Origin of the sequence: Lysinibacillus sp. NPDC096382 (genome assembly GCF_044762845.1) — a bacterium.
GTDB lineage: Bacteria > Bacillota > Bacilli > Bacillales_A > Planococcaceae > Lysinibacillus.
The window spans coordinates 247,078-304,748 of the sequence record NZ_JBIWFC010000002.1; the positions used below are offsets into that span (position 1 = coordinate 247,078).

Annotated in this window: 54 protein-coding genes, 2 riboswitches and 1 other annotated feature (2 of these 57 only partly in view); of the genes, 12 read left to right on the plus strand and 42 right to left on the minus strand. The window is 35.6% G+C overall.

Annotation, left to right across the window (positions count from 1 at the left end; translation table 11 throughout):
* Positions 1–503, minus strand: partial view of a cation diffusion facilitator family transporter gene (locus ACIQZA_RS04985; protein ID WP_402880479.1) — the 5' portion only. Its footprint begins 403 nt before the window's first position; 503 of the gene's 906 nt are visible here — the first part of the coding sequence; the start codon lies at positions 501–503; its stop codon lies beyond the left edge, outside the window.
* A gap of 401 nt (positions 504–904) precedes the next feature.
* On the opposite strand from ACIQZA_RS04985, the gene ACIQZA_RS04990 reads away from it, so the two are divergent.
* On the plus strand, positions 905–1,123 hold the full coding sequence (locus ACIQZA_RS04990; RefSeq protein ID WP_402880478.1) for a hypothetical protein: 219 nt from the start codon (positions 905–907) through the stop codon (positions 1,121–1,123).
* A 67-nt stretch (positions 1,124–1,190) separates the two neighbouring features.
* Here the strand turns inward: ACIQZA_RS04990 and ACIQZA_RS04995 are convergent, their stop codons facing one another.
* From ACIQZA_RS04995 to ACIQZA_RS05005, 3 genes are all read right to left on the minus strand, one after another.
* Positions 1,191–2,852 (minus strand): hypothetical protein, encoded by a 1,662-nt coding sequence (locus tag ACIQZA_RS04995; protein ID WP_402880476.1) that lies wholly within the window; start codon positions 2,850–2,852, stop codon positions 1,191–1,193.
* Positions 2,853–3,035: 183 nt separating this feature from the next.
* On the minus strand, positions 3,036–3,458 hold the full coding sequence (locus ACIQZA_RS05000) for an HTH domain-containing protein (RefSeq protein WP_402880474.1): 423 nt from the start codon (positions 3,456–3,458) through the stop codon (positions 3,036–3,038).
* A 40-nt stretch (positions 3,459–3,498) separates the two neighbouring features.
* Positions 3,499–3,741, minus strand: a complete 243-nt coding sequence (locus ACIQZA_RS05005; RefSeq protein ID WP_400938180.1) for a hypothetical protein — start codon at positions 3,739–3,741, stop codon at positions 3,499–3,501.
* A gap of 92 nt (positions 3,742–3,833) precedes the next feature.
* On the opposite strand from ACIQZA_RS05005, the gene ACIQZA_RS05010 reads away from it, so the two are divergent.
* Entirely contained in the window at positions 3,834–4,763 is a 930-nt protein-coding gene (locus ACIQZA_RS05010; RefSeq protein WP_402880473.1) for a hypothetical protein, read from the plus strand.
* 696 nt (positions 4,764–5,459) lie between these two features.
* Here ACIQZA_RS05010 and ACIQZA_RS05015 read toward each other — a convergent pair.
* Genes ACIQZA_RS05015 through ACIQZA_RS05025 form a run of 3 tightly spaced genes read right to left on the minus strand, consistent with a single transcriptional unit; the run spans position 5,460 to position 6,520 of the window.
* Positions 5,460–5,741: a hypothetical protein gene (locus tag ACIQZA_RS05015; RefSeq protein WP_402880471.1), complete on the minus strand. Its 282-nt coding sequence runs from the start codon at positions 5,739–5,741 to the stop codon at positions 5,460–5,462.
* Positions 5,742–5,751: 10 nt separating this feature from the next.
* A complete protein-coding gene (locus ACIQZA_RS05020; protein ID WP_142508126.1) occupies positions 5,752–6,141 on the minus strand; it encodes an SHOCT-like domain-containing protein in 390 nt (129 codons plus the stop codon).
* 13 nt (positions 6,142–6,154) lie between these two features.
* Positions 6,155–6,520 (minus strand): DUF2089 domain-containing protein, encoded by a 366-nt coding sequence (locus ACIQZA_RS05025; RefSeq protein WP_018393054.1) that lies wholly within the window; start codon positions 6,518–6,520, stop codon positions 6,155–6,157.
* Between the two features lie 488 nt (positions 6,521–7,008).
* Here ACIQZA_RS05025 and ACIQZA_RS05030 point away from each other — a divergent pair, with 488 nt between their 5' ends.
* Positions 7,009–7,923 carry a C40 family peptidase gene (locus tag ACIQZA_RS05030; protein ID WP_402880469.1) on the plus strand — a complete coding sequence of 305 codons (915 nt, stop codon included), beginning with the start codon at positions 7,009–7,011 and terminating at the stop codon, positions 7,921–7,923.
* A gap of 264 nt (positions 7,924–8,187) precedes the next feature.
* Here the strand turns inward: ACIQZA_RS05030 and ACIQZA_RS05035 are convergent, their stop codons facing one another.
* The 8 genes from ACIQZA_RS05035 to ACIQZA_RS05070 form a co-directional block, all read right to left on the minus strand.
* Positions 8,188–8,988 carry an ABC transporter ATP-binding protein gene (locus tag ACIQZA_RS05035; protein WP_402880467.1) on the minus strand — a complete coding sequence of 267 codons (801 nt, stop codon included), beginning with the start codon at positions 8,986–8,988 and terminating at the stop codon, positions 8,188–8,190.
* 12 nt (positions 8,989–9,000) lie between these two features.
* Complete coding sequence (locus ACIQZA_RS05040) at positions 9,001–9,774, minus strand: ABC transporter ATP-binding protein (protein WP_402880465.1); 774 nt, start codon at positions 9,772–9,774, stop codon at positions 9,001–9,003.
* Positions 9,775–9,784: 10 nt separating this feature from the next.
* Entirely contained in the window at positions 9,785–10,597 is an 813-nt protein-coding gene (locus tag ACIQZA_RS05045; protein ID WP_402880463.1) for an ABC transporter permease subunit, read from the minus strand.
* 1 nt (position 10,598) lies between these two features.
* Positions 10,599–11,552, minus strand: coding sequence for a nickel ABC transporter permease (nikB, locus tag ACIQZA_RS05050; protein WP_402880461.1), 954 nt, complete (start codon positions 11,550–11,552; stop codon positions 10,599–10,601).
* A gap of 71 nt (positions 11,553–11,623) precedes the next feature.
* Positions 11,624–13,237 carry a nickel ABC transporter substrate-binding protein gene (gene nikA / locus ACIQZA_RS05055; RefSeq protein WP_402880459.1) on the minus strand — a complete coding sequence of 538 codons (1,614 nt, stop codon included), beginning with the start codon at positions 13,235–13,237 and terminating at the stop codon, positions 11,624–11,626.
* Positions 13,238–13,386: 149 nt separating this feature from the next.
* Positions 13,387–13,579, minus strand: a riboswitch (cobalamin riboswitch).
* A 117-nt stretch (positions 13,580–13,696) separates the two neighbouring features.
* Positions 13,697–14,671 carry a hypothetical protein gene (locus ACIQZA_RS05060; protein ID WP_402880458.1) on the minus strand — a complete coding sequence of 325 codons (975 nt, stop codon included), beginning with the start codon at positions 14,669–14,671 and terminating at the stop codon, positions 13,697–13,699.
* A 355-nt stretch (positions 14,672–15,026) separates the two neighbouring features.
* A complete protein-coding gene (locus ACIQZA_RS05065) occupies positions 15,027–15,293 on the minus strand; it encodes a histidine kinase (RefSeq protein WP_402880456.1) in 267 nt (88 codons plus the stop codon).
* Positions 15,294–15,392: 99 nt separating this feature from the next.
* The gene (locus ACIQZA_RS05070) at positions 15,393–17,201 is read right to left on the minus strand and encodes a M3 family oligoendopeptidase (protein ID WP_402880455.1); all 1,809 of its coding nucleotides are present in this window, start codon (positions 17,199–17,201) and stop codon (positions 15,393–15,395) included.
* Positions 17,202–17,488: 287 nt separating this feature from the next.
* On the opposite strand from ACIQZA_RS05070, the gene ACIQZA_RS05075 reads away from it, so the two are divergent.
* Positions 17,489–17,617, plus strand: a complete 129-nt coding sequence (locus tag ACIQZA_RS05075; protein WP_400938327.1) for a hypothetical protein — start codon at positions 17,489–17,491, stop codon at positions 17,615–17,617.
* 41 nt (positions 17,618–17,658) lie between these two features.
* On the plus strand, positions 17,659–17,775 hold the full coding sequence (locus ACIQZA_RS05080; RefSeq protein ID WP_132362314.1) for a YjcZ family sporulation protein: 117 nt from the start codon (positions 17,659–17,661) through the stop codon (positions 17,773–17,775).
* 427 nt (positions 17,776–18,202) lie between these two features.
* On the opposite strand, the gene ACIQZA_RS05085 is transcribed toward ACIQZA_RS05080, so the two are convergent.
* The 12 genes from ACIQZA_RS05085 to ACIQZA_RS05140 all read right to left on the minus strand — a co-directional run bounded on the left by ACIQZA_RS05085 (position 18,203) and on the right by ACIQZA_RS05140 (position 34,231).
* Positions 18,203–18,892, minus strand: a complete 690-nt coding sequence (locus tag ACIQZA_RS05085; protein ID WP_402880453.1) for a Dph6-related ATP pyrophosphatase — start codon at positions 18,890–18,892, stop codon at positions 18,203–18,205.
* A gap of 119 nt (positions 18,893–19,011) precedes the next feature.
* A complete protein-coding gene (locus ACIQZA_RS05090) occupies positions 19,012–22,182 on the minus strand; it encodes an ATP-binding cassette domain-containing protein (RefSeq protein WP_402880451.1) in 3,171 nt (1,056 codons plus the stop codon).
* 323 nt (positions 22,183–22,505) lie between these two features.
* A complete protein-coding gene (locus tag ACIQZA_RS05095; RefSeq protein ID WP_400938143.1) occupies positions 22,506–22,922 on the minus strand; it encodes an SRPBCC family protein in 417 nt (138 codons plus the stop codon).
* Positions 22,919–23,245, minus strand: a complete 327-nt coding sequence (locus ACIQZA_RS05100; RefSeq protein ID WP_400938141.1) for an ArsR/SmtB family transcription factor — start codon at positions 23,243–23,245, stop codon at positions 22,919–22,921. Before ACIQZA_RS05100 ends, ACIQZA_RS05095 begins: the two co-directional genes overlap by 4 nt.
* Positions 23,246–23,771: 526 nt before the next feature.
* On the minus strand, positions 23,772–25,076 hold the full coding sequence (locus ACIQZA_RS05105) for a PQQ-binding-like beta-propeller repeat protein (RefSeq protein ID WP_402880448.1): 1,305 nt from the start codon (positions 25,074–25,076) through the stop codon (positions 23,772–23,774).
* 774 nt (positions 25,077–25,850) lie between these two features.
* A complete protein-coding gene (gene proS / locus ACIQZA_RS05110; protein ID WP_402880446.1) occupies positions 25,851–27,287 on the minus strand; it encodes a proline--tRNA ligase in 1,437 nt (478 codons plus the stop codon).
* A 63-nt stretch (positions 27,288–27,350) separates the two neighbouring features.
* Positions 27,351–27,569 (minus strand) — a binding site (T-box leader).
* A gap of 167 nt (positions 27,570–27,736) precedes the next feature.
* On the minus strand, positions 27,737–28,582 hold the full coding sequence (locus tag ACIQZA_RS05115) for a GIY-YIG nuclease family protein (RefSeq protein WP_402880444.1): 846 nt from the start codon (positions 28,580–28,582) through the stop codon (positions 27,737–27,739).
* Positions 28,583–29,020: 438 nt separating this feature from the next.
* Positions 29,021–30,721, minus strand: a complete 1,701-nt coding sequence (locus ACIQZA_RS05120; RefSeq protein ID WP_400938131.1) for a putative bifunctional diguanylate cyclase/phosphodiesterase — start codon at positions 30,719–30,721, stop codon at positions 29,021–29,023.
* A gap of 387 nt (positions 30,722–31,108) precedes the next feature.
* Positions 31,109–31,279: a transcriptional regulator gene (locus ACIQZA_RS05125; protein ID WP_400938129.1), complete on the minus strand. Its 171-nt coding sequence runs from the start codon at positions 31,277–31,279 to the stop codon at positions 31,109–31,111.
* Positions 31,280–31,539: 260 nt separating this feature from the next.
* The gene (locus tag ACIQZA_RS05130) at positions 31,540–31,689 is read right to left on the minus strand and encodes a hypothetical protein (RefSeq protein ID WP_049665318.1); all 150 of its coding nucleotides are present in this window, start codon (positions 31,687–31,689) and stop codon (positions 31,540–31,542) included.
* 849 nt (positions 31,690–32,538) lie between these two features.
* Positions 32,539–33,051, minus strand: a complete 513-nt coding sequence (locus tag ACIQZA_RS05135; protein ID WP_400938127.1) for a DinB family protein — start codon at positions 33,049–33,051, stop codon at positions 32,539–32,541.
* A gap of 70 nt (positions 33,052–33,121) precedes the next feature.
* Positions 33,122–34,231 carry a Gfo/Idh/MocA family protein gene (locus tag ACIQZA_RS05140; protein ID WP_400938125.1) on the minus strand — a complete coding sequence of 370 codons (1,110 nt, stop codon included), beginning with the start codon at positions 34,229–34,231 and terminating at the stop codon, positions 33,122–33,124.
* A gap of 229 nt (positions 34,232–34,460) precedes the next feature.
* Between ACIQZA_RS05140 and ACIQZA_RS05145 the strand changes: the two genes are divergently transcribed.
* A complete protein-coding gene (locus tag ACIQZA_RS05145; RefSeq protein ID WP_400938123.1) occupies positions 34,461–35,360 on the plus strand; it encodes a LysR family transcriptional regulator in 900 nt (299 codons plus the stop codon).
* Between the two features lie 28 nt (positions 35,361–35,388).
* Here ACIQZA_RS05145 and ACIQZA_RS05150 read toward each other — a convergent pair whose 3' ends face one another.
* Positions 35,389–36,366: a tyrosine recombinase XerC gene (locus ACIQZA_RS05150; RefSeq protein ID WP_400938120.1), complete on the minus strand. Its 978-nt coding sequence runs from the start codon at positions 36,364–36,366 to the stop codon at positions 35,389–35,391.
* A 348-nt stretch (positions 36,367–36,714) separates the two neighbouring features.
* Positions 36,715–37,044, minus strand: coding sequence for a hypothetical protein (locus tag ACIQZA_RS05155; RefSeq protein WP_402880441.1), 330 nt, complete (start codon positions 37,042–37,044; stop codon positions 36,715–36,717).
* Between the two features lie 257 nt (positions 37,045–37,301).
* Here ACIQZA_RS05155 and ACIQZA_RS05160 point away from each other — a divergent pair, with 257 nt between their 5' ends.
* The 3 genes from ACIQZA_RS05160 to ACIQZA_RS05170 all read left to right on the plus strand — a co-directional run bounded on the left by ACIQZA_RS05160 (position 37,302) and on the right by ACIQZA_RS05170 (position 40,627).
* Positions 37,302–38,792: a circularly permuted type 2 ATP-grasp protein gene (locus ACIQZA_RS05160; RefSeq protein WP_400938115.1), complete on the plus strand. Its 1,491-nt coding sequence runs from the start codon at positions 37,302–37,304 to the stop codon at positions 38,790–38,792.
* Positions 38,746–39,711 carry an alpha-E domain-containing protein gene (locus ACIQZA_RS05165; protein WP_400938113.1) on the plus strand — a complete coding sequence of 322 codons (966 nt, stop codon included), beginning with the start codon at positions 38,746–38,748 and terminating at the stop codon, positions 39,709–39,711. Before ACIQZA_RS05160 ends, ACIQZA_RS05165 begins: the two co-directional genes overlap by 47 nt.
* 61 nt (positions 39,712–39,772) lie before the next feature.
* Positions 39,773–40,627, plus strand: coding sequence for a transglutaminase family protein (locus ACIQZA_RS05170; protein WP_400938110.1), 855 nt, complete (start codon positions 39,773–39,775; stop codon positions 40,625–40,627).
* Between the two features lie 153 nt (positions 40,628–40,780).
* On the opposite strand, the gene bioF is transcribed toward ACIQZA_RS05170, so the two are convergent.
* The 3 genes from bioF to ACIQZA_RS05185 are packed head-to-tail and all read right to left on the minus strand — an operon-like array spanning position 40,781 to position 43,172.
* A complete protein-coding gene (bioF, locus tag ACIQZA_RS05175) occupies positions 40,781–41,953 on the minus strand; it encodes an 8-amino-7-oxononanoate synthase (protein WP_402880439.1) in 1,173 nt (390 codons plus the stop codon).
* A gap of 3 nt (positions 41,954–41,956) precedes the next feature.
* Entirely contained in the window at positions 41,957–42,688 is a 732-nt protein-coding gene (gene bioW, locus ACIQZA_RS05180) for a 6-carboxyhexanoate--CoA ligase (RefSeq protein ID WP_400938105.1), read from the minus strand.
* The gene (locus tag ACIQZA_RS05185) at positions 42,669–43,172 is read right to left on the minus strand and encodes a hypothetical protein (protein WP_400938102.1); all 504 of its coding nucleotides are present in this window, start codon (positions 43,170–43,172) and stop codon (positions 42,669–42,671) included. The genes bioW and ACIQZA_RS05185 overlap by 20 nt, the downstream gene beginning before the upstream one ends.
* A gap of 710 nt (positions 43,173–43,882) precedes the next feature.
* Between ACIQZA_RS05185 and ACIQZA_RS05190 the strand changes: the two genes are divergently transcribed.
* Positions 43,883–44,188 carry a hypothetical protein gene (locus ACIQZA_RS05190; protein WP_400938101.1) on the plus strand — a complete coding sequence of 102 codons (306 nt, stop codon included), beginning with the start codon at positions 43,883–43,885 and terminating at the stop codon, positions 44,186–44,188.
* Between the two features lie 1,487 nt (positions 44,189–45,675).
* Here the strand turns inward: ACIQZA_RS05190 and queE are convergent.
* The 8 genes from queE to metK all read right to left on the minus strand — a co-directional run bounded on the left by queE (position 45,676) and on the right by metK (position 54,130).
* A complete protein-coding gene (queE, locus tag ACIQZA_RS05195; RefSeq protein ID WP_400938099.1) occupies positions 45,676–46,404 on the minus strand; it encodes a 7-carboxy-7-deazaguanine synthase QueE in 729 nt (242 codons plus the stop codon).
* The gene (gene queD, locus ACIQZA_RS05200; protein ID WP_400938097.1) at positions 46,397–46,870 is read right to left on the minus strand and encodes a 6-carboxytetrahydropterin synthase QueD; all 474 of its coding nucleotides are present in this window, start codon (positions 46,868–46,870) and stop codon (positions 46,397–46,399) included. The genes queE and queD overlap by 8 nt, the downstream gene beginning before the upstream one ends.
* Positions 46,871–46,873: 3 nt before the next feature.
* Entirely contained in the window at positions 46,874–47,533 is a 660-nt protein-coding gene (queC, locus tag ACIQZA_RS05205; RefSeq protein WP_402880436.1) for a 7-cyano-7-deazaguanine synthase QueC, read from the minus strand.
* Positions 47,534–47,796: 263 nt separating this feature from the next.
* A riboswitch (PreQ1 riboswitch) is annotated at positions 47,797–47,843 on the minus strand.
* Between the two features lie 175 nt (positions 47,844–48,018).
* A complete protein-coding gene (locus tag ACIQZA_RS05210) occupies positions 48,019–49,878 on the minus strand; it encodes a leucine-rich repeat domain-containing protein (protein WP_402880434.1) in 1,860 nt (619 codons plus the stop codon).
* Between the two features lie 295 nt (positions 49,879–50,173).
* The gene (gene speE, locus ACIQZA_RS05215; protein WP_402880432.1) at positions 50,174–51,028 is read right to left on the minus strand and encodes a polyamine aminopropyltransferase; all 855 of its coding nucleotides are present in this window, start codon (positions 51,026–51,028) and stop codon (positions 50,174–50,176) included.
* Positions 51,028–51,462 carry an adenosylmethionine decarboxylase gene (gene speD / locus ACIQZA_RS05220; RefSeq protein ID WP_132362370.1) on the minus strand — a complete coding sequence of 145 codons (435 nt, stop codon included), beginning with the start codon at positions 51,460–51,462 and terminating at the stop codon, positions 51,028–51,030. Before speD ends, speE begins: the two co-directional genes overlap by 1 nt.
* Positions 51,459–52,955 (minus strand): aminotransferase class I/II-fold pyridoxal phosphate-dependent enzyme, encoded by a 1,497-nt coding sequence (locus ACIQZA_RS05225; protein ID WP_402880430.1) that lies wholly within the window; start codon positions 52,953–52,955, stop codon positions 51,459–51,461. The genes speD and ACIQZA_RS05225 overlap by 4 nt, the downstream gene beginning before the upstream one ends.
* Positions 52,955–54,130, minus strand: a complete 1,176-nt coding sequence (gene metK / locus ACIQZA_RS05230) for a methionine adenosyltransferase (RefSeq protein WP_400938086.1) — start codon at positions 54,128–54,130, stop codon at positions 52,955–52,957. Before metK ends, ACIQZA_RS05225 begins: the two co-directional genes overlap by 1 nt.
* Positions 54,131–55,070: 940 nt before the next feature.
* On the opposite strand from metK, the gene ACIQZA_RS05235 reads away from it, so the two are divergent.
* Both ACIQZA_RS05235 and ACIQZA_RS05240 read left to right on the plus strand, forming a co-directional pair.
* Positions 55,071–55,748, plus strand: coding sequence for a GntR family transcriptional regulator (locus tag ACIQZA_RS05235; protein WP_402880428.1), 678 nt, complete (start codon positions 55,071–55,073; stop codon positions 55,746–55,748).
* A 27-nt stretch (positions 55,749–55,775) separates the two neighbouring features.
* A complete protein-coding gene (locus ACIQZA_RS05240) occupies positions 55,776–56,396 on the plus strand; it encodes a sterol desaturase family protein (protein WP_402880427.1) in 621 nt (206 codons plus the stop codon).
* A 230-nt stretch (positions 56,397–56,626) separates the two neighbouring features.
* Here ACIQZA_RS05240 and ACIQZA_RS05245 read toward each other — a convergent pair whose 3' ends face one another.
* Positions 56,627–57,040, minus strand: coding sequence for a GNAT family N-acetyltransferase (locus ACIQZA_RS05245; RefSeq protein WP_400938078.1), 414 nt, complete (start codon positions 57,038–57,040; stop codon positions 56,627–56,629).
* A gap of 71 nt (positions 57,041–57,111) precedes the next feature.
* Positions 57,112–57,671, minus strand: partial view of an MFS transporter gene (locus ACIQZA_RS05250; protein ID WP_402880425.1) — the 3' portion only. 670 nt of this gene lie beyond the right edge of the window; 560 of the gene's 1,230 nt are visible here — the last part of the coding sequence; its start codon lies off the right edge, out of view; the stop codon is at positions 57,112–57,114.

The window sequence follows — 57,671 nt, forward strand, 5'->3', positions numbered from 1 at the left end:
AGGACTCCTATAAATGCTGCAAGGGAAGCAATAATATCACCTTTATGATCATAAGCAATCGCTATTATAGCCTTACTATTCCACTTTTTCCCCTGTTTTATGGAGTATCTATATAATATTTCTTTCGCTATGTAAGAAATTATAGCTACAATCAATGCACTGTACTGTGGTACACCGGGTTTATCAAAAAATGCTAAAATTGCTTCTACGAATATATAGAGTGAAACTAATATTAAAATAATGCCAACGATCGCTTCACTAATCACCTCTGCCTTACCATGCCCAAAGGGATGATCCTTATCGGGTGGTTTATTAGAGATACCTACAACTGCTAGCACAGCAATCGAAGCTACTACATCTGCCCCAGAGTGGATTCCGTCTGCAAATACAGCCTCACTACCTCCAAAAAGACCAAAGAAGATTTTACCTATCATTAGCATTAGGTTGGATACAAGTGCAATCCATGCAACTTTTTTGCTAATTTGTTCTCTCTCACTAACCATTTATTTCTCCTCCGATTAAGAGTTTTAAAACTAAAAAATGAAGGAAGAAATTCTCCTCGAATACCCTTAACCTACTTCATTCAATTACTACTCAACTATGATATCAGACGAATATCGAGTGGGTCTACAACAACCTTTTTTACCATTACTAAATAAATTTAGATCATAAAAATAAGTTGCCTCAGACCAAATTTAACAACTCGTATTTACTGTTCTTTTCTCTTTCGGAATATCTTTCAAATGGATTCTTTATTAACATGTAATTGCAAACTTTTACGTTAGGTTTTGCATTTGGTATATATTGTATTTCAGAGAGTCAGGTAGCAGTGGTTCTTGCTCTAGCATTGATTCAACCCTGGGGTCGCTTGCTTGTGCTTTTCATCGCCTTTGTAGCGTGTACAATGTTGACAATTGGAGGAATCGTTGGTCTTGCGACAGTACTGTTTCAAATAGGGAACACAACACACCTTCCAACTGCTTTGGGTGGACTGATTTTCCCTCTATTCACCATCATTTATACATGCTTCTTATTTTGGGGCATTATGCTGTGCATAGCAGCTTGTTTCTATGCACAGCGGACACGTCGCTGGTGTAAACACTGTCAAATGGCGGCTGGTTAAATGAAAAGAAGCTATTTTGAAAAAGATAATCAAAATAGCTTCTTTGCTTCTTACATAATGAGGTTTATTAAAACTTAGGAATATTATTGTATCCTTCGATGATATACCCAAATCCTTGGTTGATGAGAAGGTCCGCTACCGGTCGAAGAATTTCCTGTTTACTTTCCACGAGATATTGTGCTTTTGAGCGAATGAGTTGATCAAACATTTCACTTCGTTTTTCTCCAACAGCTTCCCAAGATTGTTGAGACTTCAGTAAATCTCCTAACGTCAAGAGAGGATAATCAATTCCGTCAAAAGTGAAATCACCATTCACTTGATACCAGACATCTCCATTCTCTCGTAACCATTTTTCTCCGATGTTTTCAATACCCCGTCTCATATTTCTGGCTACGTCTAAATAGGATTCTTCCTTTGTTTGTTGATAGGATTCCAGTAAGAAATTCATTTCTCCTAAAGCATGATTTAAAGATGTATGTGTCTTCTTTGTCTGCTGGAGAGAATAATAATCGGTCACAAGGTAACCACCTTCGGGAACTTCGATTATGTTGCCATTTTTCGTCTGATCGACCAAAAAGTCTGCATAGGTGATCGTCGAGTTTTTGAGTTCTTTGATGTCAAGCATGTCCCCTGTTTTTTTTAGGAATAGCGCGACATTCTCGTTATGCCTAGTATCGGTATAGGGAGCTTGGATTCCGTAATCTTTTTTCAACCACGTACTCGTATACTCCGTTTCCCATAACCCTTTGTTATCTCCTTGAAAAATAAATAAGTTCGCAACAGAATTTAGTAGCAAATCGTAGAAGTATCGCTCCTGTGTAGTTTCATAGTAATTTAACGCTTTTTTATCTTGGACCCTCACTAGGTTTCGTCCATATCCTAATTTTGTTTCCGGTTCGATCGACCATGGAAGTTTTGAATAAGGCCCTTCTGCTGTATACCATTTGTTCGTTTCTTTGTATTGTTTAGTACTTTGGCTAATCCATTCATCGAGCGCTTCTTCTTTCTTAAATAGAGGCTCTTTAGATAGTAACAACCAGTTTTCAGATACATCATTTCCAACTGATTGAAGTGGAAGCGTTACAGTAAGGCCATTATCATCATGCATTAATTTCAAGTCCTTATTTTCACTCGTCAATTCCCGGACGACACTTTTGTCCCCGTTCTCATAGTTGGTTTTTAGTTCTTTCGATATGTAGTTTCGGCTTATCATCATATTGGTCACTAAGTTTTCGTGTTCCTTTACTGTTAACAGGCCGATAGGATAGGTGGTTGGATCTACACCGTATACATGATCGTGCTCATGTTGAATTTCCTGGCGTTCGAAATCTGTCAAATCATACTTTATATTTCCGCTTATGGGGTACGATATTGAGGCACTATAACCTTTACTGCTTTTGTTTTGTAATTGAGTGAAAATGAAGAAATCCCCATTATCGATTTCTCGAACAGTGACCTTGATGGAACCCATGTTTTCCCCATCTTCAAATAAATTATAAATAGTTGTTTGATCTGTTGAACGAATATATGATTTATTTGAACTATTGGTTTTTTGCAGTAGTAAACCATTGGCTTCCAAATGTAATTGTGCGGAGTTTGGTAATTCTAGTGAAACGCTCTCTTTGGGTTCAATTTCTTTATTTTCATCTTCTTTTAATGACCATGTAATCAAAATCATGACGGCTAACACGAAACATAAAATGCTACTCCAGATTTTTCTTTTAAACAAATTTTCCCTCCAAAATGTAACGATTCTTCAAAATAAAAGTCACCCAAATTATACCAGTGTTAAATAAGAAAAACAATTTTTCCTCCATAACTAGTTTACATAAATATAATTTTGAGAATTAACTAAAGAACAAACTGTTCAGTTACAATAACGATGTATACTTGTGAGTTCTAACTAATACTGTCACAGGTAATTAGATGGCGTCAGTTCTCGTTTTAATGGTCTGCCAGAACCCATTTTCCTTGAATTTGTGAGCCCAATTATTCCATTCTTTTCATAGGCTTTTTCCCACCTATAAGCTGATTGTTCGATTCGTTTCATCCCTATAACATCCACATCAAAGTTGTTCTCCATAAAAATTTGTCGAGGGAGTTTACCGGAGAGATACTCATCCATAAATTTATTTTTAAAAGCATCAGTATATGTAATAGCTCTTTCGCTAACACGTTTTACATTAGGATTCTTTTGAAGTATTTTTATCTCTTTAGTTGAAAATGTTATCTTACTCCTATTGTCCCCTATCCCTGTATCTTGAATTTCAAATATATAAAAAAATACCCGTAGATAAAACACTCCTTTTTCTAGTGTCCTAACTACAGGTACCATATTAGCTTTCGCTACTCTTTTTTATAATGAAGCGCACAAACTACTTAGTTTTAATTCTATTTTTTAATTCGTTTTTTATTTCTGATGCATGTAAATCGATATTTTTTTTATTTTTCAAAGTTTTTTTAAGCTCTAAAAATCCAAAGATTAGCATTGCTATAGCTAGAGGTATAAATAAGAGTAAAAACACCTCTTGTTTTATTTTATTAGTAGTTAATAAAAGTAGTACAAGGATTGTTATTACAGTAATAAAGCTTACATATTTATTATATTTGTTGGACATATGATTCACCCTCTCTTTTTTTCGAAATCATTTGATTTATCTGTCACTTTAGTCTAACATGGTATATTATAACATAAATGGGGGTGCGTGGTATGAAATTAACGAAGAAATTAACTAGTTTATTTGCAACTTTTCTTTTATTGAGTGCAACTTTAGGGAGTGCAAATGCAGATTCATTGGTTCCTTCAGCGGCTATAATGACAGAAGAAATCACAGGTACTAATGATTTAATTAAAGCTAACGAAAATGGTGTTGCGGAAAATGATTTTAATATTGTAAATCTACCTAGGCAGTTTGATGATGGGATTCTTGTGAAAAATAAGGAAACCGGAGAAGATTTAAAAATCGGTGTCCCGAATAATATGAATTTAAGTAAACCTATAATTACAGAATCAGGGAGCTATGAGTATAAAAATGACGGTCCAGTAGATTTGATTTTACAACCGACGGAGTTTGGTGTTAGAAGTGTTGTGAATATTAAAGATTCGAGTGCACCAAAGGAATATAAATTTGAGTTGGATTTACCGGAAGGACACAAGGTTATTTCTTCTGCAGATTATTTTGGAGATGTTCCTGGAAGTGAGTTAGATACAGAAGAAGTCTTTATTGTAGATGAAAATAATATTGTTCAAAGTGTTTTTGGTAAAGCTTGGGCAGTTGATGCTAATGGTGCAGATGTCCCGACTAATTATGAAGTAGTTGATAATACTTTAATTCAAACCGTGAATTTTAATGAAAATACTGCATTTCCTGTATTGGCAGATCCAGATTGGGTCGCGATAGGAGCATGTAGTGCAGCTTTGGTATGGTTTGTTGGTTCAAATTTATTTGTAGCAGCTAAAATTCTCAAAGTGAAAAAGTATGTTCAAGCTTTAGGTGGTTTTAAAGAAACTGCAAAATTAATTGCGGGTGCTACATCTTGGGAAGAAAAATTACGTGTGGGTGGATCAGCATTACGTAGTTTAGCAGCAGAAATTACAGGTGTTACAGGTATGTATGCGTGCACTCAATTCTTTAATTAAGAAATGATGTGAAAATGTTATAAAATGATTTTATATCTAGAAAGAATAAAAAATGAATTTTTATAGTAACTCATTAAATAATTTAAAAAGGTAAATCCGATCTCGATTTACCTGCGACGATTCTTCTTGGCTGGAGAGCGTTCAAAAAGAGTAGACAAATGTGTCTGCTCTTTTTTTGCGGTGCGGTGGGCGCTACGTGGCGGTTATCAATCTAAATTTGCGGTACCGGACCGAAGGGAGGATAAGGAGCAAATCCTCACTGCACTCGAACCCTCTTGGCACTGAATCGAATGCATTCGGGGGCTTTACTAAAGTATACAACTTTATTGTCTGTAAACACTAACCCATTAGACGAAGAGGTGGCTGTTTTCAGTTTTTACTCGTTTTTTAACTTAAGCACAATACTGATTCCAGACCCATTGTTTATTGTGCGAAAGCGAAGCGACAGCAACAATTGATACTCATTTAGACCTTCTCAGATGGAAAGATATGAAAAAATGAAAATAAAAAAATTCTTTTGATGCAAAATTTCTGAATACCGAATGCCATCAATAGAATTCTTTTATTTATTTTATTGCTTATATTCAACTCAAATAATAATAAAGTAAATCTCGGCCATTTTCCTCGGTAATGTAAGCGAGAAAATTATATTTATCTTCAAAATACCAGTCAGTTGAACAGAACGGTGTATTGTAATTATAGTTTAACCTTAACCTCAGTACCGTCTTTAGCTTTGACATCAACTAGCACGATTCCTTTATAATTTTTCAGTTCCTTGACAATAGGCTTTAGCGTTTCTTTGTCAATTAGCGGAAAGGTAAAGTCCAGCTTTTTTCTTTCGAAGTGCTCTTTTGTCCATTTGTTTGCTTTTTGCTGAACAAATTTTGAAGACAAAATTGAAATAACAAAGTTTAAAAAAGCATATGGAACCGGGATGGTGAACCGAACGTCTTTTGCTTTCACTTTTACATACATCATAAGCAAATCACTATTCAATAATGACCGAAACGGTATCCCCGTTAGCCGATTTAATATCAACAATTTGGCCATCTAGTTCATTTTCGATTGCTTCGATAATAAGGTTTATGTCTATATCTTTAACGTATTTTTCCGATTGAGGAATACTCGCTGCGATACTGTGTCCAGCCATTAATACAACCTTGACAAGCTTTAAAGGTAAATTGACCGTGACGTTATCATTTTCGGCTGATACAACGCGAATTTTTAAAGTCTTATCTAAGTATTTAGTCGGTTTTTCTAAAAGATTGTCATCCGTTTCTGCTTTCTCTTTTAATACTTGAATTAGTTCCGATGCCTTCTCTGCATCAATCTTACCTTCTTGAACCATTGTTAACACTCTTGAGATTTCCTCTTTCATAGTAAATTCCTCCTTATTCTTCTTTTAAGAGTTTGATGGCTTCTTCTGGTGTGATTTCGCCATTTTCCAACATAGTGACAACTTTTTTCTCGTCTACTTCATTTTTCTTCTTCTGCACATATCCAAGGGATGAAATGATGTCTGTTAGCTTTCCTCGGACTGTTGGATACGAAATCCCTAGTTCCTTTTCAACTTCTTTGATATTCCCTCTGCATGTTAAAAATACTTCCACAAAATGAAGCTGATCCTTTGATAAGGATGCCAGCTTAGATAATTCAAACTCATTTTCAATCGTCGTGTGACAATGAGAGCACTGTAACTTTGTAATTTTCAACGTTTTACTACAAACAGGACAATTTGTGATTACTTTATAAGCCATAATGAAGTCCTTTCCTTTTAGTTGATTTGATTATATAACAAATAATTAAAAATGTGAATCACAAAATTAATTTTTACAATACATTAAATCAATAATCTTAATTCGTTATTTAATATTATTAAAAATCCATCTTCTTTCCTTTATTATTTTATTCCCTTCTCCCCCTAAAGAATTGCCACCGGGTAAGGTTGTTCTAGGCGCAGACGTTATATTTCTATTTTGATAGCAATAATACAGTTTTTCATTTTTAGTTTATTAACTGTTATAAACATCCAAATAAACACTTTAACTCCTTTTCATCCAATTATTCTAACTATTTTTAGTAAAATTGCCCATAATTGTTGCAGAAGTTTTACACAATTAAAATTAAGGTTTCAATTTTGCTGTTTAAGGGGAATCGGTAATATTAATGAAAAATAACTCATGCCTGTTTCATGCTATTCTTACTTTATTCAATTGCGAAAGCTTTTTGAAAGGAGTAGGTTTAATTGAAGAAAAGATGGTTATTACCGATTTTCGCATCGTTTATGTTCCTCACAGGTGTGGGTGTGCATGATGCACAAGCGGCAACGATAGCAGATTTAACAAGTACAGCAAAAGCATATATAGGTGTTCCTTATCAATATGGAGGAACAGATATTAAGACAGGTATAGACTGTTCAGCATATACACAAATTGTTTTTTCTAAGTTAGGGATTTCACTACAACGTACATCTACAGCTCAATATCAGCAAGGTACTTCGATTGCTAAAAATCAGTTGAAGACTGGGGATCTTGTATTTTTTAATACTTCGGGAAGCGGTGTTTCCCATGTTGGCATATACATAGGTGACAGCAATTTTATTTCAGCTACTACAAGTTCTGGGGTTAAAATCGATAAAATTAATGATCCTTATTACTGGGGATCTCGTTACGTAGGGGCAAAACGCATTGCAAATTTCACTGAAAATGATTTGGGAGAAGTAAAAGGCACTGAAGTTGACTTTAGCGTATATGCATCGCGTGGAGAGGTAGCTCTTAAACTAGCAAATCAATTACATTTAGATACTAGTAATAGCAATTCAAGTTTTCCTGATGTAAGCCCATCGTCTAAATATGCAGGTGCTGCGGAAGCACTAAAAAAACTCGGCGTTTTTACGGGTGATGTAAACGGAAAATTCAATGCAGGTTCTCCTATAACACGTGGACAATTATCGAAAGTTTTAGTGGAAGCATTCCATTTAAAACAACAAGGAACAGCGTTACAATTTGTTGATGTTCCAAGTTCGCATTGGGCTTACAATTATGTAGCCATTCTCTCTTCCAATAAAATTACAATTGGTAAAGGTAACAATATGTTCGGCGTGGAAGACAATGTCACACTCGTACAATTAGATACCTTCCTCCAACGATTAGCTCAATAACTTCAAGAAAAGGTGTTTCATCTATGGATGAGATGCCTTTTTTTCGTTCTTTTGCTTCTAGGCACTATCATTTTACACTCCCCCACACTAGACGTATAAAAAAAGCCAGTACAATTGTACTGACTTAAAAAATTTAGCTTGTTTGATTTGGAACAAAATAGCATTAAGATACATGCGATGATGGCTAAGATTATCATAAAACAATTAGGCATCACTTGACCCAAAAATGGCGGTAAGTGTGCGAATAGTTGCTACCGTAATAGTTTACGTATTTTTGATAGTTCGTTCTCGAGGATGCGATGGCAAAATAGCATTGTATAGTTCTAGAGATGCGGGATGCTTGTATGCTCCATCTTTCCCAATCTCCTCAACTAGCTGACCATGCTGCATCACGAGGATTCGGTCTGACATAAAACATGTTGCTTGTAAGTCATGAGAAATGAAAATGTAAGCAAGTTGCATATCTTTTTGAAGTGTTTGTAGTAATTGTATAATATGCTTCTGCAAGATCATATCAAGACTACTAATGGCTTCATCTAAGACAATCAATTTTGGATTTAAAGCAAGAGCTCTTGCGATGTTGACACGTTGCTGTTGCCCGCCACTAAGTTGTGAAGGATAGTTTTGAGCAATTGTACTTTCTAACTCCACGCAGTCTAGTAATTCCTTTACTTTATGTTGTCTATCTGTTTTACTGAAACATTCGAAATTAAGGAGGGGTTCTTCTATTATCTCAAAAATCGTTTGCTTTGGATTAAATGAATGATAGCTATTTTGAAAGACTGCCTGTAAATCTCTACGTATTATTTTTTTGTGCTTACTTGTTGCTTCGTAAAGATTAATACCTTGAAATAGAACCTCACCTTTTGTTGGTCGTTCAATTCCTAAAATAATGCGGCCTAAAGTACTTTTGCCTGAACCACTCTGCCCGACAATTCCTAAACATTCACCCTCCTGAAGCGAAAATGTCACCTCTTGTAATACAGGGTCTTTCCGTCCTCGTTTGAACATGAATGGTTTGTGACCATAATGCATCTCTATATTGTTCACTTCTAGCAGCGTCATATTTTTTCACCTCTAAAACATAATTCTTGATTGTAAAAGTTTTTTTGTATAGGGATGCTGAGGTGCATCAAAAAAATTATAGACATCCGTGTGCTCTATTATTTCTCCTTGATACATCACGGCCACATCGTCAGCTAGTTCAGCAATAACACCAATATCGTGCGTTACAAGAATAATAGCGGCTTCCGTTTCCGAGCGAATACGATGAAATAGTGTTAATACTTGTTTTTGATTGACTGTGTCAAGGGCTGTCGTTGGCTCATCTGCAATATAGACAGAAGCTTGTATCGCCAATGACAAAGCAATCATCATTCGTTGTAACATTCCGCCACTTAATTGGAAAGGATAATAGTGCAAAAGCTGTTCTGGATTAGGTAAATTGACTTTATACATAGCATCAAGGGCAATCTGTCTCATTTCTTTTTTAGTCATTACAAAGTGAGCTTTTAATGATTCTCGAAAATGGCTTTCGATTGTTTGAATACGATCAAAAGCTATAGACGGATTTTGCATAATCATCGACAGATGCCTTCCACGATACGTTCGCAATTTAGTGGCTGATACATTCAATAAATTTTCTTGTTGGTAGATAATTTGGCCTTGGGTAATCTGCGCCGAAGCCGGTAATGATTGCATGATGGCGTGGCACAGCATTGTCTTTCCACTACCACTTTCCCCTATAATCCCTAAGACACGCCCTTTATAGGCTGTCATATTAATTGAGGTTACTATCTTTTTCTCACCGATTTTTACCGTTAAGTCTTGCACTTCTAAAACTTTCTCCATAAATCCCCCTTTATTGGTCAAGCTTCTTGAAACTACTTGCCAAATAATTCAATAATAGCACAACAAAAACGATGGCAAGTCCAGGATAAAGCATTAATTCAGGATGTTGACGGATATATTGTTTTCCTTCATTCACCATCATTCCCCATTCAGGGATGGGGGCCTGCACGCCAAGTCCAATAAAAGAAAAACCTGCGATTTCTAAAATAACCTTTCCTATATCTAATACGACAATTGTTACGATAGGAGGCAGTAAATTGGGGATATAATGGCGTATGATTAATTTGATTCCTGAAGTACCACTGATTTTTGCTGCTTGAATAAAATCTTTTTCATTCATCCCAATAAACAAACTTCTTATCAATCTTGAATAATAAATAAATTGCGTAAAAATAAGTGCGATTAACACATTTTTTAAGCTAGGCCCTAATAAACCTAAAAGTCCAAATGCAAGGACAAGTGTAGGAAAAGCTAATAAAATATCACATATTCGAATAAATAGATAATCTATCATCCCTCTTTTTAGCGCAACAAATGCACCTAGTAAGATCGCTAAAAGAATGGCTACTATTTGAATGACGAGCGCAGATCCTAAAGAATAGCGAATACCTAAAAGTAATCGTGAGAAAACACATCTTCCTAGATGGTCTGTACCTAATGGATAGTCCCCTGTTGGACCTAAAAATTTCTTTGATATATCGACCGCTAAAGGATCATGGGGCATTAAAATTGGCGCAAACAGTCCTAACAAGCCAATGACCAGCAGTATCGTTAGACTAAATAATCTTTTAACATTTGCACGTTTTTTATGTAATAGACTCACTTCAATCTCTCCTGTCCTTCATCATCAGATGAGGATCCAATAGCCGATGCAACACATCTGTGCATAAATTTGCAAGCACATAGATGACAGCAATAATCAATACATAGCATTGTACAACCGGGTAATCCCTGTTAATAATGGATTCGATTAAATACCTTCCGAGTCCAGGCCAACTAAAAACCTGCTCCACAATTACTGCACCACCAAGTAAATTACCAAGTGTCATACCTAATACAGTAGTCAACGGAATAACAGCATTTCTTAAAACATGACGTACGAGGATCACTGAGTTTTTTAATCCCCTTAGCTGTGCATATTGAACATAATGCTGTTGTAATTCTTCAATGATGGTTGTACGGATAAATTGAACGAATAACCCAATTGTTGGTAAAGCTAGTGCGAGTGCGGGTAAAGCTAGATGAGCTAGTGTGCCCTTTCCATTTGTCGGGAAGATCCCTAATTTCAGACTAAATACATATAGTAGTAAAAAACCTAACCAAAATGTTGGAATCGATACACTCATGATAGTCAATAGTCTAATTATTTTATCGATGATGGAATGCTTATACAAGGCACTTATGATCCCTAATGGCATACTTATTCCTAAAATCAACACAAATGCAGCAACAGCTAATTCGATGGTTGCTGGTAATTTTGCGAATAGCTCATGTGCTACTGGTAATTTACTAACAAAAGATGTCCCAAAATCTAAATGTAAAACGCCTTTTATCCATAGCAAATATTGAATAAGAAAAGGTTTGTCTGTTCCAAGTTCTTCACGCAATGCTTGAATGGCTTCCGCTGTTGACGCAACTCTTGCCAATCTAAGAATGACCTCAGCAGGCTCTACTGGAACAAAACGAATAAATACAAAGGTCAGGATCGATACGCCCAATAATACAAAAGGCAATGTCAAAATTCTTTTTAAACAAAACATCCATGTTGATTCATACATGCTGTCACTTCCTAATCAATCCTATGATAAAGAGAGAGCTGTCTTTGATCGACATACTCTCTCTTTTACAGTTATTTTTCTTTTTCCATTTGTGCATATGGAATATCATATTCAGATGCACGTGGAGCAAAATCTTTCATATATGGCTGATAAATCACGTTATTGGTTTCGTAAGATATAGGATAGAATAGTGCTTGGTCATGGAACTTTGTTAAAATATCCGTATAAAGTTGCACGCGCTCTTTTTCATCTGTACCTACTAATAATTGATGAATTTTAGTATCGATTTCTTTGGCATTTGGTAAGCCTAATTTTGCTTCATAGACACCATTAGCGTTTGGTGTAGCTGATTCATTAGCAAAGCTATGTGGATCTGTTGGTGGTCCATTTGTACGCCAGAAATTAATATCAACCTGATTATCCATTAATTTTTGCAGACCTACCATCACATCTGCGCCTTCTAAATTCAACTGTACCCCTATTTTTGCTAGTTCACCTTGCATTAGTTCCGCCATTGGCTTTTGAATCGCATCTGTAGCAATGTAGATTAAATCTAATGTTAGTGGCTGTCCGTTTTTAGAGCGAATTTTTTCACCCTTCTGTAGCTTCCATCCCGCTTCATCTAGCAATTGTTGTGCTTTTTTGGGATTATATAAAATTGGCGCTAAATCAATATTGGCATATGGAATAGCATCCCAAAAAAGTGTATTGGCAACCTTTTCTGTACCATGTGTTATACTATCAACCATTTGTTCCTTATTGATTGCATATTGAATCGCTTGGCGAACCTTCAATTCTGCTAACGGGCCAGACTGTGTATTGAACAGTAGCGCTTTTGTAGACAAAGGTTCAGACGTAGCGGTTTTATATTTACCACTATCTTTTAAATATGTATAATTATCTAAACTAATAATGCCTCGACCATATATTAAATCTAATTCTTCGTTTTCAAAGGCCAATGAAATAGATTCTGAATCAGGGATGATTTTTACTTTTATTTGTTCTACAAGAGGTTTTTCCCCCCAGTAGTTTTCGTTGCGACTGAATAGAGCGTACTCATCCTTTTTGTAATCTGTTAAAACCCATGGGCCTGTCCCAATTGGCGCTTTAATTGCATCTTGGGTCGCATCACCTTTAGGGAATCCATTATCACCTAAAAAACGGAAAGGTCTTACAAAGGCAAGTTCGTTTAAAACAGGATAATACGGTTCATCCAATTGCAAACGAATTGTAAATTCATCCACTTTCACAACCTCTTTTATATGGTTTACCATACCCATCCAAGAATGCATATCACGGTTTGCTAAAACGGCATCAAAGTTTCGTATTACATTATCTGCATTAAAAGCTGTTCCGTCTGAATACTTAACATCTTTTCTTAAATGAAAAGTATAAGCAGTTTTATCATTAGAGATGTCCCAACTTTCCGCTAATTTCGGTGTAATTGTCCCATCGTCGTTATATTCAACCAATGATTCATAGACCATTGCTTGTGCTGTCATTTGATTTGGTAAATATGTATGGGGATTTAATGGACCTACATCTAATGGCCACCCAATCGTTATCATTTTTTCGTCTGTCTGTTGTTTCGATGCTGTCTCTCCCTTTTCATTGCTTGTACAGCCAGTGAGTAAACTGAACATCAAAATAAGCGTGAAAGGAAGTAAATACTTTGTCAATCTCATTTTCTGTCTCCTTCTTTGTTTGTGGTGCACTAAATGAAGAATCTAAAGATTGAAAGAAGGCATAAAAAAAACCTTATTCCAAAAGAATAAGGACAGAATAACTTACTATAAGTAAGCCTCTATCCATCTCCCTATCTTTCGTAGATCATCAATGAATCTCTTTACAAGCAGGCATTCTGGCTCATGAATCATGATTTTGCTTCACCTTCCCAAGTAATTACTCAGTGGTTATCGAAACAAAACTCCTCATTTACAGCTGCGGGACAGCATGGGATTTACACCCATTTTCCTTTTAATTGAATGAAAGTTTATTTCACTCAAACTTGTAATGGTTGCTATGAAATTAGTATTAAACATAACATGCGCTAATGTTCACGTCAATTTCATTTTCTGAATATAATAAAAATCTTATATATTATGACTAACTTAACCCTGGCCTCATGTAACTACTTTTTATTTTTAGTCACGCTTCTTCAATGAAAACAGAAGATAGATCGTATCAATTTCATGGGATTCTTCCAAAACCCAAGAGGTTTGACTTAAAATCCGCTGCAATCCCTCTAGCCCAAGATATTGGATTTGCACGCCAACAAACTCTGTAAATCCCAAGTATCCCGGATTTACATGCGCTCGGTCAAAAATTAATGAACCCGTGACCCTAGCGTCCTCCGGAGAGTTAGTATAGAAATGGTTTAGATTTTCAATGATATCTGAATCCGAACCGTACTCAAATAGACCGCCCTCCGATGAACAGAGCTGAATCCAGTCGAAACGTTCTAAACACATCTTTAATAATGCCTCTGGTTGATTCCAGTCATAATGAATAATATTGAGGGTAATGTCCAGGTCTTGAAAGCGTTCCCCTGGCTTCTTCAAAACGTCGATGCATCGTTTGGCAAAATTGGGGCCGTAAGTATCGATATCTAAAATATTGATTTCAATCTTGCGTTCCTTTAATAATTCTGGGTCCGATTCTTGAATGAGAATTAAGGTGTTAATACTGTCGGTAGCGGCTCCCCCAGCGATATTGAAGAAACAAAGGTTCCGTTCAGGGAATTGCTTGAGCTGGGGGAGCAAAATTTCCGACTGGCGCCGGCAAAGATCCCTCAGCCTGATCCGGAGTCCCATGAAAGAAGTTTGCTTCACCGCCCACTTGTCCCGGAAACCTAATTTTATCCCGTTGGTTAAGTCGGGGCCAAGTTTGTACAGCAAAGTACGCATGCCGCTAAGATAGGAATTGTCAACATTCGACATTTTCACAAAGATGTTGCGGATAAAGCCAGGCATCTTTTTTAATGATTCAATGCTCTTGGCTGACTTGAGACAGCTCAAATGATACGCTTGTTCATCAATACTTGCGTTGAAAAGGGGATGTGTAATATCCAAAATCGGCAATTGAATATCATTCTCGAAAACGGCATAAAGAATTTGCATTGTCCACTTTATCACCACTCTATTTATCAATTTTCAAACCCATTTAGGTGATCAAACAACAAATATATCTTCTCCTCGATCTTCTTATATAAATTGAAACGCAAACTTTAAACCGATAGGAATAGTTAACCAAAGCAATAGAGTTGCTCAATATTATTCTGAAACAAAAAGCATTTTCCAATTTGTTTTTGGTAAGAAATTTCCACATCAATAGTACCCCAATAGCCCATATTGGTAGGATTAAAAAGAATTTTGGTGTTAAAGTTTCAGATTCACCTAATGAACTCTGTCTTTTTGTTTTGATATTCGTGAATTGAATATTAATAACTTCACCATCTTCAAAGAACGTACCCGCTTATTGCTCTAATAAATAAAATATCGGTAGTACTATCAATCCTAGTAGAAAAAGCAGTGGCATCGCGGAAACAATTAACGCAAAAATTCTCAACTTCCCCTTTTGGCTAAAAAATGCAGTTAGAAATGAAGCGATTATTAAAGAAATAACCACAATGTCCCCAATTTCCGAGGTTCCGTTCACTTCAATTGGTGTAATAAAGGCGAAAATAATGAACAAAGAAAACAATAACAATGAAATAATACTTAAATATTTTCTTAACACCATTACCTCACCTCATCTGCACCTTTAGTATAAGGCTACTGGGAAAGTCCACTTACAAATGGCGGTTGGATTATTTTCTTTTGTCATTAAGGTTCGTCATCTTTAAATAATGATACACTCTCTACTTAATTTGATAAATTCATCCACATCTTTAATGCATAATTCTATTCCCTTTTTCCAAAAAGCTTCCGAAGTGATATCATCACCTAAATGTTTCATCACTAATTCCTCTGTGCACATACTCCCTGAATCGCGAAGCAAATCTAAATAACATCTTTCGAATTCTTTACCTTCTTCTTTTGCCTTTGCAAATAAACTCAATGCAAACAAATATCCGAATGAATATGGAAAATTATAAAAAGGAGATTGTGTCATATAATAATGTGGTGTCCATATCCATGAATGCAGTGAAGGATTATCAAGAGAACCATCATAGCCTTCATCTATTGCTTCTTGCATAATTTCGTTTAAGCGTGATGATGAAACAATTCCTTCTTTACGTTCTTCATAAAATTTCTTTTCAAATAAAAACCGAGAATGAATATTCATGAAATTCATGACACTACGCTTTAATTTCTCATCAAGCAAAAATAATTTTTCATTAGTAGATTCAGCTTTTTGCATTGCCGCATCTAATATAATCATCTCTGAAAACGTTGAAGCAGTTTCAGCAATGCTCATTGGATATTGTTTATTCACGCCATTAATAGATTTCATTGCATCGTTATGGAAGGCATGTCCTAATTCATGAGCAAGTGTTAATACATCTGTAATTGTACCGCCAAATGTCATGAAAATTCTTGATTCTTTCGAAAGTGGAAAACCTGAACAAAATGCAACAGCGGACTTATTTGCACGATCTTCAGCTTCTATCCATCCTTCACTAAATGCCTTTTTAGAGAAATTTTCTAATTCTGTTCCGAATTCACTAAAATGCTCCAAAATAAAATTAACAGCATCTTCGTATTCAATTTTTTGTTTTTTTGTTGTAATAGGTGCCCAAAAGTTAAATGATTGCATCTTTTTATAGCCATTTATTTTTGCTTTTTGATTTAGGTAGTCAGTGAAGGGTTTTTTAAATTTATTAACGACAGACCACATCGCATGAAGCGTTTCCTCCTTCATACGATTTTTAATTAAAGATTCTTGTATTACATTATCTAAGCCACACTTCTTGTAAACTTGTAATCGAAAGCCTGCAATATGATTTAATATTTTCGCAAATAGTTCTTCATTCTCTTTCCACGTATCTTCTAAAGCATAATGGGATTCTTTACGAACATCTTCATTAGGATGTGAACGTAAGTTGATAGCTTGACCGACGGATACATTTTTTTGTTCTCCATTTATTTGAACTTTAATCGTAAAATTATTTATAAAAGAACTATAAAATTGCCCCCAAGCATGATATCCATCTACCATGAGGTCTGAAACTAAATTTTGTTCTCCATCTGAAAGGGTTGTCTCACCGTCTTCACGCCATTCATTCAGTATAAACTTAAAATTTGCTAAAACATCAGTATTCAGTAGACCCTGCCACAAATGATAATCAATTTTTACCAGAGTATTTTTTACTTTTTTCAATGCCGATTCAAAACGAGTATTTATTGTCGTAATGATCCCTTGGAGAATTATAGCCTCCTGATCTTTTGGACTTTGAGCAAGAAGGCAAGTTATAAAAGAATTTGCTTGAGATATATTAGTTCGAATATCTCCTATGTATTCAACTAAAACCACAATATTAATTGATTCATTTATTTTTTGTGGAACATTAAAGGAATTTGCTTTTTCTTCAAATTCAGAAATTTCTTGTTCCAAATATCTTATATGTTCATGTAATTGTGATGATTTACTTCCACCTTGGAACAAACTATCTAAGTTCCATATTTGCCTATACTTTGTTTCGCCCAATCATTTCTCCCCCTTAAACTATTCAGCAATAATCAAACGTACATTCCCATCTTATCACATCATGGAACATTAGCGAGTGTTATTTGCGCAACTGTTTAAGTATTGTTAATTTACTAATATAATCAAAAATATACCCAAATTATACGTTAAGTTCCCCTTTTTGACATCGTTAAGGTATAAAGAAAGGAAGATTTGAAATTTAGGTATGCGCGTGTTAATACGCAAGATCAGTCGTTATCACTTCAATTTAATGTAATTGTCGAAGGACTTTGCGTTTAGTTGCAATCGTGGAAGATTTTGAAGCAAAGGATATTCATATTGTATTTCTGCAAGATAAAATTGACAGAACAACTGCTATGGGAAGTTTTTTTAAAATTTATATTCAAGGAGTAGATAAATATCGCAGTTCCTTTTAACAACTATTCATATTATAGATTGTAGAAAGGAGGTAATAACTATGTCTGAATATTGCGGTAGCGGTAGTGGTTATGGTACTGGTTCAGCATTTGCGCTAATCGTTGTACTATTCATTCTATTGATTATTGTCGGCACTAGCTTCATCGGATTCTATTAATACCCAATACCGCCATCTATCCCATAATTTTTAGGATAATATAAGGTTATCCTTTCCCTTCGAATATTTAAAAAGGGTCATTATCCTCCGGTGACCCTTTATATAGTTTATAAAGAAAAGTATATTATTCAGTCGCATCTGGAGAGGCACTAAGTTTCGCTTTGGAGATAGTAAAAAACACTTTATATACGTGTTTTATTCAATTAATGACGTGCACAAGTGCTGGAGAAATCGCATACTACTTCATATATGTAAATATGTCCATAACACGTAGGATACCGACAAACCAATCTACATATAGTTAGTCCAAAACTAAAACGATTCCTCAAATAGATAGATGATGCCCCATGTTATTCACCGTATTTAAAGAGAAATATTTATTACGCTATTTACAACTATACTCTTGTTCACTTATCTATAAGATTAGTTATTCATCTAGTTCTAAAGGTAAAAACGCATATTCACCGTTTTTAATAACAGCACATTTACGAACTGGAATAGGTTGTTTGAAAATTGGCCCATCTAATACTGTAGTATGGAACTCTCCACCTTCTCCGCAAGGGTCAATACCCCGAGCTTCAAGCTCCTTTATGTATTCATAGGTTAACGTCCGCCCTAAATCTTCCTCGCGCATACCCAAAGATAAATTAACAGTTACAATAATTGTAACAAATCCTAGGTTTATGAACTCTTCAACAGCATCACGATGATCCATCTCCCATAAAGGCATGCCTAGCTTTAACCCAGCATTTTTCGTAACCTTGTCATGCCAGCAGCCATGTTCAGGCATATCTAAGTCTCCTGTTACTAACACTTCTGCCCCTTGATTTTTAGCTTTTTCTAAAAGGCGCATAAATACTTTTTCGTATTCTGTCCAGCTGGCTGCTGCAGTAAAAACAGGTAAACCTATAGATTTCGCTTGAGCACGTATGAGTTCCGGAGGCATTCCGTGGGATCTGGAACGATTTCCTTCTTCCTCCAACATGACGATTAATCCAAGCGCTTCTCCAACCTTCATTGCTTTATATAAAGCTAAGACACTATCCTTTCCACCGCTAAAAGAAGCGATGAATTTCTGCTCTCGAGCATTATTTTTCCAATCCTTTAATTCTGTCATACATATCTTTCCCCTTTAATTTCTAATGACTTTTTAGAAGCTCATCTTCAGAATATCATAAAAACTCATTTGCAATTTTATTATTGCAAATGAGTCTATCTGAAGTAACTTTCGTTAATCTAATTGTTTTGCTCTAGGCATTGGTAAATTGCCATCATATCTCGTTTATTCAACTCGCGAATACGGTTAAAAATTGGAATATCTGCAACAGCCTCTGTTCGTAAGCTTTCTTCCACAACGTCACTTACTTTGCCAGTTAACCATGTTTGCACGTCTACACCATCGACAATTTCCTTACGTCCTTCATCATTGATACCACTTGCAGAGCAACTAACACATGGTACGGATAATTTATAGACGCCATCGTGGAGATTATCTTCTGAAATGACTTTCTTCCCATTACAGAATGGACATTTATGACTTGCTTTAATTTTATTCATTTGTGTCACAATTTTTTTGTAGCCAAATGCTTCATAGACATACGTTAGTTTTTTGTATTTTCCATTTGTGAAATACTTATCAATGATGGTTTCTCTCGTTTCGTCAATGTTGGCAAAATCACAAATTGTTATTAAATTTTTGCTGCTGATTGCATCGATATTGTCTTTAATTTTGTCCCAAAACGGTAAAACATTATTTAGTACTATTTCATAACCAGCAAAGCTTGCTAGATCTAATTCAAGCATTTTTAACGATACTTGTGTTTCTCTAGGAAGTAAGGAGACATCTTCCGTAAGAGTCATATCGCCGCCTACAATTGCTTTTAGTTTTTCAAGCTCTGGTAAGTTCCCTACTGTTTTTATGACCTGTTCGATAGGTTGATGTATTATCTCGCGAATATCAGTGTCGCCAAACGTTAGTTTTTTCTTATGGTTTAGCACCGCTCCTTGACAAATTGGACAGGCAATCATTTCTTTTGATTCTTTCATTTGCTCTTTAATGTTTGATTTCGAAATAACGATATAACGTCCAAGGATAAAATTAAAACCTTCCCATTTTTTTGAGGACTTACTAGCTTTATCATAAAATGATTTTTCCCAATAACCATAGAGGAATGTATGTCTTTCTTCCTCTGTCATTTCATTGTAGCTTTTACTAATATCTTGACCCAGTTCATTCTTGAGCTCATCAAAAAGGAATTGTAATTTCGGATATTGATAATATTTTAATACTTCCATCACGTCTGGATGTAATAAGCCATCCCAGAACGACACTGTTTTGTCTTGTATGACAATATCGAAATCAAATTTTTCAATTTGTAGGCGTCCAGAACAGCTAGGACAATGGTTTTCTTGACTAAAGAAATCGAAGCTTCTCGTATCTTTATTCGTCGGATGTGCAGCCACGATATGGTTAATTAATCCACCGATTTCATATAAAAAACTATACTGACTATATAAGTGTCTTTCTAGATCGATGGCGACGACTGGTGCGATTGTTGCTGATTCATACTCACCATAAATTAAACGGGCCATTGATGACAAGCTTTTTAAAATACCGCCTTTATAAATGTTTTCGGCATTTTTAAAATAGCTAATATGATTGTCTTCTAAGTAATGGATGCCACTTTTTGAAGCAAGTGTTGAAGAGATATGCAATGAAACATCACTATCTGTACTGTTAAGTTGACTAAAATAATCATCATGGCCGACAACATCAAGGTGTTGAACTGGCTCCTGCTGTCTTTTTCCAAAATCAACGATAAAATCAGAGCTCTCAATCATATAAGCATTATGTTCAATCATCATGATAGAAACGGATTCGTCTTTGAGAATGTCCCTAACACTATCAATAAATTGGTTTAAAATATTTTGTGATAAACCTTTTGAAGGCTCGTCAAAAATAAACAGCGTATGGGGATTTCTTGCGTTCGAAAACAGCTCAGACACTAGATGAACACATTGGAATTCCCCTGTCGATAAAGATTGTGTTTTTCTTTCCAACGTCAAGTAACCGAGCCCAAGTTTGATTAGTAAACTTAAACGTTTATGAGCGATGTCTTCATGTGGAAGCTCCTCGATAATGTCTTCAATGGAACGTTGGAAAATATCGTCAATGTCATCACTGTATTTCGTCATTTTCTTTTTAATATCAAGAAACGTTGCAACCGTTGATCGGCTTGTAATTGATTGGTTGCGGTCTTGTCCTACCATGACTAGTTTATCTTTTGGATATCGTTTTAGGAAGTCCTTAGAGATGCACTCATTGACAAGTGTTGATTTCCCACAGCCAGATTCACCTGTAACTGTTACGAGTCTATTTTTTGGAATCTGAATGTTAGCCATTTCAATATTACGACAGTAAAGATCATGAAATTGATAATAGTCTGTAGGCATTGCCTGATTTCGTTCCCAATAGACTGGTTCTGGACGTGGTGATACTTCGACAATTTTACCGCCGTATTTCCCACTGCCAGGTCCAAAGAACAGCTGCTCATCCGCTGTATCGAGCACTGTATCAGAATGATCAATAAGCCAAATTTGGTTTTTATAGCCCAATTGTTTAATTTGCTCTAAAATTTTCAACAGCGTTTGATGATCAAGACCAACAGAAATTTCATCTATAATAATGACCGTATTTTCACTAGCTGCCATAAATTCTGCCAAGTACAGTCGAGTTAATTCTCCACCAGACAAGGTACCCATAATTCGATTTAACGTTAAGTAACCAATATTCATATGGATAATATTTGTAAGAATACGTTGTCTTTCTTCGCTAATCGCCAATTCCTCTGAAAGGGAATAAATCGCTTCTATGCTTAAATTGTTTATATCGGAAATACTATGTGGTTGATTCCATAATTCAAACTTATATTGCTCAACTTCCGGATTATAGCGCTTGCCCTTACACTTTTTACATTCGACATTTTTAGTCGTACCACGCCCTTTACAAGCAGGACACCAACCCAGTGCATTATTAAAGGAAAAAACTTCAGGAGAAAGATCAAACTTATCTGCCAACTTTTCACGTATCTCTTTAAAAACACCTGTATGAGTACCAACTGTCGAACGTGGATTGGCAGAAATGGATGATTTCCCGAGAAAAAGGACTAAAGGCATTTCTTCCATCTTGATGGCACTGAAATTCGTTTCCATAATAGTAGGAAACAAATACTGATATTCTGCCTTTGGCAATAAAGAAACAAGACGCTTCTTAGATTCTTCACCAATTGTTTGGCAAAATGTAGTTTTACCAGAGCCCGACAATCCAGCAATTCCTAAAGATTGATCTTCCGACAAGTTGACATCTAAGCGTTTTATATTGTTAGCAATTAATTGATTTATTTTCATCGGATATTCTCTCCATTCCATTTAGTATTGTCATGTTAGCACAACTTCAACTGCATTTGTTATGTTTATGACATCCAATCAATTATGCCTCGGCATAATTGCGTCCGGAATCGGCTTTGTGCAAGCACAAAGTACTCCTTTCCGATTCCGTGACATCTGCCGGAGGCTTTAACTTCTTTCAGCAAAGGCTGAAAGAAGTTAAAAAAATGACGCTTTCTATGTTCCGAAAGCGTCCGATTGTTGAAGAACAGTTTATTTTATTCATTTCTTATATGATACCTGCTTTTTATTTAAAAAAGCAGGTATCATAATGGAGAAATAGTTTACAGTTCTGCTAACACTTTTTCGAGCTGATTACCATTGTTAACCCAAGCGTATTTAGCTCCTTCGATTGCTCCTTGACGAGCTTTTGTTGCTTCACTGAATCCGCTTTGATCAAGATGTAAATGTGTAGTGCCATCTGAACCTTCTGTCAACGTCCATGTCACAGTAGTTGTTTCTCCGGCACTTGCCCAAGTATAAGATAATGTATGAGGTTCTTCTACTTTGAGCACCTCACAATTGACAATTCCATCCCACCATTCATTTGGCTCAGCTCGGAATTGAAATTTATGCCCTACGATTGGTTTAAAGTCATTTTTCCAGATCCATTTTTCAAGAGTGTCCGAATCCGTTAATGCGTTCCAAACTTTCTCGATTGAACTTGTAAATTGATAATCTAAAGATACATCTGCTTTCATTTTTCTTCCTCCAATAAAAGATTTAATCTAGCCATTCTTTCTTTCCAGAATCCTTCGTAATACGATACCCAATCTTGAATTTCTTGCAATGGTTTGGCATTCAATCGATATCTCGTTTCCCTACCAACCCTGCGAGCAATTACGAGATCAGCATCTTTAAGGATCGCCAAATGCTTAGAAACTGCTGTACGCCCCATTTGAAATTGAGACGTTAATTCGTGAAGAGGTAATTCTTCCGCATCCGCCAGCAAGCGTATTAATTGACGTCTTGTTGGGTCAGCAATAGCAGCATAAACATCACGGTCTTGATTTTTCTCGCTCAAAATCTCCTCTCCCTTTTAAATTGGACACTAAATGGTGTCTTAATTATACGACACCATTTAGTGTCCAGTCAATTTTTATTTTGGGATACTTCCATTCGTTTTATTCTCTAATCAATAATACTAATATATAATTTGCTGAGCTTCTCCTCCACCGTGTACTTGTATTTCAAGATGCTTTTTTAAAAAATTTGATGTATTAAATTCAAATCTTAAAAATAAGCCTGGACATATCAGTAATTCTTTTGTCCCTATTTAAACTACCTCTACTTGAAAAAGAAGTACCCACTTTGACGTCCGCGTTTACGGACATGAAAGTAGATACTTCTATTCCTTTATTATAGCCTTTATTCCATTTAGTATTATTTTCGCCTTGTCACTTTAGTATGCCTGTTGCATTTCCGGAAAAGTGATACAAGAAGAATAATCAATTGTCCAAATTTTATTTGATTTTTCGTCTTGATATGTAAAAGCTTTTTTCATACATTCATGTTGATAAAATAAACCTTAAAGAATCTGCCTATAAAAACTACCAGTACAGTGGTTGCTGAGTATCCCAGATGATCCAGCGGTACGATTCACGTATTGAACTTGTGCTAATCTCAAACGGACTTGGCTCTGTACTTGTTAAATCAAGTATATGTAGCATTCCATTGTATGTACCGACAAGCAATATTGTCTCATCAGAGTTTAATGCCATGCCACTGATTGTCCCAGATACGAAGTAACGCCAAAGTTCATTCCCCTCCAAATCAATCATTCGTAAATAACCATATGCGTCACCCAAAATGTTGCCCCCTTGCACTGCAACACCGGCATATACACGCATACTTTCATCTATTGAAAGGGGCTCTTCATTATTGTCCGGTTTAAGATCATGGAGTGAGATACCAAGTGTACATCCATTATAAAAATGACATGCATTGAACCAAACATGCTCATTATCGGCACTGAACAAGCTGTAATGCGGATAACTCGACATCGGTTCAAACGAATGCATAACATACTTTTCCATATCTAACAACATATGATCGCTGTCTTGACTTCCATAAGCCAGCCATCTGCTGCTTCGCGAAACAGCTCCATGTGGCATCGCTAAACTTGCTGTGAAGTCATCCTCTTCCTCTGCCCACTCCCTTATATTTTCCACTGACGGGTGCAACAAGAGGGCATCAGTTTCCTCAATCAAATAAATGCCATCATGCGATACCACCAACAACTTCGTGCCATCAGCGAATGGAATGACATCTGCGCTTCGATAGCTTTCTGGCTGCAAGGTCTCAATATCGGGGTATTTTTCGTGCAATTGGTCGATGATTGTCGCCCATTTGTATGTAGCCAGCAAAGTGCCGTTCAACTCTCGATCGGGCTCGCGTACGATACGAACTCCTAGCTCATCCATCAAAGCAATGTCGCGCCCATCCGCAGAACAACTTGCTGCTTGTATGTGCTCGATACGGTTTGCTTCCTGTTTATCCATCACATAGACAGTTCGTGAAAAATCTTCATTTTGCGCTGCAACAAGTAATGCACCATCATGGAGAAATGCAATTGGATAAACAGCTCGCATCAGTTGGCTGTGCGTTTCCTGAAATGGCCAAGAAGCAGCTGGAAACTGTTCACGGAGCGTTTCCTGTTCCTTTGTTCTATTCGCCTGTTTAATAAACTGGTAAACTTGCGAAGCTAATTGTCCGCGTGAATCTTCAATTGGCTCCTCTCCTGGTGCCTCCCAGTTAGTTTCTAATCCTCTGCGCACGTAGGCATTAATTTCACTTGCATAACGTAACCCCTCTTCTCGCCATTTCTGGGATAATTGTAAAGTATCATTTGTCATTGTATTAGTCTCCTTATTTGTTAACTGACCTTATCATGTTTTACGGTTTCCTCAAGCATCCAAACCGAAACCAACTATCCGCACTACTGGAGTTAGATGCCCCTAGTACTAAGGAGCATAAGCTTTCATTTTCTGTTCACCACTGCTCTACGTTCCTTGTTGAAATCAATAAAACGAAAATTTGTAGCAAGTACTCCATGTCTCCATCTATAAGCTTTAGTGGCTATACTTTTTCATTTTTAAGACATTCCATTGTTAATCGGAAATAGGGATTGCCTTCGAACTTGCTTTCAAAGTTGTTCAATAATTGAACGATTTTTCATAAATTCTTGTGGAAACTGTAATGTCTAGATTCAAGTTAAATCTATTATAGAACAAACATTCCTATTCAAACTAGTCTAAAATACAAAAAGAGATGTCTGAAAAGCTATTTTGAGACATCTCCTTTATGACGAGGATAGTGACAATCGATTACTCGTCGTAGAAACATCTAATTGTAACTAATTTTCCTGTAGCGAAAGGATAGTGAAAGTTACAATGGTTCTTGGCTAATAGCAAGAAGTTGTATGACGAGCCATTCACGTGCAAATAATATTTGTCGATGATATGACCACCTTCATCAATGAAATAAAAAAACAGCCTATCGTTCAGACGAAATCGAAACAGTTAGAACGAAACAATAAGAGTTAGAAAAGATGTCAGATAATGGATTAGAAATATGGACATATTTCCAATAGTTGAATACTTGTGTTTGAAAGCAAATTTGACAACTATTTAATACGCCTGAGCAAACCAAACTGTATGCTTTGCTTCATTTCCACAACAAATACAAGTAGATTTCGTAGTTGGTGGATGAAACGGAATGTTACGAGAAGTATATTTTGTCTCTTCTTTCACTTTTTCCTCGCATGCATCATCTCCGCACCATCCAGCAAGAATCCACCCAGAAATAGATCCATTTTCTTTGGAAGTGTTAATATGCTGCTGTAAATCCTTCAGTGTATCGATATTTATATGAGCGTTTTCATCCCGGAATTTACATGCTTTATCGAATAAACGAGTTTGCATTGTTGATAATTCTGCCTCAATTGCTGCAACAATGTTATTCAGGTCAATGGATTGCTTGTCATCTTCATCTCGTGCTTTTAACAATGCCTGGTTGTTCTCTAAATCACGTGGTCCTAATTCAATTCGAATTGGTACACCTTTTAATTCCCATTCATTAAATTTGTAGCCTGGTGATTGGTCCGAATCATCTAGACGCACTCGAATTCCCTTCTTTTTAAGGGCTGCAAAAAGGTCATCTAGTTTCTCTATAATTTCAGGGTTCTTTTTCCATGGTCCTACAGGAATTAAGACAACTTGAGTTGGTGCGATTCGTGGCGGTAAAATAAGCCCCTGCTCATCACCATGAACCATAATTACTGAACCTATTAAACGTGTGGAAGTGCCCCAAGATGTTGTGTGTACGTATTCATGCTGATTAGCTTTGTTTAAATATTTAATATCAAAAGCTTCAGCGAACTTTGTCCCTAAATAGTGAGAGGTACCAGCTTGTACGGCCTTCCCATTTTTCATCATTGCTTCAATAGAAAATGTATCGACTGCCCCTGCAAAACGTTCTGAAGGTGTTTTTTGTCCATCATAGACAGGAATGGCAAGTAAACCCTCTACTACTTCCTTATAGATCGTTAACATTTGCATTGTTTCTTGACGTGCATCTTCTTCATCAATATGGGCTGTATGGCCCTCTTGCCACAAAAATTCAGATGTCCGAATGAACGGAAGCGTTTTTTTCTCCCAACGAAAAACATTTGCCCATTGATTAATTAAGACCGGCAAATCACGGTAGCTTTTGATCCAATTCGAATAGAGATGTCCAATCATCGTTTCAGAAGTTGGACGAAGTGCTAAACGTTCTTCTAATTTCTCGCCTGCTGCTTCTGTTACCCAAGGAAGCTCAGGTGAGAAACCTTCGATATGATCTTTTTCTTTTTGGAAGAAGGATTCAGGGATTAACATCGGGAAATAAGCGTTACGATGACCTGTCTCTTTAAAACGACGGTCCATTTCTTTCTGAATATATTCCCAAATTTCATAGCCGTCTGGTTTGAATGCGATACAGCCACGTACTGGTGTATAATCCATTAAGTCTGCCTTTTGGATTGTCTCGATGTACCATTTCGAAAAATCATTTTGTTGTGTTGTCATATTCTCTCCTCCATTTTTGCAACTTTAGCCACTAAAAAATAAAAAGCACAAAGCTGTCCTACAAATAAGGACGTCTTTGTGCAGACTAAACGTGGTACCACCTTGATTTAGTTTTAAGAAAACCTTAAAACCCTCTAACGTTTTGTAACGAAAACGACTCGGTTATGTTTGCATAACATCTCCGTGGTAGGGTTCAGATAAGAAGCGGTGATATAGCTCTCAGCAATTGCTATATTCTCTGTTTCACTATTCTTACTTACTTGGCCACATCAACAATTTATATTTTATATAACTTTAGCAAAACAGTTCAATAATTTCAAATATTAAAACGATTATTTTTCGGGAAATATTAGAAAATTTATTTTACTTATAGACGAAATTACATCTAGCAAGCACAATTACATAGTATTTTTTAGCAATTGATTTGTAATTCATTATTTGTTGCTCCGTTAATTGCGATTATAGCCGAAAGGGATGGTTTGTAACTTTCGTTTAAAGCTACTTTCAATTTCGATTGCTTCTAATGCTGTTATATCTTTTGGTAGCACTTTTAAAACTGTAAATTGGAATTGTAAATTTGCTGTTGTATTTTTCGCAAGTAACTGCTTAAATGCTTCATTGCCTCCATGGATCGTTGTGGCATAATCTGACCACCGTCCAAGTAAACCATTTTTATTGTATGAGGATCCGATATAAATTTTACCGTTAGAACAATCTGTAATTGCGTAAATCGCATTGATTGAACTTAAGGCAATGTGCCAATCTGCATATGTTTGAGGGTCATCGATGATTTGTTTTAACTCATTAAATGTTAATAGGACGTTTTCGTATCCAGGAAAGACAAATTGACTCGTATTTACAAGCTGTGTAATGATTTTCTCATTTGTCCCTTTTTGATACCATTTCACAGCGGCTTTACCCCATTCTATAAATAATTTACTTTCATATGTACGTAAAGGATCATTTGAAATTTCAAATAAAGGATGCATGATATCATCTTTATAAGGCTCTAGCAAAAATGGCGAACAGTATGGGGAAACATTTGGTTGCTCTCCATGTCTTACTTCATACGATGTTAAGTATTTCGATGTCGTCCCTTCATCTGAGGAAAAGACAATGATATGATCAAAGGCATCGAAAAAATGAGGTGGCTGTTTTTGCGTATATTCACGTAAAAAACCATCTCGATATGCATTGATGAAACGCTCATGTTTTAGCGAATGACGAATAAGTAATGTTTTATTCAATTTATAGTTGCAACGTTTTAACAAATCAGATAAATAGAAATGGACCATGTTATTATCTCCTTTATAGAAAATGAAATTTTAGCATAGGCAAAATTCAAAACCTTAGGTTCATCACCAAAAGTTGTGGATGACTTTTGTTAAAACGTCTACTATGTAAATAGTTGATTGGAGTGGAGACTGGGCGACTCCTCGGGGATCAGCGATAGAGGAACGAAGGCTAAAAGCATCACATCCTGTGATAACGCCTTCGTGACCAACATCGTGTTGGCCCGAGACCCTGCAGCGAAGCGAAGCGGCTCATCGGACGCCCCCAGGAAAGCGCCCAGTCGGAACGGAAATCAACCACATGCTTTGGTGATGATCCAAACTTTAACGTTAGCTCCGCACATAGGAAATATCGAGATATTCTAAACCTTCCTTTACATAAACACTTAGAGGATCTTGTCCAAACTAAAGACAAGATCCTCCATATTGAACTACCTAGAACTATCTACTTTTTACTATCAATTGTGTAAAGTCCTCTACCGATAATGGCTTACTGAAATAATAGCCTTGTACGTACTCGCAGCCATGTTCACGTAGTACGTTTAATTCTGCCTCTTCCTCGACACCTTCAGCTACTACTTGAAGATTTAAGGCATGCGCTAGAGAGATCATAGCTGAAATCATGGCTATGCCTGATTTTTCAGGCACAATATCACGGACGAATGCACGATCGATTTTCAAAACATCTACTGGGAACGTTTTTAAATAATTTAACGATGAATAACCAGTCCCGAAATCATCTAATGAAATCGTAATACCAAGTGCTTTTAATTGCTTAATTGTATTAATTAAGTCCTCGGTATAATCCAGCATACTCATTTCTGTTATTTCAATTTCTAAAAACTGCGGATCAATTTTTGTTTCTGCTATAACTTCATGTATCATTTCAACAAAGCCTGATGTACTAATATGAATCGGAGAAATGTTTACGGCAACACGTAAGTTTGAATTATGTACTTCATTCCAAGTGCGTACCTGGGCAGATGCTTTCCTTAACACCCAGACCCCTATATCATTAATGAGCCCACATTGCTCAGCAAATGGAATAAAGCGATCCGGTGGCATATAACCTAGTTCAGGGTCATGCCAGCGAAGCAATGCTTCCATGCCAATCACTGTATTCGTTTTTAAATTGATTTTCGGTTGATAATGTAATTCTAAACTATCTTTTTTTAACGCTTGATGTAACTTTGTTTCAAGTAATAACCATTTATCGTTGATTTCCTCCATATTTGGACGATAAAAGCGGTATTGATTACCCCGTGAAGATTTTGCAGCATACATGGCGATATCTGCATTTTTCAATAATTCCTCAGGAGAGTTTGCATGATCTGGGAAAGTACTAATTCCAATACTAATACTTGCGTAAAATTCATATGAATTAACAACAAAACTCTCATTAAAGACGCTAATTATTTCATCAGCCTTGTCCTCAATACAGTCAACGTCGTTTAGTATAATAACAAATTCATCACTATTGTGGCGGTAAATAGAATTTGATGTATAATCAACGTTGCGTAGACGATTCGCCATTTCTACTAAGAACATATCCCCGATGATATGACCAAGTCCATCGTTAATGTTTTTAAAACGATTTACATCAATGAAAAATAACGCAAACTTCTCTCCTGTACGTCGAGATTGATGAAATTCATTTTCTAAACGTTGTTCTAACTTACGACGATTTGGTAGTCCTGTTAATTCATCATGATAAGCAATATGAGTTATCTTTTTTATATCCTTTTGTGCGGTAATATCGACCCTTATAGCAATATATTGATACGGTTTACCATTGTCATCAAGAAAAGGAAATACCGTTGTCTTCACCCAGTAAAGGCTGCCATCCTTCGCTCGATTACACACCTCGGCATTCCACATCTCACCCTTGCCTATAGTTTTCCACATCTCTCTAAAGAAGGATCTTGGATGGAAACCTGAATTGAGTAAACGGTGATCCTGCCCTAATAATTCTTCACGGGTGTATTTAGATATTTTGCAAAAATGATCATTAACAAACGTTATTTTCCCAGTTCGATCTGTAATTGCTACAATGATTGAACTATTCATTACTGAAAAAATATCTTGTAATTCTTTCAGACTATAGTTAACTTGATTGATACTATCAGGCGTGATATTCATCATTTTCATTCTCCGTTCATTAGAGGGGTTTGGTACTTTTATTTTATATTTCCACGGGGTATAAGGTTATGGGATATCGCCCTTTTTTATGTAATTATATTATAGTCTTAGAAAAGCAGTTAATTCAACCCAAATATCAAACCATTCAAATCTACATTTGATGGTTTTCAATAAAATAGCCCCTAATAATAAGGTCTTTTCACTTACTTAATACGATAGTTTTTGATTACTTTAATTACCTTAGTGCTATTCATATGTTATGTTTAGCCTAGTTATCTTTATAATATATGAATCTTCTGTAATTTTACTACACTTGAATAATTGCTTCATTTATGATATGAAGTCAAAATGCCTTACTGTCACATAAAGACAGTGAGGCATTTTTATAAGCTAAGAGATTTCATATTGTATTTGACCTCCCAATGTTTTAGCTCGTTCATTGTAGGCATCTAATTGTTCCTGAGATAAGTTTAATATATAATAGTAAAAATTTATTGGCTCTAAACCATGTTTCTCGCACACTTGTCGGTAAAAATCATAGCCTTTTCGATAATCTGTCATATTAATAACTTCCTTTCAATTGTACAGTTTCATTATAATATTCTAATTGTTCTTGTGATAATTGATTGACATATCTTGTTGTATAACAGAATTACATTTTTAATTATAATATATAACAGACGGTTTGCCACGTCAATGAATTTTCTGATATTTCTTTCAAATGCACAAAAGCCCAGTCCATTTAAATTAGTATGGCTGGGCATTTCATAAAATATTCACGTCGGCTTCCGTTATAACCACATCCTTTAATTACAAACCTTTCAAATTCCTAATTGTTTGGCTTGCATATTATAAGCTGAAAGTTGTTGCTGTGATAACTGTAGCAAATAGTAGCGGAATGAAATTGGCTCAAGACCATAGCGCTCACACATCTCACAATAAAATTCATAACCATCACGATACTTTGACATTAGAATTCCTCCAAACCAAGCTGTTTTATAACAGTTGTTTTTATTTTTATTTAATATATAACAGATGGTTTATTTCGTCAAGTATTTCTAAATAGTTTGATTAAAAACATATCACAAGCCATTGTTTTGATATTGATCAAAACAATGGCTCTCGCTATTTTCACATATTAATTCAAGGAAGTAATTCTACCTCTACCTTTATCTTTCGTTGCTTTTTAAAATACCATTTACAACTTTTGTTTCTTTATCTACATTTCGAATTTTGTATATAAAGCTTTCAGTACCAGTGATGGAACATCTCCATCATAAGTAAAGTATGATTTACTTTCACCTATGAAGACGTTATCTCTTCATCAATCTCAATTGGGTGAGTGGTTCCTGATTCTGGGCCTTTCTCTTTTTGAGTGATATCTAGGACAACAGGTTCACTTTTTACAGCCTCTGACGTTACTTTTGAAGAGGATACTGCTGTTTTAGCTGAAATGCATTACACCCGGATAAGAGTAAAATAAACGATCATATACAAATTGATTTATAAATCTTCATAACTTCTCCTACCTAAAAATAGTAAATAATAATAATTATACCATAAAGCATACAAAAAGAAGGAAAGCTCTTTGCCCCTTCCTTCTTTTTTATGTCTATTTATCAATCTCTTTTGTTGCTCACTAGAAATTGGACCTTCATCATATATTCTTCAATAATCTAATACTCATTCTAGGAATAAAAATTAAGATGTTCCAAATTATTTCAAATACGATTGAATTTAAAATTTCTATTATAATTTCTTTAACATAATGTCGTGCTTTTCTTTTTTTCATTCTTTGTATTCAATCTCCAATTAGGTCATTAATGCTCAACTTTGATGAGTGCTTTGATTTCTTTTATTTGTTCAATATGCCGTTGTTCATGAATATAAACTAGTTCTATCCATTGATCAAGGGGTAATTCGCCTAGAACAGGATGTTTAAAGATTTTTTCTGTTAATAGAGATGGATCTTCAATTGTATCAAGGAAAGTTGTAAATTTCTTTCTAGAATCGTCAAGCAGCGCAATGATTTGCTGAACTGTCAAAAAGTCATTAGCAGGTTCAAGAAATTCTGGTGCTGGAACTTTCGTTGTTCTATCTAATATAAGGTGAACATTTTTACGTTCCTTTTGCTGACTATTCTCTTGTTTTAAACCCCATGCAATTACTTTTATAAAAGACTCTTCCGTTAAAGTTAAGTGATGGCAAACCTGGGCGATACTCCAACAATTAACATCAGACTTAGCATTGAATTGACTATCACTTAATAATTGTATTTCCTCAACTAAGTTATTTCTTGTTTCACATAGATGATCGTTTATTAATTGATTCATTTGTATCTCCTCCACTAATGTTTTTTTACTCCCTTTTCTGTATATGTTTTATACAATGTGAAATATTCTTTTATAGTTGCTTTATGAATATTCGTTTACCAGTCTTTGCAGATTTTCGAACTACATCTAACAATCGATGCAGTTTGACAGCGTCATTAAAATCGGGAATATGCTTTCTGCTCTCAACAATATCTTTTGCCAACATCGTATAAGCTTGATTCACATAACTTATAGCGTCATTATTTTGTTCTGATATTTTTACATCTTCAATTAAAATATCTTTAGAGTTAAACAAATTATTTGGATGGATCATTTTTTCAATGATAAGATTCCCAAATTGGATATGGCCATAGGAATTTTTCTGTGTTAAGCGAAATGCTCCCTTTTCGCCCCTAATTTCTAATTGAAAAGAAGGATAAACCCCTCCTTGGATATGTACAGATGCTGAAGTATCATTTACGAGCGTCCCCTGTATCAATATTTGATCAGCTGTATTTTTTTCTATTGACTGACCTGTTTCTTGTACGAACGCTTCGGTATAGTGGACATTCATTGTAGCAGATAGTTCTTTAAAATCACCTAAAATATAACAGAGAACATCTAGTGAATGCCCGCCGTTAATGGAAAGAAGGGTTGCTCCATTATCTTCGTGTAATAGATAACGGCCTTTTTCATCTGTTATTCCACCTTTTCCTTGTGTTGCAACTTGCATAGTACAGGAAATAACCTTACCAATATCCCCCTTGTGAATTGCTTGTTTTAAATAGTTAACTTCTGGAGATTGCCTACCTTGTAGTCCAATTGCATGATGAATATGTCTTTCTTCTGCCAATTGAGCGATTTTTTCTGCTTGCTGCGTATGAATAGCTAGTGGCCATTCACAATAAATATGTTTATTTTCTTCTAATACTGCTAGTACAGCATCATAATGATGAGGGACTTTGATACTTACAACTACTAAGTCAACATCTTTCGATTGCGCTAATTCCTTATAGTTTGTAAAAGCATGAGGTGCCTTTAGGATTTTAGCACTTTTTTCAGCAGTAACAATATTGGAAGTTCCAATTGCTGTTATTTTGTAGAAGGGATTGTTCTTTAGTGCTGGAATATGTGTTTGACTTGCCCATTGATTATTCAAAGATCCACCTATAATCCCTACATTGATAATTCTATTTTCCATTAACTATACCTCCTATTAACTGGCAGTAATGTATCTATAGCGAAATCGAAGCGACGGCTACAAAGACTCCCACCTCAAAACTTAGCGTGCTGAAGACTAGCTAGGAATGACAAACTCCACTAATAAAAGTTTCTCTATATCCTTTTACAAAGTATAATGAAAACAAGACATCATTTTAAGTGTTAATTAATGATGGCCCTATCACTTTTTTTGATGGATGTGAATAGAAATGGATATTGAAAACATGAAAGCATTTGTGTCAGTTGCAGAATTGAAAAGTATATCAGCTGCTGCCACTAAATTGAATCACCTACAATCAAATATGACGGCAAAAATTAAAAAAATCGAAAATCATTATAATCAAGAATTATTTATTCGAAATTCTAAAGGTGTAACACTAACAAAAGATGGAGAAAAATTATATCATCAATTTAAGAAAATATTGTTTTTTTGGGAAGAAACAGAAAATATGATGAAAAAACATGAGGAAAAACTACGAGTTGGTACGATGATTTCAATGGGAGGAACTCAAATATCACAAGCTTTAAATAAGCTTTATCAAACATACCCTAATTTATCGGTAACCTTAAAAACAGGTTCAACAGAGTATATAGAAAATCAAATTCTGCTAGGGAAAATTGATCTAGCCTATACGATTGGCACATTAAAAAATAATAATATAAAGTATAAAAAAGTTGCTATTGAAGAAATGATTATCATAGGTCAAGGTATTGATCGGAGTACAATCTTCGAGGATTATATATGTGAAAAAAACTTACTTGTGCTATCTGATAACTGTTTGTATCTTTCAATATTGCGAGACATATGTATGAATTTAACTATTACGCAGGGAGAAATAATTGAAGTAGGAGACCCAGAAACTTTGTTACAATTTGCCATGATGGGTATGGGAATTACTTTAGTTTCTAAACGTATAGCAAGACGATACAACATTGAACAATACTTAGATGTACCATCAACCTTTAGATTCGTTGATTTATATTTAATTACTCGTTTACATCACGAATTTACGCCAATTGAAAGACAGTTTATTGAGCAAACAAACTCTATTGATGGAATGGAAGCTAACAACCAGATAATAGAACCAAAAGCCGACTCCTACAAGTAAGGAAAATCGGCTTTTTTAGTTGCCTATTTTATTCAATGAAATGTTCTCTAGTACGAACAATATTGAACGGATTATTTTCGAGTACATGTTGTAGCTCTTCATCTTCAATATGAGTATAGATTTGTGTCGTTGCAACACTTGAATGGCCAAGTATATGCTGGAGACTTCGAATATCTGCCCCAGATTTATACATCATTGTCGCGGAAGTATGCCGTAACTTATGCGGTGTCAGGCGTTCTTTTTGAAGTCCCGATTGCTGATTAATTTGTTTAACGATTTTTGCAACGGTTTGACGGGTGAAGCGTGTTCCCTTTTGTGAGACGAAAAGAGGCTCCTCGTCCCCTCCTTTATATGCAGCCTTTCCGCTATTATCATAGTCTGCAAGTGCCTGGATGCAGCTATCATTCAAATATACTGTCCGCTCCTTATTCCCTTTACCAACAACCGTTAAGTAGCGACCTTGTATAGATGACCTATTTAGCTGACAAAGCTCCGTCACACGAATCCCTAAATTTAAGAAAAACATCATCATACAATAATTCCTCGGTGAAGCACGATTTGGCTGGATGCCATCGATAAATTGCGTGGCTTCCTCAATGTTCATATAGATAGGCTTTTTCCGTCCTATTTTTGGCGTTTCTAATTCATCTGCCGGATTTTCCTCTAGTAGACGTCGTTTCCCTTTTAAATATTTAAAAAATGATTTTAACGTTGCTACTTTACGCGCTCTCGCAGAAGCTGAATTCCCTCGCTGCACCTCGCAATATTCCATAAATAAATAAAGATCCTCTAGTGTCATTTCGCGAATTTCTTCTATTGAAATAGTTGAAATATCTATTTTCGTTAAATCTGATAGTTCATGATCATTCTGAATTGCTATGTAGAAACGGAAGAACAATGTCAAATCATATTCATATTCTTTTCTTGTGCGATGAGACTTCCCTTTAATCGTCGTTAAATAAACAAGGAAATCTCTCATTATTTTAGGAAGCTTTGTCTTTTCCATAAAATCACCTCTATTTTCTCTATTTTACCACAAAAAAACGTTCCCAAATATAAATTTGGGAACTTTATAGTGAAAAAAATGCTCTTTCTCACAACTCAGAACAAACGTTCCTTTTATGGACAATAAAAAAGATGATTCTCTTTAGAAAGAAAATCACCTTTTTTAAAAGTTTTTATGAAAGTTTCATTTTTTAGGTATAAAGAGCAAAAAAAATGAATATTTAAATCTAGTGAGTTAAATGCTCTGAGACGATTCGAAAAATAAAAAGATGGGTAACTGTACGTGTCGATTCTTCTCACAATACACGTGGAATTATTTGGATTTTTGTCGATTTCGGTATGAAAACCGTTACTTTACAAAAATACTATACGTCCCATCAACTTGTTTGGCTAGAGACCAGTTTGTTGATAGCATATGTTGAAGTTTAGCGATAACTTCCTCATCACAAGTTAAATGCTGGATTCCCGTTTCTAATAATTGATAATCCTTTCCTTCTTCTAATTGGAGACGAATATACAATAAGCGTTTAATGCCTGGCAAAGTTACATATTTGATACTGTAGTTACCGTGCAGAGCATCTATGAAAATTTGCTCCCCTTCTTGGTAAAGTGCCATTGTTTCGGAAAATTCATAGTTTGGTACTTTTTCCTGCCAAACTGATACATCCCCTGTTTGCAATGTGCGTAAAATCTCCTCATCAGTAAAATCTATTTTGAAAGCTTGTCTAGCTCATACGCTTGCATTAAATTAATGATTGTCATTTCATTTGCTCCTTTTATATGTATTTATCTTCATTACTCTAAAGGTGATGAGATGAATGCGGATATGGTGCCTTTTCAATTGGTACCCATTTACTACAATGTCGCCAAGGCGATATTGATTCTTACTAAGTGTAACACGTTTTCTCGACTACTTAAATTCGGAGGGCGATCCATATGATGAAGTTCTATGAATCTGGTATGTTTTTTGATGAGATGTTCGAAGGTAATCAACCGAAGCCTCATTATCGGTCTTTCCACCATAAGCTCCATGCTTTCACTAAGGAACAATTAGATGAAAAATATCAGCAAGCACAATCAACATTCCTTAAACAAGGCATTACATTTACCGTATATGGTGCACAAGGTGGAACAGAGCGGACAATGCCCTTTGATTTTATACCTATTATTATTCCATATGAACAGTGGGAAGTAATAGAAGCTGGTATGAAGCAGCGTGTGAAAGCATTAAATTGTTTTTTACATGATGTTTACCATGAACAGTCCATTTTTGAGAATGGGCTTATTCCGAAACAACTCATTGAAAACAATCGGTATTATTATAAAGAAATGCTTGGTGTAAAAGTACCTATTGATAATCATATTTTTTTAGCAGGCATAGACTTGATTCGTGATGAACATGGCGTTTACTACGTGTTAGAAGATAATTTACGCAATCCTTCAGGGATTTCCTATGTTTTTCAAAATCGATCTGTGATGAAGGAAGTGTATCCTGAATTTTTTTCTAAACATACGATCCAGTCACTCGACAAACAAATGTCCTTTATGAAGAAGGCACTTCTTGCTCATCGTCCACCTTCTATGAATCCAGATAGAGAACCTAAAGCTGTCCTCTTAACAGCAGGTATGTATAATTCGGCCTATTACGATCATGTTTTTTTAGCACAGCAGCTCAATATTCAGCTTGTTGAAGGGCGAGATTTAGTTGTCCGAGATAATAAGGTGTATAAGAAGACAATATACGGTCTAGAGCAAATTGATATTATTTATCGTCGAATTGATGATGATTTCTTAGATCCTGTTGTTTTTCGTGAGGATTCTTTACTTGGAGTTCCTCATATTATGGCTGCTTATAAAGCTGGAAATATTGCTATTTTAAATGCTGTTGGTAATGGTGTTGCTGATGATAAAGCGATGTATGCCTATGTACCGGATATGATTCGCTATTATTTGAAAGAGGAACCTATTTTACGTAATGTGGAGACTTATCATCTAGCTGATGATAGACAGCGAGGTTGGGTCCTTGAGCATATGAGAGAGCTTGTCATAAAAAACGTTAGTGCATCAGGAGGCTATGATATGCTAATTGGTCCGCATGCGAGTGATGAAGAAATGGCTATTTTTAAAGAAAAAATATTGGAAAACCCAGTTCAATACATTGCACAACCAACAATTAGCTTGTCTAGAGCACCAGCTTTTCAGAATGGGAGATTTTATCCTTGTCATGTCGATTTGCGTGTTTATGTCATGAAGGGCGAGGATACTTATGTGCTTCCTGGAGGTTTATCGCGTGTAGCATTAAAAGAAGGATCTTTAGTCGTGAACTCTTCCCAGGGTGGAGGAGCAAAAGATACATGGATATTAAAGGAGGAATTGCAGTATGCTAAGTCGAGTAGCCGATGCACTATACTGGATGGCACGATATAGTGAACGATCACAAACGAATGCACATATATTACAAGTACAGCTGTTGAATATGTTGGAGCAATCTGGCAAAGAAAATGAATACATCGATCATTGGGAAGCGGTGTTAAATATTTGTGCCTCGAAGGAAGAATACATGTCCTTTTATGAGTCGATTCGAGTCAATCCACTTATCGAATATCTACTCTTTTCTAATAATAACTGCAATGCCCTCCATGCTACTTTACGTGCAGTTCGAGAAAACGCCCGTATAACTCGAGATAGCATACCCATTGAGCTTTGGGAATTGCAAAATGCCTTTTATTTATCATTACAGCAAGAAATGTTGAAACGTGAAAGACCAATTCCACTAATTGTTCTAAACTCTTTTTTACAAAATGTTCGAAAGACTTCTTTGACGGTAACGGGGCTTATCGAAGGCTCGATGGATCGAGATTTACCCTTTTATTTCATGCAAGTTGGGAAATGGTTAGAACGTGTAGAAAAGACGATTCGTATGGCTTTAATTATACTGGAGCAACATAAGGAAATAGCCATCTCTTTAAAAGAAGCGGACGGATCGTTTTTACTTGATTTATCGGAGGCGACGGAGTCTTATTTACGCAAGCATCGCCAAACCAATTTACTTTATGTTATTCAATATTTATTACAGGATAAACATTTCCCACGTTCAGTGATGTTTTGCTTAGAAAAATTAGAAGAAGCTTTTATCTGTTTAGAAAGCGACCCTCTTTCAGCAAGATTTTTAGAGCTTCATACCCCATTAAAGAGTTTATTATTTGCCGTGATGAATGTAGATTTATGGAATATTACCTTAGAGGAAACTATTTTGTTAATGGAGGAAAGATTGTGTCAATGTATTGATTTTGGCAATACATTTTCAACAATTTATCATTTATATGAACCCAGCGTACAACCTTGAAAGGAATCAACAACAGCTCCCTTTCAGCAAGCAAGTCAGTAATCCAAAGGAAGCAGACACAATGAAATTTGAAATTCAACATACAAATATTTTTCAATATGAGTCTGAAGTCGATCAAAGCTTAAATACAATCCGCTTAAAACCAAGGGGCGATGAGCGTCAGCGCTTACTATCCTATCGAATTGCCATCACTCCTTCATCTTTAACGCGTGAGCATACAGATATATGGGGCAATACGGTTGGTACATTTTATATACCTGAGCAGCATCAAGTGCTAGAAATTCAAACGACCTCTATTGTCAGCATTCAACGTGCACCATTTATTCATCGCATTCAATATTCACCAGAAATGCAGACAATTTTTCACTCGAAACTGTTTTATGAGCATTATTTGCCCTATTTAAAGTTTACACATTTTACGTTTATGACAGAAAATCAGTTAGAGGAAGTTTATCATGCAATTGGTCATGCTGAAAATCCTGTATTATTTTCATTAAATTTAATGCAATATTTATACTCGACTTTTGAATACGTTCCTGGTGCAACCGATGTTACGACAACTGCAAGCGAAGCCTTTTCCCTTAAGCGAGGTGTTTGCCAGGATTTCACACATGTCATGCTTGCAGTGCTAAGAGCTAAAGGAATTCCAGCACGCTATGTTAGCGGTTATTTATACGTCGATGAAAACTCTGCCTTAATCGGTGATATTGCAACCCACGCTTGGGTAGAAGTCATGATACCAGGAATCGGCTGGATTGGTCTCGATCCAACTAACAATGTAGAAGTATTAGAAAATCACATTATTTTATGCATTGGCCGTGATTATTCCGATATAAGCCCTGTTGAAGGCGTTTATTCAGGTGGAAAACATGATTTAACAGTTAAAGTGAGCGTCAAAGCATTGAATCATTTATAACAAAACGTGCAATGGTATAAATTAAACCCCTGATTTTTCTACGCCAAGCAGAAGAATCAGGGGTTTTATTAAGATGATTTTAATCTTGAATTTTGCAGTAGTCAACAACAATTTATTCTATATCAAAAGAATTTATCTCGGTATCATTCTTGATCATGATACAATACCCATTTCTTTTCCTATTTTCTTAATGTTATTTATGACTACATTGAGTTGCTCCATTGTATGTGTAGCCATCACTGTAATCCGCAACCGGCTTGACCCTTTTGGCACAGTTGGTGGTCGAATCGCTGGAATAAAAACACCTTCATCCATTAGTTTCTCAGAAAATTGCATAGCTTCATGGGCATCACCAATAAGAAGAGATATAATTGGCGTTTCTCCTCCCTTAACTACAAAACCCGATTCCACCAATTTCAAACGTAAATACTTAGCATTATTCAGCAATTGTTCCCTTCGTTCGGGCTCATGTTGAATAATGAAGATTCCTTCTCGCGCTGCTTCAATCGCACTTGGAGATAAAGCTGTTTGGAAAATAAAAGATCTAGCGCAATTGAGTAAATAGTTCTTTGCAATGGACGACGTCGCCACAAAGCCACCCTCTGCACCAATCGCTTTACTCAACGTGCCCACTGTCAAATCAATTTCATCTTTCAATCCAAAATAATCAGCAGTACCACGGCCATCATTTCCTAAGACACCTGTCGCATGCGCATCATCAATCATTATGTAAGCATTGTATTTCTTTGCTAGTGCAACTATTTCGGGAAGTGGAGCAATATCACCATCCATACTAAAGACGCCATCTGTCACAATAAACTTCTTTCCATCTCCACGTGATCCCCTTAATTTATGCTCTAAATCTACCATATCCGCATGTTCATAAACAATTGTCTTTGCAGTACTAAGTCGACAACCATCTATTATACTCGCGTGATTCCAAGCATCAGAAAAAATCATATCCCCAGCCTTCATCACACTCGAAATCACACCAATGTTCGCTAAATAACCACTGCTGAAAACAATGGCAGCTTCAGTCTTTTTCAAATCCGCAATTTCAGATTCAAGCTGTTCATGAATGACGAAATTTCCGGTTGTTAATCTCGAACCACCTGCTCCTGTACCGTATTTACTAATACCTTCAAATGCTTTCTTTCTTAACCGAAAATCTGTTGCAAGACCTAAATAGTTATTAGATGAAAAAAGCAAGAATTTCTTACCATTCATGATGATCTCGCTCTCATTTCCATTTGAAAACGAACGTAACTTTCTTGTCAATCCTTTCTCTTCTATTAACTGTAGTTCCTGCTGAAACCAATGCTCCATTTTTTAATCCCTCCTAATGAGAACCGGTACGCTTTCTAAATAGTCTATAAAAGATTCTAGTTCAACTTCATCTGACACAAAATAAATGCGCCCTCCGCTCTCGCAGCCTTCCCTTTTTAACGGTGTAATTCTGACATAACCAATGGCACGATTACTTACATATCCAGTCACGTAATCTGGATCATCAGACCAACATAATTCTGCAATTGTAAACGGAGAATTTGCCACTTTCGTCGCCAGAGCCAACGCTTCACGGACGCGCTCATTCAGCTCCCCATTAGCATCCTGCCAATCGATTCGTGATACACGAACACCCTTCTCCCCCCGATCGTCAAGCCGTAAGCCGCTTTTACTATTTAGAATGATCGCCCCACGGAGGTTTTGATGACTATCAAGTTGATGAAAAGCAACATTCAATGCATGTTCCGAAACACCTAAGGAGGTTAGTATCTTTCTTGCTTCACTATGGGCTTTTTCAATTGAATCGGCCTCAACTGTCGTAATTTCTAATGGTGGCAAATACTGTATCTGATCATGCGCAATTTTTTCAACGGTAATTTGTATAAAGTCAGCATCTCCACGCGAATGATTACTTGCTTTGTTCAATAACTGCTTTACAATTGGCTCTATCTGAGATTTACTACCTATCCGTTCACCACCAGATATATGCTTTTCCCCTAGTTCAGGGCTTCTTTCTGCCGCACGCATTCGAATGCTATAACACGTTTTTAACATGATTATTACCTGCTACTTTCCTATTTATTGTCTGTAACATTTTCGTAATGGGATAAACACTAACAGCTGTGATTACCATGCCTGGAATAGCCAAAACTACTAACGGTAACAATGGAGTTCCTAACGTAAAAGCCAAACCAAATCTAGCAATCGTTGTTCCGATTGGGCCTGCCAAAACAAGTACCGGAATTGAAGTCCCAAATAAAACAATAAGTAGGCCTACAGTCAATCGAAAAATGAATGAGATCTCCACATTTAAGATCGAGTGTATACCTAGTAAAAATAAGATTATACTTGCAATAATCCCCGCTAGAAAATATCGCTTAAATCCAAATACCGCTGCAATCGCAACTGCAATAGGTGCTGATAATTGAAAGTCAGACCCAGGAAAACCTGTTGGAATTTTAAACATGCCTGTAACGATAATAAGACAAGCTAGCAATGAAATCTGGGCAAGATCATATGTAGAAAACTTTCGGATCATTTTATTCCTCCATCTTACTTTTTAAATACTTGATGTCATTGCCTCCTACTCTTTCTATTTGAGTTAACTTATATTAATAATAAGTTAACACAAATGTAGATAGGAAAGTAGATAAAATGGTAGGAATTTTTATTATTTGTGAAAATTCAATTTTGTTAATTATCACTAAGAGGATACAAAATGAAGTTCGTGTTCCTAAGACTAGATACTTTTTTCAGATTCCGCATCGCCGTGTGAACTCTTGCACTTGGCTAGTTACTACTGCTGTCCCACGATTCAAATATATACTCTATAGATCACATACATGTTGGGGCGCACAAAAAAAGTATAGGCTACTCTGTAAAATTAAAGACAAGTGAATGTATATAAAACAGTAATTTCAAGAGGTTGTGTTTAATGTCACACATTATATTAAACAATTAGTACTTCACTTATATATAGTGGTGTACTTTTTTTATTTGTTAGACCCTAAACGACCTCATTTACTACCACATATACCCTATATAAGTAATATCCGTAGTAATTAATTGTTTCGGTAAAATAAAACGTACATCCTTGAAACATACATTCTGTTTGGAGGCAATCGCTTGAAAGAATATAAAGTAAAAGAAGTGGCTGACTTATTAGGTAAACACGAAGAAACTATTAAACTTTAGATACGGTCAGGCAGTGATAAAGAAGGTTGGATAGTTATTGAATCGGATAATAAAGTGATCCCAGTTAGTGAGGCTGAACAGATAGGTGCTATAAAACCAGAAGTCGATGAAACAGTGTTAGTGAAACTGGCGTATCAAGCAGTTACTCTTACTTTTCCTACTGATGAGATGTTATCAATCTTCTCTGTCGTGGGGAGAAAACGAACCTTGGAAATATTATTGATAATGCATCAGGCACCATCGAAAGTGAAGAATCCTGGTGTGTTCATCAAAAAAGCAACACGTGAAAATTTAAGTCCGATTTCAACTCCTATCAAAGACACCATAAACGAGAGTATGACCAATCACGAAAATGTTTAAAAATCCCGTTATAAATAACAACTGAGAACCTTCTATCCCTGTTAATAACGGGCTGAAAGTAGATTAAAATTCATAGTAAAACCTTTGAAAGAAAATAGCAAAGTAAATAAACCGCAGAACAACTTAGATTTGGACATTTATTTCAGGAAACTAAAACCCGACCGTAACCTTGATATTCTTCATAGAAAGTATATGAAACTATCAAAACAAGAACTTATCCAAAGACTGATTCTTGCTGAACAGTATATTTCAGACAACGAAAACAAATGGGTTACAGCTCATTTTGAATTATTTAAGTAGTAAAAAAAGACAGTGATTGCTGTCTCTTTTCAACTAAAGCACCCCGTTAATTAAGTCAATGGTTCACAATCTTTTTTATTTAATGGGTTCCAGCATAGCAGTACATTAGAGAAAAGATAAAGATAAAAGTTAAGAGTGCTCCTATAACATTTTGGTTATGAGTACTTTTTCCATTCTTTAAATTCTTCAAAAAAGTAGTGAAATTTAAAAACCACAAAACTCCTAATAACGGTACGACAAGCAAAAGCATAAATATCAATTCCTCTCCATCTCGTTTACAAAATCTTATTCACCAAAACTTCCCCGTTAGCACTATAATGAAGATTGAGTTCCTTATTTAATCAATACATTTTTCTATAAAAATTAACTTCTTTCACTTTGTCTTGTTTGCCATAAATCATAAATAAGAATCAAAGCATCAATTGAAAATAATATAATACTTAATGTATAAGGAACCCATCCAATTATTTCATTTAGAACTGTCGTAAGTTTACCAGGAGGGTCACCCCAACCTGTTAAATTAGGAATGAATAAAGCAATCGCCAGGTGCATTAATCCGAATGAAAAAAATAATTGCCCCGTTACTTTAATAAAACGACTCCCCAGTAAAAAAACTCATAGTAAGAAAGACAAATGCAAATGTAGTTATTGCTTTTGGTAATTTACGATAAAAGTAAATTAATACTAATCCTATGAGTAGGTGAATAAAAGCAAAAAGAATAAGACTCATTCACCTCACCTCTTACCCAAATTGTACCATTATTTGTAGTGGAAAATAATACTCCCTTTCATTAACTTGCCTCGTTAGTTGAATAGCAACAATCTTTTAGAAAACAACCTATATCTTTTATTACTTAGAAGTTTAAGAAATAGGCTTAATGTACAATTAATAATTGATATAAGCTTCTTTTAAATTACTGCAACATTCGATTGATTTAATTGTTGTAGTAAATAGGGTCATATCTGTGGTAAAAAAGGATAGATAGAGCGAATTTATTTAAGCTCTTCTATCCTTTTAATTTCTATACATATAATGTGTGACATTAAATAAGAATTCACTATTTAAAATAGTTTCAGCTTATAACTCACTTTTAATAAAAAATTTGCCTATACTTTCACACCACGTATCTGATGGAAGCCTAATGAATAATGATAACACCATACAATTTCTTGTAATGACACACTATCTATACACCTCTTTTATTCCCCCAAACAAGGGCATGCAACTGTGGTAGTACTTTGACATCTCTGAATTCCTCATCATTAATCACTCTATCAATCAGTGCATGATATTTATCCAATAAATGTAGTATTAATCGTGAATTGTCAGTCGACGTTAGCTCATCATTACCGACTTGAAGATAAAAAGGAATCATTGGATATCGATGGTGAATTTGTTTAGCATAATCGTAATCCTCTTGATTAAATACGACTATTTTGAGAGATATATGGTGATTACTATTTCGATTTTTAAGCTTTTCGAAGATATCAGAGAGCACCGAATAGTCTGTGGTCATTCCAGAACTAGGTGGCTTTGGTGAGATTGTCAGTTCATCAATCTCATACATCCATTTTTGCCACCTACTTCCCTGTGTTTCTACCCCGACCTTTATGTCATTTTCTTTTAAAATTGCAATGAGTTCTTCCAAATTTTGATGGAGTGCAGGATTGCCGCCTGAAATCGTGACAAATGAAAAACCACTGCCTCCAAGGCTTTTCAACTCAGACCAAATCTCTTCTGCTGTCATTTGGACGATAAGATACTTTCCGCTACCATCCCACGTAAACGATGAATCACACCAAGAACAGGAATAATCACAGCCTGCAGTTCTCACAAACATAGTCTTCTGGCCAACGACCATTCCCTCACCTTGAATCGTCGGTCCAAAAATCTCGATAACAGGTACCTTACTCAACTTCCATCCACTCCCGTCTAGCTTCTGCATAGCTTGTCGGAGTTTCATATAGCCTGATAAACTCTACACGAGCACCGTTATATCTTTGTTTATCAAGCAAGGCCTCAGTTAACTTTTCGTAAATCCAAACAACAATGTTCTCTGCCGTCGTATTCATGGGTGGAAGCGTTTCATTTAAATAACGGTGATCCAAATGAATTTCTATTTTTTGTTTCCATATTGCTTTTATATCGCCAAAATCAATCATCAAACCGCGTTCATCTGTGTATCCACTCAGTCCTAATACTACGCGATACGTATGACCGTGCAGGTTTTTACATTTCCCCTCATAATTGTGTAAATGATGAGCAGCATCGAAGGTAAATTCTTTGCTTATGAGTACACGCTTTGCATGATAGTTCAATTGATTTCTTTGAATATCTTCATCTATTTTTTGGAGTTTATCGACAATTATAAAGTCTGACATGCTTTAAGACTCCTTCCTGAAGCTCAAATACTCATCAAGCCCTTTATTTCGCAGTTTACATGCTGGGCATTCACCACAGCCATCTGCTATTACACCATTATAGCAAGTCAACGTTCTTTCCCGAACAAATTCAAGTGCTCCAAATTGATCGGCAAGCTCCCATGTTTGTGCCTTATTCAGCCACATCAACGGTGTATCAATCACAAAGGAATCATCCATCGATAAATTTAACGTTACATTCAAGGATTTAATAAAAACATCTCGGCAATCCGGATATCCACTAAAATCCGTTTCACAAACGCCAGTTACAATATGCTTAGCTCCTACTTGGCTCGCTAAAACGCCCGCAAATGAAAGAAAAAGAAGATTTCGGCCAGGTACAAAGGTCGATGGAAGCTCACCATTTTCTCCGTCTTCTACCTTTATGTCTTGTCGCGTCAATGCATTCGGAGCAAGCTGATTCAGGAGTGACATATCAAGAATGTGATGCTTAACTCCGAGCTCCCGTGCTATCTCCTTCGCACATTCAATTTCAAGACGATGCCTTTGACCATAATCAAAAGTAACAGCCTCAACTTCTTCAAAACGTTCTTTTGCCCAGAACAAACAGGTTGTACTGTCCTGACCTCCACTAAATACAACAATTGCTTTTTCCTGCTTCATCTATAAAAACTCCCTTATATCGAGAACAGCACTCTAAGAAAGAGCTGCTTTCTTCTTATTTTTTTTTAACGAATATTGTGTGCCTTGGTACCAATAAGTCCAATCCTTTAATCCATTTTCACGGCTTCGGCAAGACATAAAAAAACCTCCTTGTAAAATGTTTCCCAACACTTTTCAAGAGAGGCAGTACCAATCATTCTACTAAAACATAAGTAAAAACATAAAAAAAAACCACGTCCGATATGGACATGGCATATTGTCATGTTTCCATAGTTTTTTATAGAGGGTATTTGCTATGAACCTCTCCCGTTCTAGTCCGGGCATTCTTTTCTTCAATATAATACAAAAAATAGTATAAAACGTCAATCGGATTTTTCTTTCTGGAAAAACACTGTTATATTGCCCTATATTTTAGCCGTACACTAAACACTTTGCTGAGATTAAATTTATTCATATTTTGAGGATATATAGATAGTCACATTACCTCAATAAATTATAATTCCATTGTCTAGAACTGCTTTATTTTGTACCTGATTTCCTAAAATATATAGCTTTTTCAAATTGGGCAAATTCACTAAAGGCTCTACATTCGAAATAGCGTTATTTTCCAAATGAAGCTCCTCAATTTGTTGCCACTTTTCCATAAAACTTAATGATTGTAGTGAACTATCTTGTATAGTGAATGAATGCAAAGCTGTAAGGCCAACAAAGTAAGGCATTACCTGATCAACTTCATGTACCCAATCACCATTATCTATTCGGAAGGATACATTATTCAAAGTTAAATGTTCCAGTTTGTTGTTGTTAAACGAATTTTGACTATTAAATTGGAACTTACACTCATTACAATTTAACGTTTTTACATGTTGTAAATTGAATAATTCACTCGTCTCTTCATAAAAAGTTGTTTCATTTAAATTTATAGTTTGCAGATTTGGTAGACGATTTAAAGAACGAATGCCTGTAAAATCGCCTGACTCCATCGCTGTAAGTTGTTCTAGCTGTGGGTATTTCAGTAATTCTGCTCCATTCAAATACGACTGTGCCCCACTTATATCAACAGTTAAATCTTTTAAAGTAGGTGCCTCTAACTTAGGTAGGAAAGTACTTGTTAATACTGCTTTTTTTAAATTTGGTGCTACAATCGGTGCTATTTGGCCACTATAACCAGTTATCGATAAATCGGTCAGTGAAGTCAGGCTGTTCATAATATCAAGCAATTCTAATTTATAAAGAGAAGCTAAGCGAAGCTTTTTCAATGATGACTTATTTCTAAGGCGTTCTACATTCGTAATATCCATATTTTCAAGATCAAGTGTTTGCAAACTAGGCATGTTTTGTATAAAATCAAGCGTTTTTAAGTTTTTTACCGCTGTAAGTTTCAAATTTTGTAATTGATTCAGTGAATAGAACGAGCTAAAATCTGTTGCTTCACTATAATCTATTGCTAACGACTCTAAATCACTTAACGGAGACAACCACTTCAAATCGTTGGCAAATTTTAAAGGCAGTTTATTCATAAGTGGGAAATCTGTAACCTCCTCGGTATGATACGAAATTTCAAGTGATTGAAGGTTAGGAAATTCTAATAATAAAGCAAGTTCATCATTACTTCGAATTTGAATAGAGAGCTCTACAACATTAGACTTATCACTAAAATAGTCAGCAATTTTACTAAATGATTCATTAAAGCGACCTGTATAGCTTTTTAAACCTTCCAGATGTCGGAAGCTTACACTTTCACTTTGTGATATTTCATAATCGCCCATCAGATTCAATACCGTCAATCCTGTAAAGGCTTCAAAATCTTTTTGTTCAATTTTTTGTGTATTTAATAACTTATCTATAATAATATAGGTAGAAATTTTGGCTTGCTTATTTGTAAACGGATCGTCAAGACTGTAATCAAAATGCCATTGATCTTCAGAATAGTATGCCTTCAAATAACGGATACTTGCGATTTCTTCTTTAGACGGCATTGCTTCACCTTTATCAAAAATATCTTTTAAAAAGAATAAAAGAACTTCGCTTTCTGGCATTTTCCGAATAGGTATTTCCTTATGGTTACCAAATTCTGTTTGATTGCCACTCAAAAGAACATAGCCAAGAAATGTACAAAGGATAACAATCGGTATTATTAAAAGCGCTTTTAAATTCGTTTTTGGACGTGTATCTTTATGCGCAGAAGTTGTACCATAATAATTATTAATCGTCTGATCAACATAATAAACTTTATTCTCTTTCAACATTATTTCAGTTTCACAAAAAGGACATTTGAATGATTGTCCCTCTCTATATTCAATTTTTCCATTACAATTCGGACAATTTAATTTAATGAATTCCACTGGCAATCCCCTCTCCAGCTCTACTTTTAATTAAGCTTAGTTGTCCGAAAAATAATTGTCAATATTTCTATTAAATACTAATTATCTTCCACCTTAAGACCTACAAAAAAAGTCGCCCATAAGGCGACTTTTTTTGTTTATTCACTTTTTTATACAATAAGTTTAAACTTCTGGTTTACTATTACTTGTGATACGGCACTGGAAATATAAATCTAACAAAGCCGCAACTTCACAACAAGCTCCCCAAAGTCTCTATAATCCTCTGACGTAAGAGTAAGCTTTTACGTTTAAAGGTTTACTCATCGCGATCAAGTGCTTCTTTCACAAATGTAGGAAGTGCGAATGCACCAACGTGTAAATCTGTGTTGTAATATTTCGTTTTTAGAGCAAATTTGTCCCAAGCATCTACTTGAATATCTTTAATTGGATGTAATGCTTTTGAAGCAAATCCGAATAGCCAGTGTCCTGATGGATACGTTGGCATATGGAATTGATATACGCTTGCGATTGGGAAAATACCTTTAATTTTTTTATGTGCTTTACGCATGTTTTCTGCATACTCCGTGAAGTATGGTGATTCGTGTTGGTTAATTAAAATTCCTTTTTCATTTAATACACGGTAGCATTCTTTATAAAAAGCTGTTGTAAATAAACCTTCACCGACAGAAATTGGATCAGTAGAATCTACTAATATTAAATCGAATGATTGATCAGCTGCGTTTTGAACGTAAGCTAAACCATCATCGAAAATCAATTCCATACGAGGATCTTCTTCGACACCTGCAGCTGTAATTGGAAGGTATTTTTGGCTTAAACGGAATACTAATTCATCGATTTCAACCATAACTACTTTTTCTACTGATTCGTAACGTAGTACTTCACGAGCAGTCCCACCATCACCACCACCAATAATTAATACCTTTTTTATATCTGGGTTAGTAGCGAATGCTGGGTGCGTAATCATATCGTGATAAACGAACTCATCTTTTTCATTAACCATCATCAAACCGTCTAACGTGAAGAAAGTACCAAACTCTTCACTTTTATAAAAATCGATTTTTTGGAACGGAGATTGTTCACTATGAATCTCTTCGTTGTATCCGATTGAAAATTTACAGTTATCGCTCCATTGTTCTGTATACCATTTCATTAAATCACGTCCTCTAATACTTCTTGTTTCACTAGAATTGTATCAATTTCTTGTTCTGCAAATTGGCGAATTTTATCTGCCATTCCACGTGGTACTTCAAATGATTCTGTCTTTTTCGCTTGCAGTTTTTGTTCTAAATATTCTGCTGCCTTCCAAGGACTTACAGAGTCACCACAAGTGTAAACATCTACAGAAGCAAATCCGTATTCTGGCCAAGTATGAATCGTTAAATGTGATTCAGCAATAATTACTGCACCCGAAACCCCATATGGGTTGAAATGATGGAAGCAAGATTCTACAATTGTTGCCCCAGAATAGTCAGCAGCTTCATTCATAAACTGCTCGATTAATGTATTTTGCTCAATAATTTCACTTGGGCAACCATAAAATTCAATTAATACGTGTCTTCCTAATGTTGATAATTCAATGCTCATTTATTTGTCTCCCTTACGACTGTAATATAATTTTCTTCTTTCGTTTCGAACAGAACATTCCCAAAATTAAGATAATAGAAGTTATATAATTCTACTACTTCCTCTGAAATAACTTCACCAGGGATAATTAGTGGTATTCCCGGTGGATAAATCATTAATGAATCTGCACTAATTCGACCTACCGCATCATAAATTAACTTTGTTTCTGTTTCAGCATTACACGCCTGTTGCGGTGTCATTGCTAATTTATTAATTTGATTCGCTGTCACATAAGCTGACTGAATCACATCTTTTTTTGCGTGAATACGTTCAATATCTTTTAACGCATGTACTAATTTACCGATTGTTTCATTCGTATCAACATGACTAATGACTGCCATTATGACATATCCTTCAGCAAGTTCTACTTGAACGCCATATTGTTGTTTCAATATTGTGTAAACTTCGAAACCAGTTAAACCGAGATCGTTCACACGAATAACAAGTTTCGTCCAATCATAGGATTGATTGAAATTTTGTTGTACATATTCAGCTTTTAGCACTTCATAGCGTGAATTATTTTCAATTTCCTCAATTGCCGCATCAACAATTGACTTTAATTGGCTATAACGTTGTTGTCCATACACCGCTAATTCTCTTCGTGCTACATCTAAAGAACTCATTAATAAATAATTTGCACTCGTCGTTTGCAGCATATTTAATACTTTTTGCAAATGCTTCGAATCGATTCGTTTTTCTTGTAGTAATAGAAGCGAACTTTGTGTTAATGAACCCCCGGTTTTATGCATACTGACTGTTACTGCATCGGCACCAGCACTAATGGCATCGTTTGCATCAGGTAAAAATGTTAAATGCGCTCCGTGTGCACTATCAACAATAACGGTTACATTTTGTTCATGTGCAAGCTTACAAATTTCTTGCAGTTGATTCATCGACCCAAAATATGTTGGATACGTTACAAGTAAAGCTTTCGCTTGTGGATTTTCTGCAAGTGACACTTTTACGTTTTCAACTGAAATTCCGTGTGCAATACCAAAATGTTGATCAACTTCAGGTTGAATAAATACTGGTTTTGCTCCGCTTAATATAATGCCGTTCATAACTGATTTATGGCAGTTACGAGGTACAATCAATGTATCTCCTTGTTTACATGTCGCTAAAATCATCGCGAGAATACCTACAGTAGTGCCATTTACTAAAAAGTAAGCGTAGTCTACATTAAATGCTTGTGCAGCTAATTGCTGAGCTTCTTTTATAACCGATTCCGGATGACTTAATAAATCAAGCTCCTTCATCGAGTTTACGTCCATTCTTAATGTCATTTCTCCAAGCGTCCATTTTAATGGGTTTTCATGTAGCCCCATTTTATGTCCAGGTACATCAAACGGCGTAACATCTTGTTTAGTATAATTGACTAAAGCTTCAAATAATGGCATGCGGTCTTGAGTGGCTAAAAATTCCGCTGTAGCCACTCGATTTTGCACGCATTGCATTATTGGCCCATAGCAACTGTTAAGAGTTGCTCTAATTGAGAAACTTTGTCTGTTTTTTCCCAAGTTACGTTGACATCACTACGTCCAAAGTGACCATAAGCTGCAACTTGTTGATATTGTGGTTTACGTAGATTTAGCATGTTAATAATGCCAGTTGGCGTTAAGTCGAATAATTGACGAATCGCTGTTAGAATTTCTTCTTTTGCTACTTTTTCTGTACCAAATGTTTCTAAAGCGATACTAATTGGTTCACTTACACCAATTGCATATGATAATTGGATTTCACATTTATCTGCCAAGCCTGCTGCAACAATATTTTTTGCTACGTATCGCGCTGCGTATGCCGCTGAACGGTCAACTTTTGTACAGTCTTTACCAGAGAATGCGCCACCACCATGACGAGCTGCGCCGCCATAAGTATCAACAATAATCTTACGTCCTGTTAAACCTGCATCTCCGTGTGGTCCGCCTACTACGAAACGACCAGTAGGATTAATTAAAATGCGGAAGTCTTCATTCATACCAAATTGCTTCGCAACAGCTTTAATTACATTTTCTGTAACGTAATCAATGAATGCTACTCGGTCAAAATCATCATCATGTTGGATTGACATTAAAACAGTATCAATTTTAGGTTGCATACTATCCGAATAATCAATGGTAACTTGTGATTTCATATCTGGTCGAGCCCATTTGAATTGACCATTTTTACGTAACTCAGTTGCACGTTTGACAAGCATATGTGCCATTTCAATTGCTAAAGGCATATAGTTTTCAGTTTCATTCGTTGCAAAACCGAACATAATACCTTGGTCACCAGCACCAACTTCTTTTGTATCGCTTGAAGAATCAACACCCATTGCGATATCAGGAGATTGCGTATGTACTAAAACTTGTACATTGCAGTTATGACCATCAATGCCGAACTTATCATCTGTGTAACCAATGCCGATTAGGGTATTACGGGCAATTTTTTCGATATCTAGTTCTGCTTTTGTAGTGATCTCTCCACCAACAATTACTGTGTTTGTAGTTGTGAATACTTCACATGCCACACGTGATAGCGGATCTTGCGATAATGCTGCGTCTAATACTGCATCTGAGATTTGATCTGCAATTTTATCTGGATGTCCTTCCGATACAGACTCCGATGTGAATAATACTTTTTCTGACAATTTTAACTGCTCCTAACAATTATAGATTTTTAGGGCATAAAAAAAAGCTCACCCAATTTTAAGGAAAGCTTCGAATACTATCAGCTGCTGTTCCTCTTATTGTTCACAAAAGTTTAATTTTGTGCTCAGGTTCGGCCCACTGGATTCAATTCATGATGAACTAAATTGTTTGGCCACCGTATCTTCGACCCCTCGTCTCAACGGTTATTAATAAGAGCTATATTATTATGCTGAGACTCATATTAAGTCATAAACATTTGAGTGTCAATTTATTTTTTTATAATTAATCGCTATGAAAATTATTTCATTTACCCTTTTGAACTAAAAAATACTAAGTGTAACGTTTTGCACACATTAATAATTATTATAAAAAATGAATAATGATGCACTCGAAGGTTTTTTATATTAATAATAGAATGAACTCCTATTAAATTTGCTAATAGATGTGTCAAAATAACATATTGTAAACATAAAAAATTTCATTTCATCGAGGAATATATAGGAATTTTTCAGGTCTTTTATTGATAAAAATCATTCAAATTTCTATAATTCAGAATATTATTTTTGGTCAGTTATAAGAAGATCCTGACGATTCTTTCTTTCGAACATGGTGTGTTGATTGACTAAATTTAACCATATTTATTAAACTACTAGGTGCTTTCCACTAAAGGATACTTCTTCTCTTTAAAACCACTATGGCCACCAAAGCTATGGATTGAAAATTCATTTGTCTTAGCGGAGGCTGATTTAATGCTCTTTCCCTCCTGCTATTAATTATTTGATGCAAATAATTATCTACTAAGTATTTTACTTGCTTGTTTGATAATCCTTTTTATAAAATTTGCACTTGCTATTGACAGAAAATTCAGACTAGATATATAATTTTTGGTATTACCACTGTATTTAATTTGTATTACCACTAAGCAAAGGGGACGAGGATTTGAAAGAAAAGGAACGCTCCTCAGATAAAATTGAAACTGAATTAATTAGATCTATATTGGCTGGTGTTTATTTTGTAGGAAGTACTTTACCGCCGGAAAGAGAGCTTGCCAAAAAATTTGGTGTTGGTCGACCAACTATTCGGGAGGCTCTTCAACGTTTAGGAAGGGGTGGGTGGATAACAGGGAGAAAAGGAATGCCTGCGGTTGTTAATGATTATTGGCGCAATGGGAATCTAACGACACTTGTTAATATTATTGAGAATCATCATACCATAACAGATGAATTTATCATGTACTTATTAGAATTAAGAAGTTCTTTGGCTCCGACTTATATTCGTGATGCTGTCAAGTTTAATCAGCCTAAAGTAGTTGCTCTCCTTGCCAATCTAGAGCAGCTTGAAGATAGTGCTGAAAGCTATGCAGCATTTGATTGGGATTTGCAAAAGAGGTGTGCTGGCCTTGCCGTCAATCCAATCTTTCTACTCATTTTAAATAGCTTCGATTCCATTTATATGGATATGGCAAAAAGATATTTTTCTGTAAAAGAACATCGTGTGTTGTCCTTCAACTATTACCGCGACTTATTAAACGCTGCATTAAAGGGAGATCCAATGGAAGCGGAAAGGCTGTCTACGACAACCATGGCGAAAAGCTTAGTACTCTGGAAAGATAGATAAAAATAAAGAATACTGGAGGCGTGATAAATGAAATTGAAATATTTTAAAGAATATTTTTGCTACCCTGATATATTAATCATGACCTGTCTATTCCTTATTAGTTTTGGATTTATGCTTCTACATTTAACCTCTATCGGAATTTTGGGTGCTTTTATTCTGGGAATGATTATGTATTCCTTAGCTGAGTATGTTACACACAGGTTTCTTTTTCATCTGAAACCACCAAAAAGTACATTTTTGTTAAAAATGCTTAAACGCTTACATTACGACCACCATTCAAAGCCGAATGAATTACATTTATTATTTTTACCTTTATGGTATAGTGTGCCAAACATTGTAATTGCAGCAGCCATTTTTTATATTTTTTCATCTAGCTTTGTAATGACAAACGCATTTATAGCAGGCATCATGCTCTTTTTATTATTTTATGAGTGGAAGCATTATATCGCTCACCGCCCCCTTCGACCAATATCTCCATGGGGACGTTGGATGAAAAAAGTTCATTTATGGCATCATTTCAAAAATGAAAATTACTGGTATGGTGTTACGAACCCAGCCTATGATTTTCTCATGGGTACCTTTAAAAAACAAAAGGATGTTGAGCAAAGTAAAACTGCTAAAAATTTAGAGAAACGCGGCGACAACTAGAAAATAGAATTATAAAAAATATGTCTTGTAGGAGGCGCTGTAGGAGCGATTGAGGAAGTATAACAAAAGGACTTGTGTGTTATTTTACTCACAAGTCCTTAGATTGTATGATACATATTGATTTGATTGTTGCATAGTCGAGAATAGTCCTCTACTTAAATTTCTCCGTATCTTCCTCGATCGCCTTTAATAAACTAACCATATTCAGCGTTCTTATTAACAATTGAATCTTAAAGTTTTTTTGTGTAATAGTATCGCTTACCCATTAGCGGATAATCATTGAGTACAAATTCTTCTTCATAGCCTAGCTTCACGTAAAAATCAGGTGCTTGAAAACTAAAAGTATTGAGGAAGGCATATTTGCATCCTCTATTAATAGCAATCTTCTCAGCTTTACGCATCAATTCCGTACCAATATGCTGTCCACGAAGTTTTTCACTTACCCATAAATACTCCACTTCTAACCAATTTCCATGTGTATCACCAATCAACCCCGCAACTCTATTTCCTTCTTCATCTTCTACAAAAAGACCAATATCTTTTACTACCTTATCTTCAATGTTATCAAGATTGTATTTTAATAATTCTTGAAAAATATGTTCTTTTTCTACTTCAGTGACCTTTTCGGATTCAATGTATTTCATTTATTCGACCCCTTTATACGATTTTAATTAATAAGTTTCCTAATACCTTTATTCAGCACTTCTGCCCTTTTTTAATTACTGTTTAAAGAAGAAGCATCTTTTATAAAATATTCCTGCCGTTTTGCACCTGATACAGTTTTTAATGCCACTAACCCTAATAAGAAGAAGGAAAATGAACCTATTAACCCCACAGGACGGATTGAAGTTAACTCAGCAGTTAAACCTATTAAAACCGTGAAAGCAACAATAAAACCTGCCTCAATGACACTAAAGATGCTTCCGAATCTTCCCATCATCGTCACAGGGACATGATTTTGATAGAAAGTCAAATACCCTGTATTTGCAAACGTTACAGCAAAACCGATTAAAAATACACCAGGCACTGCACTAATAAAGCCACTCGAACTGTAAAGTACTATATAACCTATTGAGGTAAAGATGGTACCAATACCTATTAAAAGATTAACTGCAAGTTGTTTTGAAAATACGGAATTAATAATTGATCCTATTATTATTCCAGCTCCAAAGACACTTAATAAAAACCCATAATTGGTGTCTGATATTGAAAGTACGCCTTTAGCAAATGCTGCCTCGAGAGAATCTATTGCAGTCATGAATATAGTAGTGCAAC

Coding starts and splice junctions, on each gene's coding strand:
- ACIQZA_RS04990 (WP_402880478.1), top strand. CDS start 905: ATGTTGACAATTGGAGGAATCGTTGGTCTTGCGACAGTACTGTTTCAA.
- ACIQZA_RS05000 (WP_402880474.1), bottom strand. CDS start 3,458: ATGGTACCTGTAGTTAGGACACTAGAAAAAGGAGTGTTTTATCTACGG.
- ACIQZA_RS05005 (WP_400938180.1), bottom strand. CDS start 3,741: ATGTCCAACAAATATAATAAATATGTAAGCTTTATTACTGTAATAACA.
- ACIQZA_RS05010 (WP_402880473.1), top strand. CDS start 3,834: ATGAAATTAACGAAGAAATTAACTAGTTTATTTGCAACTTTTCTTTTA.
- ACIQZA_RS05015 (WP_402880471.1), bottom strand. CDS start 5,741: ATGATGTATGTAAAAGTGAAAGCAAAAGACGTTCGGTTCACCATCCCG.
- ACIQZA_RS05020 (WP_142508126.1), bottom strand. CDS start 6,141: ATGAAAGAGGAAATCTCAAGAGTGTTAACAATGGTTCAAGAAGGTAAG.
- ACIQZA_RS05025 (WP_018393054.1), bottom strand. CDS start 6,520: ATGGCTTATAAAGTAATCACAAATTGTCCTGTTTGTAGTAAAACGTTG.
- ACIQZA_RS05035 (WP_402880467.1), bottom strand. CDS start 8,988: ATGACGCTGCTAGAAGTGAACAATATAGAGATGCATTATGGTCACAAA.
- ACIQZA_RS05040 (WP_402880465.1), bottom strand. CDS start 9,774: ATGGAGAAAGTTTTAGAAGTGCAAGACTTAACGGTAAAAATCGGTGAG.
- nikB (WP_402880461.1), bottom strand. CDS start 11,552: ATGTATGAATCAACATGGATGTTTTGTTTAAAAAGAATTTTGACATTG.
- nikA (WP_402880459.1), bottom strand. CDS start 13,237: ATGAGATTGACAAAGTATTTACTTCCTTTCACGCTTATTTTGATGTTC.
- ACIQZA_RS05060 (WP_402880458.1), bottom strand. CDS start 14,671: ATGCAAATTCTTTATGCCGTTTTCGAGAATGATATTCAATTGCCGATT.
- ACIQZA_RS05065 (WP_402880456.1), bottom strand. CDS start 15,293: ATGGTGTTAAGAAAATATTTAAGTATTATTTCATTGTTATTGTTTTCT.
- ACIQZA_RS05080 (WP_132362314.1), top strand. CDS start 17,659: ATGTCTGAATATTGCGGTAGCGGTAGTGGTTATGGTACTGGTTCAGCA.
- ACIQZA_RS05085 (WP_402880453.1), bottom strand. CDS start 18,892: ATGACAGAATTAAAGGATTGGAAAAATAATGCTCGAGAGCAGAAATTC.
- ACIQZA_RS05090 (WP_402880451.1), bottom strand. CDS start 22,182: ATGAAAATAAATCAATTAATTGCTAACAATATAAAACGCTTAGATGTC.
- ACIQZA_RS05095 (WP_400938143.1), bottom strand. CDS start 22,922: ATGAAAGCAGATGTATCTTTAGATTATCAATTTACAAGTTCAATCGAG.
- ACIQZA_RS05105 (WP_402880448.1), bottom strand. CDS start 25,076: ATGACAAATGATACTTTACAATTATCCCAGAAATGGCGAGAAGAGGGG.
- proS (WP_402880446.1), bottom strand. CDS start 27,287: ATGACAACACAACAAAATGATTTTTCGAAATGGTACATCGAGACAATC.
- ACIQZA_RS05115 (WP_402880444.1), bottom strand. CDS start 28,582: ATGGTCCATTTCTATTTATCTGATTTGTTAAAACGTTGCAACTATAAA.
- ACIQZA_RS05120 (WP_400938131.1), bottom strand. CDS start 30,721: ATGATGAATATCACGCCTGATAGTATCAATCAAGTTAACTATAGTCTG.
- ACIQZA_RS05125 (WP_400938129.1), bottom strand. CDS start 31,279: ATGACAGATTATCGAAAAGGCTATGATTTTTACCGACAAGTGTGCGAG.
- ACIQZA_RS05130 (WP_049665318.1), bottom strand. CDS start 31,689: ATGTCAAAGTATCGTGATGGTTATGAATTTTATTGTGAGATGTGTGAG.
- ACIQZA_RS05135 (WP_400938127.1), bottom strand. CDS start 33,051: ATGAATCAATTAATAAACGATCATCTATGTGAAACAAGAAATAACTTA.
- ACIQZA_RS05140 (WP_400938125.1), bottom strand. CDS start 34,231: ATGGAAAATAGAATTATCAATGTAGGGATTATAGGTGGATCTTTGAAT.
- ACIQZA_RS05145 (WP_400938123.1), top strand. CDS start 34,461: ATGGATATTGAAAACATGAAAGCATTTGTGTCAGTTGCAGAATTGAAA.
- ACIQZA_RS05150 (WP_400938120.1), bottom strand. CDS start 36,366: ATGGAAAAGACAAAGCTTCCTAAAATAATGAGAGATTTCCTTGTTTAT.
- ACIQZA_RS05160 (WP_400938115.1), top strand. CDS start 37,302: ATGATGAAGTTCTATGAATCTGGTATGTTTTTTGATGAGATGTTCGAA.
- ACIQZA_RS05165 (WP_400938113.1), top strand. CDS start 38,746: ATGCTAAGTCGAGTAGCCGATGCACTATACTGGATGGCACGATATAGT.
- ACIQZA_RS05170 (WP_400938110.1), top strand. CDS start 39,773: ATGAAATTTGAAATTCAACATACAAATATTTTTCAATATGAGTCTGAA.
- bioF (WP_402880439.1), bottom strand. CDS start 41,953: ATGGAGCATTGGTTTCAGCAGGAACTACAGTTAATAGAAGAGAAAGGA.
- bioW (WP_400938105.1), bottom strand. CDS start 42,688: ATGTTAAAAACGTGTTATAGCATTCGAATGCGTGCGGCAGAAAGAAGC.
- ACIQZA_RS05185 (WP_400938102.1), bottom strand. CDS start 43,172: ATGATCCGAAAGTTTTCTACATATGATCTTGCCCAGATTTCATTGCTA.
- queD (WP_400938097.1), bottom strand. CDS start 46,870: ATGTCAGACTTTATAATTGTCGATAAACTCCAAAAAATAGATGAAGAT.
- queC (WP_402880436.1), bottom strand. CDS start 47,533: ATGAAGCAGGAAAAAGCAATTGTTGTATTTAGTGGAGGTCAGGACAGT.
- speE (WP_402880432.1), bottom strand. CDS start 51,028: ATGAAATGGTATACAGAACAATGGAGCGATAACTGTAAATTTTCAATC.
- speD (WP_132362370.1), bottom strand. CDS start 51,462: ATGAGCATTGAATTATCAACATTAGGAAGACACGTATTAATTGAATTT.
- ACIQZA_RS05225 (WP_402880430.1), bottom strand. CDS start 52,955: ATGCAATGCGTGCAAAATCGAGTGGCTACAGCGGAATTTTTAGCCACT.
- ACIQZA_RS05240 (WP_402880427.1), top strand. CDS start 55,776: ATGAAATTGAAATATTTTAAAGAATATTTTTGCTACCCTGATATATTA.
- ACIQZA_RS05245 (WP_400938078.1), bottom strand. CDS start 57,040: ATGAAATACATTGAATCCGAAAAGGTCACTGAAGTAGAAAAAGAACAT.